Origin of the sequence: Saccharopolyspora sp. NPDC047091 (genome assembly GCF_040643635.1) — a bacterium.
Classification (GTDB): Bacteria; Actinomycetota; Actinomycetes; order Mycobacteriales; family Pseudonocardiaceae; genus Saccharopolyspora_C.
The window spans coordinates 1-49,418 of record NZ_JBEYUS010000050.1 but is presented as its reverse complement, the minus strand read 5'-3'; the positions used below and the strand labels follow the sequence as shown (position 1 = coordinate 49,418).

Annotated in this window: 38 protein-coding genes and 1 riboswitch; of the genes, 18 read left to right on the top strand and 20 right to left on the bottom strand. The window is 72.5% G+C overall.

Annotated features, from left to right (window positions below; all coding sequences use genetic code 11):
* Nucleotides 1–1,565 (top strand): arabinosyltransferase C-terminal domain-containing protein (locus ABZ805_RS20475; RefSeq protein WP_358442506.1); only part of this gene is annotated, 1,565 nt, incomplete at its 5' end.
* Between the two features lie 466 nt (nucleotides 1,566–2,031).
* Here ABZ805_RS20475 and ABZ805_RS20470 read toward each other — a convergent pair.
* The gene (locus tag ABZ805_RS20470; protein ID WP_358442503.1) at nucleotides 2,032–3,249 is read right to left on the bottom strand and encodes a glycosyltransferase family 39 protein; all 1,218 of its coding nucleotides are present in this window, start codon (nucleotides 3,247–3,249) and stop codon (nucleotides 2,032–2,034) included.
* 24 nt (nucleotides 3,250–3,273) lie between these two features.
* Between ABZ805_RS20470 and ABZ805_RS20465 the strand changes: the two genes are divergently transcribed.
* Entirely contained in the window at nucleotides 3,274–3,489 is a 216-nt protein-coding gene (locus tag ABZ805_RS20465; protein WP_358442500.1) for a hypothetical protein, read from the top strand.
* Between the two features lie 191 nt (nucleotides 3,490–3,680).
* Here the strand turns inward: ABZ805_RS20465 and ABZ805_RS20460 are convergent, their stop codons facing one another.
* The 3 genes from ABZ805_RS20460 to ABZ805_RS20450 all read right to left on the bottom strand — a co-directional run bounded on the left by ABZ805_RS20460 (nucleotide 3,681) and on the right by ABZ805_RS20450 (nucleotide 6,802).
* Nucleotides 3,681–5,165 (bottom strand): MDR family MFS transporter, encoded by a 1,485-nt coding sequence (locus ABZ805_RS20460; protein ID WP_358442497.1) that lies wholly within the window; start codon nucleotides 5,163–5,165, stop codon nucleotides 3,681–3,683.
* Between the two features lie 652 nt (nucleotides 5,166–5,817).
* Nucleotides 5,818–6,468 (bottom strand): cation transporter, encoded by a 651-nt coding sequence (locus ABZ805_RS20455; RefSeq protein WP_358442494.1) that lies wholly within the window; start codon nucleotides 6,466–6,468, stop codon nucleotides 5,818–5,820.
* On the bottom strand, nucleotides 6,458–6,802 hold the full coding sequence (locus tag ABZ805_RS20450) for a metalloregulator ArsR/SmtB family transcription factor (RefSeq protein WP_358442492.1): 345 nt from the start codon (nucleotides 6,800–6,802) through the stop codon (nucleotides 6,458–6,460). Before ABZ805_RS20450 ends, ABZ805_RS20455 begins: the two co-directional genes overlap by 11 nt.
* A 471-nt stretch (nucleotides 6,803–7,273) precedes the next feature.
* On the opposite strand from ABZ805_RS20450, the gene ABZ805_RS20445 reads away from it, so the two are divergent.
* Together ABZ805_RS20445 and ABZ805_RS20440 are read left to right on the top strand one after the other, a co-directional pair.
* Nucleotides 7,274–7,870 (top strand): hypothetical protein, encoded by a 597-nt coding sequence (locus tag ABZ805_RS20445; RefSeq protein WP_358442489.1) that lies wholly within the window; start codon nucleotides 7,274–7,276, stop codon nucleotides 7,868–7,870.
* Nucleotides 7,867–9,057, top strand: a complete 1,191-nt coding sequence (locus tag ABZ805_RS20440) for an FAD-dependent monooxygenase (RefSeq protein WP_358442486.1) — start codon at nucleotides 7,867–7,869, stop codon at nucleotides 9,055–9,057. The genes ABZ805_RS20445 and ABZ805_RS20440 overlap by 4 nt, the downstream gene beginning before the upstream one ends.
* Before the next feature lie 248 nt (nucleotides 9,058–9,305).
* Here the strand turns inward: ABZ805_RS20440 and ABZ805_RS20435 are convergent, their stop codons facing one another.
* Nucleotides 9,306–10,475: an ROK family transcriptional regulator gene (locus tag ABZ805_RS20435; protein WP_358442483.1), complete on the bottom strand. Its 1,170-nt coding sequence runs from the start codon at nucleotides 10,473–10,475 to the stop codon at nucleotides 9,306–9,308.
* Between the two features lie 86 nt (nucleotides 10,476–10,561).
* Here ABZ805_RS20435 and xylA point away from each other — a divergent pair, with 86 nt between their 5' ends.
* A complete protein-coding gene (xylA, locus tag ABZ805_RS20430; protein WP_358442480.1) occupies nucleotides 10,562–11,755 on the top strand; it encodes a xylose isomerase in 1,194 nt (397 codons plus the stop codon).
* Nucleotides 11,752–12,999 carry an FAD-binding protein gene (locus ABZ805_RS20425; RefSeq protein WP_358442477.1) on the top strand — a complete coding sequence of 416 codons (1,248 nt, stop codon included), beginning with the start codon at nucleotides 11,752–11,754 and terminating at the stop codon, nucleotides 12,997–12,999. The genes xylA and ABZ805_RS20425 overlap by 4 nt, the downstream gene beginning before the upstream one ends.
* Before the next feature lie 12 nt (nucleotides 13,000–13,011).
* Here ABZ805_RS20425 and ABZ805_RS20420 read toward each other — a convergent pair whose 3' ends face one another.
* The 9 genes from ABZ805_RS20420 to ald all read right to left on the bottom strand — a co-directional run bounded on the left by ABZ805_RS20420 (nucleotide 13,012) and on the right by ald (nucleotide 29,877).
* Nucleotides 13,012–14,583, bottom strand: a complete 1,572-nt coding sequence (locus ABZ805_RS20420; protein WP_358442474.1) for a hypothetical protein — start codon at nucleotides 14,581–14,583, stop codon at nucleotides 13,012–13,014.
* On the bottom strand, nucleotides 14,580–16,400 hold the full coding sequence (locus tag ABZ805_RS20415; protein ID WP_358442472.1) for an NAD(P)/FAD-dependent oxidoreductase: 1,821 nt from the start codon (nucleotides 16,398–16,400) through the stop codon (nucleotides 14,580–14,582). Before ABZ805_RS20415 ends, ABZ805_RS20420 begins: the two co-directional genes overlap by 4 nt.
* A gap of 46 nt (nucleotides 16,401–16,446) precedes the next feature.
* Nucleotides 16,447–17,808, bottom strand: coding sequence for an MFS transporter (locus ABZ805_RS20410; protein WP_358442469.1), 1,362 nt, complete (start codon nucleotides 17,806–17,808; stop codon nucleotides 16,447–16,449).
* 8 nt (nucleotides 17,809–17,816) lie between these two features.
* Nucleotides 17,817–21,539: a multifunctional oxoglutarate decarboxylase/oxoglutarate dehydrogenase thiamine pyrophosphate-binding subunit/dihydrolipoyllysine-residue succinyltransferase subunit gene (locus ABZ805_RS20405; protein WP_358442467.1), complete on the bottom strand. Its 3,723-nt coding sequence runs from the start codon at nucleotides 21,537–21,539 to the stop codon at nucleotides 17,817–17,819.
* A 363-nt stretch (nucleotides 21,540–21,902) separates the two neighbouring features.
* Nucleotides 21,903–25,616: an ABC transporter ATP-binding protein gene (locus ABZ805_RS20400; RefSeq protein WP_358442464.1), complete on the bottom strand. Its 3,714-nt coding sequence runs from the start codon at nucleotides 25,614–25,616 to the stop codon at nucleotides 21,903–21,905.
* 304 nt (nucleotides 25,617–25,920) lie between these two features.
* On the bottom strand, nucleotides 25,921–26,769 hold the full coding sequence (locus ABZ805_RS20395; RefSeq protein ID WP_358442462.1) for an ABC transporter permease: 849 nt from the start codon (nucleotides 26,767–26,769) through the stop codon (nucleotides 25,921–25,923).
* Entirely contained in the window at nucleotides 26,769–27,791 is a 1,023-nt protein-coding gene (locus ABZ805_RS20390) for an ATP-binding cassette domain-containing protein (protein WP_358442459.1), read from the bottom strand. Before ABZ805_RS20390 ends, ABZ805_RS20395 begins: the two co-directional genes overlap by 1 nt.
* A gap of 115 nt (nucleotides 27,792–27,906) precedes the next feature.
* Nucleotides 27,907–28,401, bottom strand: a complete 495-nt coding sequence (locus tag ABZ805_RS20385) for a hypothetical protein (RefSeq protein ID WP_358442456.1) — start codon at nucleotides 28,399–28,401, stop codon at nucleotides 27,907–27,909.
* A 360-nt stretch (nucleotides 28,402–28,761) separates the two neighbouring features.
* Nucleotides 28,762–29,877, bottom strand: a complete 1,116-nt coding sequence (ald, locus tag ABZ805_RS20380) for an alanine dehydrogenase (RefSeq protein ID WP_358442509.1) — start codon at nucleotides 29,875–29,877, stop codon at nucleotides 28,762–28,764.
* Nucleotides 29,878–30,085: 208 nt separating this feature from the next.
* Nucleotides 30,086–30,181: riboswitch (glycine riboswitch) on the top strand.
* Nucleotides 30,182–30,320: 139 nt separating this feature from the next.
* On the opposite strand from ald, the gene gcvH reads away from it, so the two are divergent.
* The 4 genes from gcvH to ABZ805_RS20360 all read left to right on the top strand — a co-directional run bounded on the left by gcvH (nucleotide 30,321) and on the right by ABZ805_RS20360 (nucleotide 33,458).
* Nucleotides 30,321–30,695 (top strand): glycine cleavage system protein GcvH, encoded by a 375-nt coding sequence (gene gcvH / locus ABZ805_RS20375; RefSeq protein WP_358442453.1) that lies wholly within the window; start codon nucleotides 30,321–30,323, stop codon nucleotides 30,693–30,695.
* Between the two features lie 24 nt (nucleotides 30,696–30,719).
* Entirely contained in the window at nucleotides 30,720–32,072 is a 1,353-nt protein-coding gene (locus ABZ805_RS20370; protein ID WP_358442450.1) for an L-serine ammonia-lyase, read from the top strand.
* A 446-nt stretch (nucleotides 32,073–32,518) separates the two neighbouring features.
* Nucleotides 32,519–33,037 (top strand): MarR family transcriptional regulator, encoded by a 519-nt coding sequence (locus ABZ805_RS20365; RefSeq protein ID WP_358442447.1) that lies wholly within the window; start codon nucleotides 32,519–32,521, stop codon nucleotides 33,035–33,037.
* Between the two features lies 1 nt (nucleotide 33,038).
* Complete coding sequence (locus ABZ805_RS20360) at nucleotides 33,039–33,458, top strand: organic hydroperoxide resistance protein (protein WP_358442444.1); 420 nt, start codon at nucleotides 33,039–33,041, stop codon at nucleotides 33,456–33,458.
* A gap of 43 nt (nucleotides 33,459–33,501) precedes the next feature.
* Here ABZ805_RS20360 and ABZ805_RS20355 read toward each other — a convergent pair whose 3' ends face one another.
* From ABZ805_RS20355 to ABZ805_RS20335, 5 genes are all read right to left on the bottom strand, one after another.
* Nucleotides 33,502–33,828 (bottom strand): DUF202 domain-containing protein, encoded by a 327-nt coding sequence (locus ABZ805_RS20355; protein ID WP_358442441.1) that lies wholly within the window; start codon nucleotides 33,826–33,828, stop codon nucleotides 33,502–33,504.
* Between the two features lie 2 nt (nucleotides 33,829–33,830).
* Nucleotides 33,831–34,229 carry a DUF202 domain-containing protein gene (locus ABZ805_RS20350; RefSeq protein WP_358442439.1) on the bottom strand — a complete coding sequence of 133 codons (399 nt, stop codon included), beginning with the start codon at nucleotides 34,227–34,229 and terminating at the stop codon, nucleotides 33,831–33,833.
* Between the two features lie 106 nt (nucleotides 34,230–34,335).
* The gene (locus tag ABZ805_RS20345; RefSeq protein ID WP_358442436.1) at nucleotides 34,336–34,731 is read right to left on the bottom strand and encodes an SSI family serine proteinase inhibitor; all 396 of its coding nucleotides are present in this window, start codon (nucleotides 34,729–34,731) and stop codon (nucleotides 34,336–34,338) included.
* Nucleotides 34,732–35,177: 446 nt separating this feature from the next.
* Nucleotides 35,178–36,866 carry an AMP-binding protein gene (locus tag ABZ805_RS20340; RefSeq protein ID WP_358442433.1) on the bottom strand — a complete coding sequence of 563 codons (1,689 nt, stop codon included), beginning with the start codon at nucleotides 36,864–36,866 and terminating at the stop codon, nucleotides 35,178–35,180.
* Nucleotides 36,867–37,404: 538 nt separating this feature from the next.
* Nucleotides 37,405–38,124 (bottom strand): MerR family transcriptional regulator, encoded by a 720-nt coding sequence (locus ABZ805_RS20335; protein ID WP_358442430.1) that lies wholly within the window; start codon nucleotides 38,122–38,124, stop codon nucleotides 37,405–37,407.
* Between the two features lie 108 nt (nucleotides 38,125–38,232).
* Between ABZ805_RS20335 and ABZ805_RS20330 the strand changes: the two genes are divergently transcribed.
* The 3 genes from ABZ805_RS20330 to ABZ805_RS20320 are packed head-to-tail and all read left to right on the top strand — an operon-like array spanning nucleotide 38,233 to nucleotide 41,683.
* Nucleotides 38,233–39,369, top strand: coding sequence for a CaiB/BaiF CoA-transferase family protein (locus ABZ805_RS20330; protein WP_358442427.1), 1,137 nt, complete (start codon nucleotides 38,233–38,235; stop codon nucleotides 39,367–39,369).
* A 5-nt stretch (nucleotides 39,370–39,374) separates the two neighbouring features.
* On the top strand, nucleotides 39,375–40,517 hold the full coding sequence (locus tag ABZ805_RS20325; protein WP_358442424.1) for an acyl-CoA dehydrogenase family protein: 1,143 nt from the start codon (nucleotides 39,375–39,377) through the stop codon (nucleotides 40,515–40,517).
* 17 nt (nucleotides 40,518–40,534) lie between these two features.
* Entirely contained in the window at nucleotides 40,535–41,683 is a 1,149-nt protein-coding gene (locus ABZ805_RS20320; RefSeq protein WP_358442421.1) for a nucleotide pyrophosphatase/phosphodiesterase family protein, read from the top strand.
* Nucleotides 41,684–42,055: 372 nt separating this feature from the next.
* Here ABZ805_RS20320 and ABZ805_RS20315 read toward each other — a convergent pair whose 3' ends face one another.
* Nucleotides 42,056–42,550, bottom strand: coding sequence for a YbaB/EbfC family nucleoid-associated protein (locus ABZ805_RS20315; protein WP_358442418.1), 495 nt, complete (start codon nucleotides 42,548–42,550; stop codon nucleotides 42,056–42,058).
* 238 nt (nucleotides 42,551–42,788) lie between these two features.
* Between ABZ805_RS20315 and ABZ805_RS20310 the strand changes: the two genes are divergently transcribed.
* The 5 genes from ABZ805_RS20310 to ABZ805_RS20290 all read left to right on the top strand — a co-directional run.
* Nucleotides 42,789–44,273: an FAD-linked oxidase C-terminal domain-containing protein gene (locus ABZ805_RS20310; protein ID WP_358442415.1), complete on the top strand. Its 1,485-nt coding sequence runs from the start codon at nucleotides 42,789–42,791 to the stop codon at nucleotides 44,271–44,273.
* Entirely contained in the window at nucleotides 44,273–45,508 is a 1,236-nt protein-coding gene (locus ABZ805_RS20305) for an FAD-binding oxidoreductase (RefSeq protein ID WP_358442413.1), read from the top strand. The genes ABZ805_RS20310 and ABZ805_RS20305 overlap by 1 nt, the downstream gene beginning before the upstream one ends.
* Nucleotides 45,505–46,836: a glycolate oxidase subunit GlcF gene (gene glcF / locus ABZ805_RS20300; protein WP_358442410.1), complete on the top strand. Its 1,332-nt coding sequence runs from the start codon at nucleotides 45,505–45,507 to the stop codon at nucleotides 46,834–46,836. The genes ABZ805_RS20305 and glcF overlap by 4 nt, the downstream gene beginning before the upstream one ends.
* A 326-nt stretch (nucleotides 46,837–47,162) precedes the next feature.
* Nucleotides 47,163–48,746: an L-lactate permease gene (locus tag ABZ805_RS20295; RefSeq protein ID WP_358442408.1), complete on the top strand. Its 1,584-nt coding sequence runs from the start codon at nucleotides 47,163–47,165 to the stop codon at nucleotides 48,744–48,746.
* A gap of 213 nt (nucleotides 48,747–48,959) precedes the next feature.
* A partial coding sequence (locus ABZ805_RS20290) for a beta-ketoacyl synthase N-terminal-like domain-containing protein (protein ID WP_358442405.1) occupies nucleotides 48,960–49,418 on the top strand: 459 nt, incomplete at its 3' end.

Sequence of the window (49,418 nt, the reverse complement as noted above, 5' to 3'; positions counted from 1 at the left end):
GCCGACCGCCACGCTCTACCCCGAACCCGGCGCTGGCGCTGACGCCGACCAAGCACACCCACCACTTCGGCATCCTCGCCGCGGTCGGCGGCGCGGTGGCCGCGCTGACGGCGCTGGCGACGAGCAGCACGGTGTTGCGGTCGAAGCGGAACCGCGCGGTGTTCTTCGGCGGGCTGATGGTGGTGCTGGCGTTCACCTTCACCGGCACCAACGCCTGGTGGTACGCCTCCGGGTGGGGCGTGCCGTGGTTCGACAAGCCGCCGTCGATCAAGGGCTGGGAGTTCAGCACCGGGTTCCTGATCATCGCGGCGATCGCGCTGGGCGTGGCGCTGCGCGAGCACCTCAAGCTGGACGACCGGAACCCGCCCGCCCGCACCGAGGACCGGTCGCGGGCGTTGCGGCTGGGCACGGCGCCGCTGTCGATCGTGTGCGCGCTGCTGATGCTCGCCGAGCTGGCGTCGCTGGCGAAGGTGATCCCGGAGCGCTGGGACACCTACAACCTGGCGACCGACAACGTGCGCCAGCTGGCCGGGGCGAGCTGCGGGTTGTCGGACTCGGTGTACGCCGAGACCGATCCCGCGTCCGGCATCCTCGCGCCCGCGCCGCAGCCGGGGCGCGCGGTCCCGGACGGGAAGACCGACGAGGACGAGACACCGGACGAGTACCTGCGCGGCAGCGAGGCCGGATTCGTCCGGGGCGGGCTGCCGGGCACCCGGAACATCGACACCGGGCAGCCGATGTGGACGCCGCCGTACCGCTTCGGCAGCGACCAGGCCCCGGTGTGGGGCAGCTACGGCTCCCCGACCAGCACCGGGAAGCTGCGCACCGCCTGGTACGACCTGCCGGAGCGCGCCACCAGCGGCGAAGTGCCGATCGTGGTGAGCTCTGCCGGACGCACCTCAGGCGCGAACGCGCTGTCCGTGGAGTTCGGCCGGGACACCCCGGAGGGCTTCGAGATCCTGCGCCGCGACCCGATCGGCCAGGACGACGAGCAGCGCTGGCGCGACCACCGCGTCGCGGCCCCGGCCGAGGCGACCCGGGTGCGGGTCGTCGCCGAGGACCGCGCGCTCGGCGAGGAGGGCTGGCTTGCGGTCAGCGCTCCCCGCGCGCCGCGGCTGACCCGGATGACGGACGTGGTGGGCGACGCCCCGGCGTTCGTGGAGTGGCCTGCGGCCATGGTGCACCCGTGCCTGCGCATGACCTCGATCCACCACGGCATCGCCGAACTGCCGGAGTTCCGCGTCTCCGGTGGCGGGGACGTGCGCGGCACCGGGCAGGGCTGGTCGGCGCCGGACGCGGGCGGCCCGTTCGGCTACCTGAACGTGGCGACGAGCATGACGGAGCTGCCGACGTACCTGCGCAACGATCTGGGCAACGACTGGGGTTCGCTGTACGCGGTGCACCCGTACGAGCCGGACGCGCTGCCCGCGTCGGCGGCCGCGCACACGCACGAGGAGGACCACTGGGGCCTGTGGAGCCCCGGTCCGACGCCGAACCCGGTGGTGCTGCCCGGTGACGTGCCGGACTCCAACACCCGCTCGGACGTGGCGCCGGGGCCGCGCTAGTCGGCGGCCGGCCGGCACCGATCCCGGTCCGGTTCTCGGGGTCGGGTGCGATTCCGAACCCGGTCCGCATCGCCATCGGGCGGAGCGGGCCGGGTCGGGGTGGTCCGGCCGATGGGAATCTCCTCAAGTCCACTTAGGACTGCCTCTGCATCTGGCCGTCCCGATGCTCATCCGCTTGCCGGTCCGCGGAATCCGGGCGGCGGGAACCGTGCGGGACGGCACCGCGTCGGGCGGTGGTTCGGGCATCCGCGCGGCCCGCGAGGTCGCGGCGGGTCGGCACCAGCGCGAGCGCGTGCGGGCGGCCGGGATCACTGCCCGTCCTCGAACCGGCCCGATGGTTCTTCGCCTGTTCCCTGCCGGCGGCGGGGCCGCTGAGCCGCCGACACCCTGTCCAGCGCGACCACCGGCGGGTTCTCAGCGGTTCCGGCACCCGAGCGCTCCGAAGCAGAAGTCGCGAGGCGGGCGGTCAGGGCGGGTCGAGGGTGAGGTTCCGGAGCTCCGGCCAGATCTCCGCCCAGGGGGTGGTGCGGCCGGTGAGGAGCCAGAGCTCGGCGCGCTCCGGAACCATCCCGCCGTAGGTGCCCAGCGGGGTCGGCGCGTCCACCACCGCCACCCGGCGCGCCGCGGCGAACCGGTCGCGCAACCGGCCGGGGTCTCCGACGAACAGCATCCGGTCCTGCCGTTCCGGCGGCGGCGCGAACCAGCCGTAGGCGCGGTTCGTGCTCACCACGGGCGGCAGGCCGAGCTCCGGCGCCGCGGTGTCGAGGTAGGTCGCGTACACGTAGGGCCCGGCGCCGAGCGCGGTCCGGTCGCGCTCGGCGGCCGGGACGTCCCGGTGGGCGCGAGCGGTCGCCGCGACCAGCGCGTCCGCGAACCTCGGTGCGGCCATGACCGAGGTGAACCCGAGCGCTCCGGCGGCGAGCACCGCGCTGAGCAGCACGACCGGCCACGCGGCCCGCCGCCGTCCCGACTCCCGGCGGTGCTGCAACGCGACCGCGCCGATCGCGACGACGGCGCTGTAGAGCGGCAACGGGTAGTAGTGCCGTCCCGCGGCGAGCGCGAACGCGGTGAACAGCACCGCGAACACCACCGCGAGGAACCGGTGCTCCCGCCACCGCCGGTCCCGCACCAGCGCCACCAGCCCGCAGCCCGCGAGCCCGAGCGCCAGCGGCCCGATCACCGCGAGCCCGTGCAACACCACCAGCACCCGTCCGCCGTAGATCAGCTGGTTCTCGGCCGCCACCACCGCGCCCATCGCGGCCTGCGGCCAGCCGTGGGCGGCCTGCCAGGCCAGCGTCGGCGCGGTGATCAGCAGCGCGAGCGCGACGCCCGCCCAGGTCGCGGGTCGGCGCAGCAGGTCGCGCGGCCCGGCCACGGCGACCGCGACGAGCACCGCGACGCCCAGCGCCAGCACCTGGAGCCTGGTTTGCGCGGTGATCCCGGCGGCGACGCCGAGCAGGAGCAGCAGCCGGTCGTCCCGGGTGCGGATCCACCGCAGCAGCAGCAGGAACAGCACCGCCCACAGCGCGGGTTCCAGCGAGTACGGCGTCAGCCAGTGCCCGAACTGGGCGGCGGCCACGCAGGTCGCCGACCCGAGCGCGGCGAGCACCTGGGCCCGCGCGTCCCCGCCGACCTCCCGGGCCATCAGCGCGGATGGCGTGAATCCGATTCTGTCGTACCGCACCCGCGTCTATTCGGAGGAACGGCTTTGTCGCAGCGGAAAACGCCCGATCGGGTGTTCGAAGGAAAAGCGGACGCCTTGGCGCGGGCATCCGGTGCCGTGGCGGGCAGCATGGTGCGCGAGGTCGTCTGCGACAGCGGACTGGAGATCTGGGTGACCGGACCGGCGCTGGTCGCCTGCGCCGACGATCCGGCGCGCGCACCCGCGCACCTGCTCGACGAGGAGATCGCCCCTCGCCCGTGAACCTCCCGGCCGGTGCGCCCCACGCCCTCCCCCGCGCACCGGGACCGGGACGCCTCCCGCCGCCGCGACCCCGCGAGTGGGAGGCGGGCAGGGCGCGCCGCAGCCCCCGAACACCGGCGCGCCCTGCCGCGGGGGCCGGAAACGCGACTCGGCGCGACCACCGGAGTGATCGCGCCGAGTTCACCAGCGGGTCAGTGGCCCGCGCGCACCGGTTCCGCACCGGCGGACGCCGGATCGGACTCGTCGGTGCTCCGGGCGCTCGACCGCACGAACAGCGAGGTGCCGAACGCGAGCACGCCGATCACCCCGGCCACCACGAACGCGGTCCGCAGCCCGGCGGCGTCCGGCGCACCGGACGGGGCCGCGCTGCCCACGGACGCGACGGTCACGAACACCGCCGTGCCGAACGCGCCCGCGACCTGCTGCAACGTCGCGAGGATCGCGCTGCCGTGCGAGTGCAGGTGGTCCGGCAGCGCGCTCAGCGACTCGGTCATCAGCGGCGTCATCATCAGGCCCAGCCCGATCATCATCACCACGTGGATCGCGATCACCTCGCCCAGCGAGGACTGGCCGTCCAGCGAGGCGAACAGCCACAGCGCCACCGCCATCGCGCCCGCGCCCGGGATCACCAGGCGCCGCGCGCCGAACCGGTCGAACAACCGGCCCACCGGTCGGCCGAGCAGCCCCAGCACCAGGCCGCCGGGCAGCACCGCCAGCCCGCTGACGAACGTCGACTCGCCCAGCACGGTCTGCAGGTACAGCGGCAGCATGATCGCGCCCGCGCCCAGCAGGCACATGAACAGCAGCGCCGTCAGCACCAGCGCCACCACGAACGAACGAAGCCCGAACGGGCGCAGGTCCAGCAGCGCCCGGTCCTCGCGCTGCAACCGCAGCTGGCGCAGCACGAACGCGGTCAGCGACAGCACGCCCACGACGAGCGGCAGCCACAGCGCCACCGCGTTGCCCCCGCCACCGGCCTCGCCGACCGAGGACAACCCGTAGAGCAGCCCGCCGAAACCGGCCGCGGACAGCACCACCGACAGCACGTCCAGCGGCACCCGCCGGGTCTCGCTGTCCAGCCGCATCCAGACCGCGCCGATCCCCAACGCCACCAGGGACAGCGGCAGCACCAGGCCGAACATCCAGCGCCAGCCGAGCGACGACAGCACCGCACCACCGATCGTCGGACCCACCGCCGGGGCGACCGCGATCACGATGGTGATCGTGCCCATGGTGGCGCCGCGCTTGGCGACGGGCACCAGCCGCATCACCGAGGTCATCAGCAGCGGCATCATCACCGCGGTACCGCAGGCCTGCACCACGCGGCCCACCAGCAGCACCGCGAAACCGGGCGCCAGCGCGCTGAGCAGGGTGCCGATGCTGAACATCGTCAGCGAGGCCAGGAAGATCTGGCGCGGCGTGAACCGCTCCAGCAGGAACCCGGTGATCGGGATGACCACCGCCATCGTCAGCAGGAAGCCGCTCGTCAGCCACTGCACCGTCGTGGTGGAGACACCGAGGTCGACGGTGAGGTCGCGCAGCGCGACGCTCAGGATCGTCTCGTTGAGGATCATCACGAACGCGGAGACGACGAGCACGCTCAGCAGCACGTTCGCCCGCGGCGGTGCCGCTTCGCGCTCGGTCCCCGCGTCCACGGTCCTCGTGGAGTCGGTCATGGTTCTCGTTACCTCTCGCAGAACTCGGTCGGTCCACCCGCGCGGCGGAGCCGGGCGCCGCCCCGCGGCGGTGCGCCGTCGGAGCGGGCTCGAAGGATCAGGTGTCGCGATGCCGCCGAAACGCCCCCGCGAACCGGTGGCCTCGGCACTTCCCCCAGGTCGTGCGCCCCCGCGCACGGGCCGCGCGCCCCGGCAGCACCGCGGACGCCCAGCCGCCCCAGTCTAGAGGGCCCGTTCGGGTGATGCCGCTGAATTCTTCGGTGACGTCCGCTGCACCGGTGCGCACGCGCAGTCGTCTTCAGCCGCCCGCTCGCGCCCCACCGGGAAATCGGCGTCGTGCCGCTCCCCCATTCCGATCACCCGACGTGTCCACCACGTCCTCGGGTGAACGGACCGCCCGGCCGATCTATTCCAGCCACCGCCCGGTTCACCTCCCGGCGAACGCGGGCACCCGACGCAGCGGTCTCGCACTCGGCCCCGGTGAACGGACCGTTCGCCCGAGCGGACGGGACCAACGGTCCGTTCACCACCCGCTCCGCGGCGGCGTCATCCGATCGGATGCGGTGCCGTCCGGTTCCCGACGGGACGACGAGCGCCCGATCCGCTCCGCCGGTCCGGCCTGCACCGGAACCGGACCGGTCCGCGCGGCGGTTCAGCAGCAGTGCTCGCCCCGCCAGGCCTGCCGCCCCTCCTTCACCGCCACGGCCGCGATCACCAGCGCGGCCAGCGGGTCCGCCCAGTACCAGCCGAACAGCGCGTTGAGCAGCAACCCGGCCAGCAGCACGGCGGACAGGTAGGTGCACAGCAGGGTTTGCTTCGAGTCGGCCACCGCGGTCGCCGAGCCCAGCTCGCGCCCGGCCCTGCGCTGCGCGTACGACAGCCCCGGCATCAGCACGAGGCTCACCGCCGCCAGCACCAGCCCGACCGCGGAGTGCTCCGCCGCCACCCCGCCGAGCAGCCCGCGCACCGCCTCCACCGAGACGTAGCCGGCCAGCGCGAAGAACGACGCGGCGATGACGCGCAGCGCCACCCGCTCCCGCGCCTCCGGGTCGCGCGCGCTGAACTGCCAGGCGACGGCGGCCGCCGACGTGACCTCGATGGCCGAATCCAGACCGAACCCGATCAGCGCCACCGAGGACGCCCGGGACCCCGCGGTGATCGCGACGACCGCTTCGACCACGTTGTAGGTGATCGTCGCGGCGACCAGCCGGCGGATCCGCCGCTGCAGCAGGGACCGCCGCGCCGGGGCCGGGGGTGCCGCGGTCGCCGAGCAGCCCGCGCAGCACTCCGCCTCAGCGCTCATCGCGCACCGCCTCCGGCGCGTCGTTCAGGCACGGTTGCGACCGTTCCACCGCGAGCACGACCTGCACCAGTTCGGCGAGCGCGGCCGCCAGGTGCGGATCGGCCAGCTCGTAGCGCGTCTGCCGCCCCTCCAGGGACGCCACCACCAGGCCGCAGCCGCGCAGGCACCCCAGGTGGTTGGACACGTTCGACCGGGACAGCCCCAGCTCGGCCGCCAGCCTGCCCGGGTAACCGGGGCCGTCCAGCAGCGCCACCAGCAACCGGCACCGGGTCGGGTCGGCGAGCGCCTTCCCCACCCGGGCGAGCGCCGCTTCTCTCGCCTCACTCGTCAGCACTCGCTGAACAGTACAGCTAGCACTGACCTGTCTCCCACCCTCCCCGCTGAGCGGAGAGAAGGCCCCGGACTCCACGGAGATCGCATCCGCAAGATCGCCCACCCCGAGAAATCTTCCTTGAGCGGGAAATGACATCGTCTCCGGTCCGGATTTGCCGGAAACAGCGAGAAACCCACTCGACCAAGAGGTCCAAGCGGCTACCCTGAAAGCGAACTCCGGATTGCCCAAGCCAACGGGAAGACGCCCGAAGAGGCGCGGAGACAAATGCACCATTTCGGCTTCACCGCACCCAGAAGTGACATCACCGCTGGTCAACATCATGATCAACGGCCATGAAAACCCCAAAGTTGATCATGCTAGGGTCCTCGACGATCACATTCACTCCTCTGGAACGAGAACGGAAGCGGGCCCCCGAGCCCCCTATTCCACCCCTCACCGCATTGCATCCAGGGACGATCCCCCTCAAGGCACATGACATTTCTCGACAACGGGCCGCTCGTGCTGCACGAGAACCCCTTCGCCCTCCCCCGAACCGCGGTGAATCCACGCGACACCGCGGCATTCGCCTCCCCGATCACCCGGATGCTGCTCAGCAGCGACGGGCTCACCACCACCCTGCTCGAATCCGCCACCGGCCTGCGCACCCACATCCTCGGCGCCGAGCACGAGCGGGTTCCCGCGGACGCCGCCCCGCGCGGCGCCGCCGAGCTACTGCACGTCCCGCTGGACGACGCGATCCTCGTGCGGCGCTCGACGACGGCCACCGACGACGGGCGTGCGCTCGCGCTCAACCAGGTCGTGGCGCGCACCGACATCCCCGGCGCCGAACGCTGCCTGACCGACGCCGCCGCTCCGCTCGGCCTCGCCCTGCACGCCGCGGGAACCGGATTCCGGCGCACCGTGCTGCACATCGGCCGCCGCGCCTGGCACCCCGATCCGGGGCGGCCGCCCGCGGTGTTCAAGACCTACCTGCTCTGGCACCGCGACATCCCGGCCGTGGCCATCAGCGAACTGTTCAGCCCCGAGTTCATCCCTGCCGACCTCGCGAACCCGGGAGCGGTGCGATGACCGACGTGCAGCACACCCAGGTCGCGATCGTCGGCTCAGGACCGGCGGGCCTGGTGCTCGCGAACGTCCTGCAGCGGTCCGGGATCGACGCGCGGGTGTACGAGCAGCACTCCCGCGAGCACGTCGAGAACATGCCGCGCGCCGGGCTCGTCGAGCACCGCGTCGTCGCGCACCTGCGGCGGTGGGGGCTCGCCGGCGGGCTGCTCGCGGGCGCCACCCGGCACGGCTGGTGCGACGTCGTGGTCGACGGCGAACCGTTCCGGCTGGACTACGCGGCGCTCTCCGGCGGCGACCGGCACTGGATCTACCCGCAGCAGCGGCTGGTCCAGGACCTGCTCGCCGCGCTCGACCGCACCCCCTCGTTCCAGCGTCCGGTGCTCGGCGTCGACCTCACCGGGCGGCGGCCGCGGCTGCGCGGCGCGGGATTCGAGGTGGAGAGCGACTACGTCGTCGGGTGCGACGGCGCCCGCAGCGTCGTCGCCCGCGCCTTCCCGGACGGCACCGGCGGCAACGTGCAACGGCGGTACCCCTACGACTGGCTGACGATGCTCGCGCACCTCACCGCGCCCGTCGAAGGAATCCGGTACGCCATCCACTCGGACGGCTTCGCGGGCATGATGCCGCGCGCGGGCACGCTCGGACGCCTGTACTTGCAGGTCCCCGCCGACGAGGACCTCGCCCGCTGGAACTCCGCGCGGATGCGCGACGCGCTGGACCGGCGGCTGGGCACGGACGACGGGCGGCCCGGCATCGTGCGCATCCGGGAGGCCGACGTCCTGCGGATGCGCAGCGGCATCGCGGGCGTGCTGCAGCACGGGCGGGCGTTCCTGGCCGGGGACGCGGCGCACGTGCTGACCCCCTCCGGCGCCAAGGGCATGAACCTCGCCATCGCCGACGCCGCCGACCTCGCCGACGCGTTCGTGCGGCGCTACCGCGACGACGACCCGGCCGCGCTCGACGGGTACGGGGAACGGCGGCGGGTGCAGGCCGAGCACACCCTCGCGTTCTCCGAAGAGCTGCTGCAGCTGCTGCACCTGCCCCCGGACGCCGCCGATCCCGTCGCCGAGCTGGCGTCCCGCCGCACCCGCGTGCGGCACCTGGCGGGCACCGGGCCCGAGGCGGAGCGGTTCGCCCGCGAGTACGTCGGCGCGGGCGAACTCACCCCGGCACCGCGACCACGGGGCTGAGGCCGGCCGGAGTGAGCGGACCGTTCGCCCAGCGGTACCGGACGGGCGGGCCGCTCACCCACACCTCGGTTCGGGGTGAACGGACCGTTCGCCCAGCCGCATCGGACCGGCGGTCCGCTCACCCCGGGCCCGTTTTCGGGTGAACGGACCGTTTCCCCAACCGCGTTGGACCGGCGGTCCGCTCACCCGGTGCTCGGGTTTTCGGGTGAGCGGACCGTTCGCCCAGCGGTATCGGACGTGCGGGCCGCTCACTCCGCCCGCGCGGCGGTGGTCCGGGTGGCCGCCGGATCGGTGAGCAGCCGGTGCAGCGCGAGCTGGGCGGCGCCGATCATCAGGAGGTCGGCGCCGAGCGCGGCGGGCACGATGCGCACCTCCTCGAAGGCGGGCGCGGAGCACTGCTCGCGGACCAGCTCGGCGAATCCCGCCGGATCGGCGCCGAGCACGTCGGCGAGGAAACCGCCGAGCACCACCAGCCGCGGGTTGAGCACGTTCACGGCGGCACCGACCGCGCCGCCGAGCACCCGCGCCTGCCGGGCCAGTTCGCCGCGCACCCGCGGATCGGTGGTGGCGGCCAGCGCACCGGAGAGCGCGAGCTGGTCGGCGGAGCCGAGCCCGAGCAGTCCGAGCAGCCGAGCCCGGTTCACCTCGTCCTCCAGCGTCCCGCCCGGCACCGCGCGGTCGTCCGGGTCGCGGATCGCCGGCCGGTTGCGCCCGAATTCGCCCGCGTGGCCGCCGATCCCGCCGAGCGGGCGCCCATCGGCGATGATGCCGCCGCCGATGCCGCTGGCCCCGCCGTTGAGGTACACGAGGTCCGGCACGCCGACGCCCGCGCCGAACAGCTGCTCGGCGAGCGCGCCGAGGGTCGCGTCGTTGGCGGCGAACGCGGGGTGCCCGGTGGCGCGGGTGAGCTCGGCGGCGATCGGTTCCTCCCGCCAGTCCAGGTGCGGCGCCCACCGCACCACGCCGTCGCCGCGGACCAGGCCGGGCACGGCGACGCCGATGCCCGCGATGCGCTTGCCCGCGAGCTCGGCGGAACCCAGTTCGGCCGCGACGACCTCGACGGTCTGCGCCGCGCCGGGGCGGGCGACCTCGACGCGGCGGCGGCTGCGGACCTCTCCGCCGAGGCTGACGACGCCGAGGGTGATCGCGTCCAGCTCCGGGTTGACCGCGATCGCCACGCAGTCGGGATCGGGATGCACCACCGGCGAGGGCCTGCCGACGCGGGCGGTGCTCTGCGGACCGGACTCGGCCACGAGGCCCATGCCGGTGAGCTCGGCGACCAACGCGGCCACCGTGGAACGGCTCAGCCCGGTGGCGCGGGTGATCCCGGCGCGGGACAGCGGCCCGGTGCGGTGCACCAGGTCGAGCACGGCCGCGAGGTTCGCGCGCCGGACCCGGTCCGAGTTGCTGCCGCGCATCCGCTCCCCCACCTGGATCTTGCCCGTCGATCAACCGGAACCCTAGTATGTTCTGCACAAGAACAAATTCGTGGGAGGGACCCCAGATGAGCCGCACCCCCACCCCGGCCGACCGGTTCTCCTTCGGGCTGTGGACCATCGGCTACCGCGGGATCGACCCGTTCGGCGGCCCCACCAGGTCCACGATGGACACCCGGTACGCGGTCGAGAAGCTCGCCGAGCTCGGTGCCGCGGGCCTCACCTTCCACGACGACGACCTGTTCCCGTTCGACGCCACCGACGCGGCGCGGCGCACCGAGATCGACCGGTTGAAGCAGGCCCTCGCCGACACCGGGATCACCGTCCCGATGGTCACCACCAACCTGTTCTCGCACCCCGTGTTCAAGGACGGCGGGTTCACCTCCAACGACCGCGCGGTGCGCCGGTTCGCGCTGCGCAAGGTGCTGCGCAACCTCGACCTGGCCGCCGAGCTCGGCGCCCGCACCTTCGTGATGTGGGGCGGGCGGGAAGGCGCCGAGCACGACGCCGCCAAGGACGTGCAGCAGGCGCTCGCCCGCTACCGGGAAGCCGCCGACCTGCTCGCCGACCACGTCACCGAACGCGGCTACGACCTGCGCTTCGCCCTCGAACCGAAGCCGAACGAGCCGCGCGGCGACATCCTGCTGCCCACTCTCGGGCACGCCCTCGCGTTCATCGACTCGCTGGAGCGCCCCGAGCTGTTCGGCGTCAACCCGGAGGTCGGGCACGAGCAGATGGCCGGGCTCAACTACGCCGCCGGGGTCGCGCAGGCGCTCTACCACGGCAAGCTGTTCCACCTGGACCTCAACGGGCAGCGCGGCATCAAGTACGACCAGGACCTCGTGTTCGGGCACGGCGACCTGCACAACGCGTTCGCCCTGGTGGACCTGCTGGAGCACGGCGGTCCCGGGGGGACGCCCGCCTACGACGGGCCGCGGCACTTCGACTTCAAACCCGCCCGCACCGAGGACGACGCGGGCGTGTGGGACTCGGTGCGCGCCAACATGGCCAACTACCTGCTGCTCGCGGAGCGCGCGGCCGCGTTCCGCGCCGACCCCGAGGTGCAGGAGGCGCTCGCCACCGCGAAGGTGCCGGAACTGGCCGTGCCGACGCTCGCCGACGGCGAAGGGGCCGCCGCGCTGCTCGCCGACCGGGCCGCGTTCGAGGACTTCGACAGCGCCGCGCACTACGACGGCCGCGGCTACGGGTTCGTGCGGCTGCAGCAGCTCGCCACCGAACACCTGATGGGCGCCCGGGGATGAGCACGCCCCGCACCAACTGGTCCGGCAACGTCACCTACCGGGCACCCCGCTTCGCGCGGCCGCGCACGCTCGACGAGCTCGCCGAGATCGTCACCGGCGCCGACCGCGTCCGGGTGCTCGGCACCGGGCACACCTTCACCGGCATCGCCGACAGCCCCGACGTGCAGCTGTCGCTGGCGGAACTGCCCGCCGAGATCGAGGTCGACCCGGCCGGGACCGTCGCGATCTCCGGGCCGGTGCACTACGCCGAGCTCACCCGCGTGCTGCACGAGCACGGGCTCGCCCTGGCGAACCTGGCGTCGTTGCTGGACCTGTCGGTGGCGGGCGCCATCTCCACCGGCACGCACGGGTCCGGCAGCCGCACCCGCGGGCTCGGTTCCGCGGTGCGGGCGCTGGAGTTCCTCACCGCCGACGGGGAGATCCGGCGGCTGCGCGACGGCGATCCCGACTTCCCGGGAGCCGTCGTCGGGCTGGGCGCGCTCGGCGTCCTCACCCGGCTCGAACTCGCGGTGGAGCCCGCGTTCGACGTCACCCAGCACGTCTACGCGGGCCTGCCGTGGCCGGTGGTCGGGGCCGAACTGGACGCGCTGCTCGCGTCCGGGTACAGCGTCAGCCTGTTCACCGACTTCGACGGCACCGGCGTCCGGCAGGTGGTGGTGAAGGAGCGCGGCGGGCACGACGCCGCGCTGTTCGCCCGCCTCGGCAGCGCGCTCGTCGACGGGCCGCGGCACCCGATGGCGGGCGGGCCGACCGAGAACGTCACCGCCCAGGCCGCGCCCGGCCCCGCGCACGAACGGCTCCCGCACTTCCGGGCGGGCCGCACTCCCAGCAGCGGCGCGGAGATCCAGAGCGAGTACCTGGTGGACGCGCGGCACGCGGCCGCGGCCGTCGAGGCGTTGCAGCGGGCCGCGCCCGCGTTCGCCCCGGTGCTGCTGGTCGCCGAACTCCGCTCGGTCGCCGCCGACGAGCTGTGGCTCAGCCCCGCGTGGCGGCGGGATTCGCTGGCCGTCCACTTCACCTGGCGCCGCGACCAGGCCGGGGTGGCGGCGGCGCTGCCCGCGCTCGAAGCGGCACTCGCCCCGTTCGACGCCCGCCCGCACTGGGGGAAGGTGTGGGCGATGGGCGCCGACGTGCTCGCCGAGCGCTACCCGCGGCTCGCCGACTTCCGCGCGCTCGCCGAGCGCTGGGACCCGCAGCACCGCTTCCGCAACGAGTTCCTCGACGAACGCGTCTTCGGCACCTGACGGGGGTGTCCGCTAGCCGCGGGTGAGGCGCAGGACGGTTCCCTCCGCCGCGGCGGTCAGCAGCAGCTCGCCGTCCGCGGTGGCGGCGATCCCGGCGAACGCGCGCGGCTGGCCGGGAACTCCCTGCGCCGCAACGGGTTCCGGGTCGCGCATTCCCGACGGGACGCCGACCGGCAGGTCCGCCCGCTCGATCCGCTGCGCGCCGGTGCCCGGGTCGAGCGAGAGCAGCCGCCGCGCGCCGACCTCGACGACGAACAGCTCGCCGCCGAGCCACGCGATGCCCTGCGGCTCCGCCAGCCCCTCGGCGAGGACGTCCACCGCACCACCGTCGATCCGCAGCACCCGGCCGCCGCGTTCGGTGGCGAAGCAGCGTCCGTCCTCGTCGAGCGCCACGTCCACCGGTGCGTGCAGCTCCTCGGCGAGCGCGGTCACCTCGTCCGCGGAGTCGATGCGCAGCACCCGGCCTGCACCGGTCTCGGCGACCACCAGCGCACCGTCCGCGGCGACCGCGATCCCGCCGGGCCCGTCCAGCCCGGCGGCGCGGACCCGCACCCGGCCTTCGCCCGCGGTGCGGACGTCGCCGAACTGCGAGGTGATGTGCAGCAGCCCGTCCTCGGCGGCGATGCCGTGCACGAACCCGCCCACCTCCGACAGCAGCGGCCCGCCTGCCTCCGCTCCCAGCTCGTCGGTGGCGGTGCCGAGCCGGAAGTGGTCGGCCGCGTACCAGCGGCCGTCCGAGTCGGCGGCCACGCCGAACGGGCCGTTGAACCCGCGCGCCACCACCGGGCGCACCGGCCCCTCGGCATCGATCCTGGTCAGCCCGCCGCTGCCGTAGCTGGAGACCAGCATCCGGTTCTCCGCGTCGAACGCGGCGTTGTCCATCCCGGCGATGCCGGTGCGGGTGATCGTGCGCGAGCCGTCCCCGTCGAAGCGGGTGACGATGCCCGCCACGCCGCGGGAGAGCACCACGAGCGCGCCGCCGCGGTCGAAGCGCACCGCGACCGGCTCGTGCACCTGCTCGGCGACCAGCTCCGCCGCCCCGCCCTCCGGGGAGACCCGCCACACCTCGCCGGTCATCATGTGCGGGTAGTACAGCGCGCCGTCCGGCCCGAGCTGCATCGCGTTGCCCATCGCGAGACCGCCGGTGAGCACCACCGGTGCGCGCCCGTCCGGGAACACCTCCAGCACCCGCCCGTCCTGGTACATCTCGTTGACGAAGACCCGGTCCCCGACGCAGGTGATCCCGTTCGGGCAGCGCAACTCCCGCGCCACCACGGTGAGCCCGCCGTCCGGCGAGCGCCGCCACACCAGGCCCGGGTTCAGGTCGGTGACGTACATCGAGCCGTCCGCGGCGAACGCGAGGTCGTCCGGCGAGCACACCGGCCCGCCCAGCGGCAGCACCGGCTCCACCTCGCCCGAGTCGACGTCGACCGCGCTGATCCCCCCGGCCAGGTACTGGGCGACGTGCAGCCGCCCGTCCGGGCCGAACGCGATGCCGTTGGAGCCGCGCAGCGGGTTCGGCTCGTTCTCCCGACCGACGCTCCAGCGCTCGCCGAGCACCGGCTGCACACCACTGCGCGTCACGCCCGTTCCCCTTCCACCAGCACCTCGTCCGCGCCACCCGCGGCCCGCCAGTCGCGCAGCAACCGGTAGAACTCGATGGCACCGCCACCGTAGCTCTCGCTGCGAGCCCGGGGATCGCCCTCGTTGTTGTAGTAGCTCGGGGTGCACTCGGCGAGGAATTCCCGGTCGTAGCGCTCCTTCTCGCGGATCGTGGCGACCCACGCGGCTTCGGCCTCGGCCGACGGCTCGACGCGGCGGGCCCCGCGGTCGCGGGCGGCGGCGATGAGCTCGGCGACGTGCTCGGCCTGCTCGTCGAGGACGTGGGCGAAGTTCACCGAGCTCGCGTTCTGCGAGGCACCGAGCCGGAAGTGGTTCGGGAAGCCGTGGCTGGTGAACCCGTGCAGCGTGCGCAGGCCGCCGCTCCAGTGCTCGGCGAGGGTGCGCCCGCCGCGCCCGCGCACCGTCCGCGCCGTCGTCATCGCGCCCGCGCCGAGGTCGAACCCGGTGGCGAACACGATGCAGTCCACTTCGTACTCGACGCCGGCCACGACCACGCCGCGCTCGGTGAGCCGCTCCACCCCTGCTCCCCCGGTGTCGACCAGGGTCACGTTGGGGCGGTTGAACGTCGGGAGGTAGGTGTCGCTGAACGTGGGCCGCTTGCACAGCCGGTGGTACCAGGGTTTCAGCGCCTCGGCGGTGGCCGGGTCCTCGACGATCTCGTCGACCCTGGCGCGCACCGAGTTCATCTTGGCGAAGTCGGCGAGTTCGGCGTGCAGCGCGTCGTCGGCGTCGAGGATCTCGTTGTGCGCGCTGGGCATGATGGAGCGGAACGTCTCGGCGCTGTCGGTCCAGCGGTCGCCGACGAGGTCCTGCTCGGCGTGCCCGCCGGAGACGAGGGTCAGGAAGTTCTCCCGCCGTTCGCGCTGCCAGCCGGGCGGCAGCGCGGCGGCCCATTCCCGGTCGGTGGGCCGATTCCCCCGTTCGTCCACTGAGGACGGAGTGCGCTGGAACACGTACAGGTGCGCCGAGTCCTGACCGAGGTGCGGCACGCACTGGATCGCGGTGGCACCGGTGCCGATGACCGCGACCCGCTTGTCGGCGAGCCGGTGCAGCCCGCCGCTCGCGTCCCCGCCGGTGTAGTCGTAGTCCCAGCGGCTGGTGTGGAAGGTGTGTCCGCGGAAGGTCTCGATGCCGGGCAGCCCGGGCAGCTTCGGCCTGCTGAACGGACCGCTGGAGACGATCACGTAGCGGGCGGTGAGCACGTCCCCGCGGTCGGTGCGCACCGTCCAGCGCTCGGCCTCGTCGTCCCACTCGCTGTCGACGACCTCGGTCTGGAAGCAGGCGCGGTCGTAGAGCCCGTAGTGGCGGCCGACGGCGCGGGCGTGCTCGCGGATCTCCTCGCCCGGCGAGTACTTCCACGCCGGGAACGATCCGAGCTCCTCCAGCAGCGGCAGGTAGATGTAGGACTCGATGTCGCAGTGCACGCCCGGATACCGGTTCCAGTACCAGGTACCGCCGAAGTCGCCGCCCTTCTCCACGACCCGGATGTCGGTGAACCCGCGCTCCACCAACCGGGCCGCCGCGGTGAGCCCGCCGAACCCGCCGCCGACGACGAGCACCTCGGAGTGCTCGTGCAGCGGTTCCCGGGGGCTGTCCTCGGCGTAGGGATCGTCGGCGTAGTAACCGAAATCGCCGGTCGTGGACCGGTACTGCGCGGATCCGTCGGGGCGCAGCCGCCGGTCCCGCTCGGCCCGGTAGCGCGCCCGCAGCTGCTCGGGGTCGAAGCCGAGCACGGCGGGGTCCAGCACGGCGCGCCGGGACTCCTCGGTGGTGGACATTCCACTTCCTCCAGGTGGTTCGGGACGTTCGGGGTCTCCGGCAGGACTACTCGGTGGCGCGTCCGGGCAGGAACGCCGCGATCGCGAACGCCCCCAGCGAGGCGGCGGCGCCGATGCCCAGCACCACCTGGAACCCGCCGAGCGCGGGCAGCGCGGCGCCGCCGACCTGGATGGTCATGTTCGCCAGGATCACCCCGGCCGCGGCGCTGGACACGGAGGTGCCGATGGAGCGCATCAGGGTGTTGAGGCTGTTGGCCGCGGCGGTCTCGGACACCGGGACCGCGCCCATGACCAGCGCGGGCATCGCACCGTAGGCGAGCCCGATGCCCGCGGCGATCACGCAGGAGATGACCATCAGCTGCCAGATCTCGGACATCATGACGAGCCCGAGCCCGTAGCCGGCGGCCACGACCAGCGCGCCCGCCATCAGCGTCACCTTCGGCCCGCGTTCCCGGGAGATCCGCGCCGACACCGGTGACATCGCCATCATCACCAGCCCGTTCGGCGCCATCACCAGCCCGGCGGCGAGGATGGTCTGCCCGAGCCCGTACCCGGTCTCGGCGGGCAGCTGCAGCAGCTGCGGGATCACCAGCGAGGTCGCGAACATCGCGAACCCGAACACCACCGAGGCCAGGTTGGTCAGCAACACCTGGCGGCGCGCGGTGGTGCGCAGGTCCACCAGCGGGTGCCCGGTGCGCAGTTCCCACCAGCCCCACACCAGCAGCACCAGCAGCCCGCCCGCGACGAGCCCGAGCGTCGTCCCGCTGCCCCAGCCCCAGTCGGCGCCCTTCGACAGCGCGAGCAGCAGGCACAGCAGCGCGATGGACAGCCCGATCGCGCCCGGCAGGTCGAAGCGGCCGCCGCCGCGGACCCGGGACTCCGGCACCAGGACCGCGACCAGCACGGCGGCGAGCAGGCCGAGCGCCCCGGCGGCCCAGAACAGCGCGTGCCAGTCGGCCTTCTCCGCGACGAACGCGGCGGCGGGCAGGCCCAGCGCACCGCCGACGCCGAGGGAGGCGCTCATCAGCGCGGTGGCCCCGCCGAGCCGTTCCGCGGGCAGTTCGTCGCGCATGATGCTGATCCCGAGCGGGATGACGCCCGCGGCGAGGCCCTGCAGCAACCGTCCGGCGACCATCAGCGCCAGCCCGTTCGCCAGCGCGCACAGCACCGAGCCGCACACCATGATCCCGAGGCTGATCAGCAGCATCCGCCGCTTGCCGAACATGTCGCCGAGGCGCCCGACGGTGGGGGTGGCGACGGCGGCGGCCAGCAGGGTCGCGGTGATCGCCCACGCGGTGTCGGCGGCCGACGCGCCCAGCAGCCGGGGCAGGCTCGGCACCAGCGGCACCACCAGGGTCTGCATCAGCGACACCGAGATGCCGCCGAAGGCCAGCACCGGGACGACCACGAGAGGGATCAGGCGAAGGCGTTGTGCACGACCTCGGCCTGCTCCACGTCGTGCACGGCCTTGAGACCGGTGGCCGGGGCGGCCATCGGGCGCCGCGACACGCGCTTGAGCCCGCGCATCCGCTCGGGGAACAGCTCCGGCAGCGCGAGGCCGAGGAACGGCCACGGGCCCTGGTTCGCCGGTTCTTCCTGCGCCCACCGGATGTCGGTGGCGTTCGGGTAGCGCTCCAGCAGCGCGCCGAGCTTGCGGTGCGGCAGCGGGTACAGCTGCTCGAGCCGCACCACGGCGGTGTCGGTGTGCCCCTGCTTCTCCTTCTCGGCGGCGAGGTCGTAGTAGAGCTTGCCGGAGCAGAGGACGATCCGGCGCACCGCCGACGGGTCCGGCTGCGCCGGGTCGTCGATCACCGAGGTGAACTTGCCTTCGGTGAAGTCGGCGACGGAGCTCGTCGCGGCCTTCATCCGCAGCATCGACTTCGGCGTGAACACCACCAGCGGACGGTGGATGCCGTCCAGCGAGTGCCTGCGCAGCAGGTGGAAGTAGTTCGCCGGCGTCGACGGCAGCGCCACCGTCATGGACCCTTCGGCGCACAGCTGCAGCCAGCGCTCGATGCGCGCCGAGCTGTGGTCCGGGCCCTGGCCTTCGTGGCCGTGCGGCAGCAGCAGCACCACGTCGGAACGCTGCCCCCACTTGGCCTCACCGGACGAGATGAACTCGTCGATGATCGACTGGGCGCCGTTGAAGAAGTCGCCGAACTGCGCTTCCCACAGCACGAGGGCGTCCGGGTTGGCGACCGAGTAGCCGTACTCGAAGCCCATCGCCGCGAACTCGGACAGCGCCGAGTCGTAGACGAGGAACTTCGCCTGGTCGTCGCCGAGGTTCTGCAGCGGCGTGTACTCGGTGCCGTTCTTCCGGTCGATGAGCACCGAGTGCCGCTGGCCGAAGGTGCCGCGTCGCGAGTCCTGGCCGGTGAGCCGCACCGAGCGGCCCTCCATCGCCAGCGACCCGAACGCGAGCAGCTCGCCGAAGCCCCAGTCGATCTCGCCCTCGCGGGCCATCTTGGCGCGCCGCTCCAGCACCGGCTTGACCCGCGAGTGCGGGGTGAAGCCCTCGGGCAGGTCGACGTGCGAGTCCGCGATCCGCTCCAGCGTGGCGGGGGAGATCGCGGTGACCAGCTTGGTCGGCACGACCTGCTCGGACTCCACCGACGGGCTCGGCTCCGGCGGGTGCTTCTCCAGCTCGCGGACCTCGTTGAACACGTGCTCCAGCTGGGAGGCGTAGTCCTTGAGCGCCTTCTCGGCCTCTTCGACGGTGATGTCGCCGCGGCCGATGAGGGACTCGGTGTAGGTCTTGCGGACGCTGCGCATCTTGTCGATCGCGTCGTACATCGACGGCTGCGTCATCGACGGGTCGTCGCCCTCGTTGTGCCCGCGGCGGCGGTAGCACACCATGTCGATCACGACGTCCTTGCCGAACGCCTGGCGGTACTCGACGGCGAGCTTCGCGACCCAGACGCACGCCTCGGGGTCGTCGCCGTTGACGTGGAACACCGGCGAACCGATCATCTTCGCCACGTCGGTGGAGTACTTGCTGGACCGCGAGTGCTCCGGGGCGGTGGTGTAGCCGACCTGGTTGTTCACGATCACGTGCACGGTGCCGCCGGTGCGGTAGCCGCGCAGCAGCGACAGGTTCAGCGTCTCGGCGACCACGCCCTGGCCGGCGAACGCGGCGTCGCCGTGCAGCAGCACCGGCAGCACCGTGAAGCCTTCCTGGCCCTTGTCCAGGATGTCCTGCTTGGCGCGGACGATGCCTTCCAGCACCGGGTCCACGGCCTCCAGGTGGGAGGGGTTCGAGGTCAGCGACACCTTCGTCTCGCCGTCGCCGAACATGCGGAAGTACTTGCCCTCCGCGCCCAGGTGGTACTTGACGTCACCGGAACCGTGCGCCTGGCCCGGGTCCAGGTTGCCCTCGAACTCGCGGAAGATCTGCGAGATCGGCTTGCCGACGATGTTCGCCAGCACGTTCAGCCGGCCGCGGTGCGGCATGCCGATGACGACCTCGTCGAGGTCCGCGGCGGCCGACGAGTCGAGCACCGCGTCCAGCAGCGGCACCACGGTCTCGGCGCCCTCCAGCGAGAACCGCTTCTGCCCGACGTACTTGGTCTGCAGGAACGTCTCGAACGCCTCGGCGGCGTTGAGCTTGGAGAGGATGTACTTCTGCTCGGACTGCTCCGGCTTCTCGTGCGGCTTCTCGACCCGCTTCTGCAGCCAGTCGCGCTCGTCCGGCTCGAGGATGTGCATGTACTCGACGCCGACGGTGCGGCAGTACGAGTCGCGCAGCACGCCCAGCACGTCGCGCAGCGACATCCGCTCCTTGCCCGCGAACCCGCCGACCGCGAACTTCCGGTCCAGGTCCCACAGCGTGAGGCTGTGCGAGAGGACGTCGAGGTCCTCGTGCCTGCGCTGCCGGTAGTTCAGCGGGTCGATGTCGGCCATCAGGTGGCCGCGGGTGCGGTAGGCGTCGATCAGCTCCAGCACCCGGGCGGTCTTGTCGACCGCGCCCTCCGGGATGTCCTGGGTCCAGCGGATCGGCTCGTACGGGATGCGCAGCGACGAGAAGATGTCGTCGAAGAACTTGTCCTCGCCCAGCAGCAGCTGGTGCACCTTGCGCAGGAAGTCACCGGACTCGGCGCCCTGGATGACCCGGTGGTCGTAGGTCGAGGTCAGCGTCACGATCTTGCTGATGCCCATGTCGACCAGGGACTTCTCCGAAGCCCCCTGGAACTCGGCCGGGTAGTCCATCGCCCCGACGCCGATGATCGCCGACTGGCCCTTGGTGAGCCGCGGCACCGAGTGGTTCGTGCCCGACGGGCCCGGGTTCGTCAGCGAGAACGTGGTGCCCGCGAAGTCGTCCGCGGTCAGCCCACCGGTGCGGGCCTTGCGGATGATGTCCTCGTAGGCCTGCCAGAACTGCTGGAAGGTCATCTCCTCGCAGCCCTTGATGGAGGCCACGACGAGGTTGCGCGAGCCGTCCTTGGCGGGCAGGTCGATCGCGAGACCGAGGTTCACGTGCTCCGGGGTGACGGCCGCGGGCTTGCCCTTGGCGTCCTCCCCGTAGTGGCGGTTCATGTTCGGGTAGTCCCGCATCGCCCGCACCAGCGCGTAGCCGATGAGGTGCGTGAACGAGACCTTGCCGCCCTTGTTCCGCTTCAGGTGGTTGTTGATCACGATGCGGTTGTCGAACAGCAGCTTCGCCGGGACCGCCCGCACGCTCGTCGCGGTGGGCACCTCCAGCGACTGCTCCATGTTCTTGGCGATCGCCGCGGCCGCACCGCGCAGCGGCTTCGTCTCCTCGCCCGCACCGGAGCTCTTCACCGGAGCCGCCTTCGCGGCCTGCTGGGGGGACGGCTTCGGCTCGGCCGCCTTGGCCGGCTTCGGCGCGGGGGCCTGCGCTGCGGCGGCCGGGCGAGCCTGCCCGTTGCCCTCGCTGCGCGTGGCCGTCGCAGTAGTCGTTCCCGACACCGTTGTCGTCGTCGCGGTCGACCCGGCTCCTGCCGCGGCGGTGGAGTTGTCAGCGGCTACCGAGACCGAGGCCGCCTGCCCCGGCTTGTAGTCGGCGAAGAACTCGTGCCACGCGGAGTCCACCGAAGCGGGATCTTGGAGGTACTGCTCGTACATCTCCTCGATCAACCATTCGTTGGGGCCGAACTGTGACGCAGGGCTGCTGCTGGACACGGCTGGCGTTCGCCTCGATCCATCTGCTCGTGATGTACACACACTCAAGTACCAGGCTAGCGGTCCGATTAGTGCGGTTGGCACACAGTGCGGGCCTGGTGGAGAAGAGCTCGGTCACAGGATCGATCAGGAAAGTCCCTCACCAGGCAAACGTGACCCGTTCGGGCGTCGTAGTCGATCACTGGCATCCGTACTATGCGCCGACTCACCACCGGCGGGCCGGTGGTCCTCCACCCCGTCTGTCGCCTGCGGACACCACAACGTTTCGGTCACGACCGCTGTTCCCGCCTCGCGGGACGAACCGGCCCGACCGGCGAGAACGCGTGACGCCACGTGCTCGCGGCCACCCGCACGGTGAGCACGTCAGGGGGAGGTGCGCAGCGGATCGTGCGCCGAGTCACCGGCGTCCGCGGAGCGGTGCTCGACCGGGCCCGTCGGGTCCGCCACCGCGTGATCACCCGCCCGCCACAGCCGCGCGTAGTGCCCGTCCCGCGCCAGCAGCTCCGCGTGCGCGCCGTCCTCCACGACCCGGCCGCCGTCCACCACCACGATCCGGTCCGCCCGCGCCGCCGTGCCCAGCCGGTGCGCCACCACGAACGTCGTGCGCCGCGCCGCCAGCCGATCGCTCGCCGACACCACCAGCGACTCCGTCGCCGGATCCAGCGCCGCGGTCGCCTCGTCCAGCAGCAGCAGGTCCGGCCGGACCAGCTCCGCCCGGGCCAGCGCCACCAGCTGCCGCTGGCCCGCCGACAGCTCCCGGCCGCGCTCGCCGACCTGCTGGCGGAACCCGAGGCGCAACATCGCGATCCCCGGCAGCGCGCCCACGTCCCGCGCCGCCGCCTCCACCTCCGCGTCCGACGCCGCCGGTCGCCCGTAGGCGATGTTCTCGGCCACGTCCCCCGCGAACAGGTAGCCCTCCTGCGGGACCACCGCGAGCCGGTCGTGGAACCCGGACAGCTCGTAGCGGCGCACGTCCACCCCGTCCACCAGCAGCTCGCCGCCGGTCACGTCGTAGAACCGGGCCAGCAGCTTCACCAGCGTCGACTTGCCCGCACCCGTCGGGCCCACCAGCGCCACCGTCGTGCCCGGCTCCACCCGCAGCGACACGTCCCGCAACGCGTCCCGCTCCGCACCCGGGTAGCGGAACGACACCGACCGCAGCTCCACCGCGCCCGCCAGCCGCTCCGGCACCGGCACCGGCGCCGCGTCCTGCGGCACCGACGTCGGCGTGCGCAGCAGATCACCGATGCGGCGCAACCCCACCCTGGCCTGCTGGTAGCCGTCGAACACGCCCGACAACTGCTGCACCGGCGAGAAGAACATGCCCAGGTACAGCAGGAACGCCACCAGCACCCCCGCCGTCAGCTCGCCCGAAGCCACCCGCGTCGCCCCCACGCCCAGCACCACCGCCTGCGCCAGCTCCGACAGCAGCGCGGTGAACGGGAAGTACGTGGCGATGTAGCGCTGCGCCCGCAGCCGCGACCGCCGGTACGCGTCGCTGCGCTGCGCGAACACCTTCGCCGAGTAGCGCTCGCGGCGGTGCGCCTGCGCCACCCGCAGCCCCGACACGTTCTCCTGCAGGTCGGCGTTCACCGTGCTGACCCGCTCCCGCGCCTCCGCGTACGCCGTCGACGACACCCGCCGGAAGAGCACCGTCGCCACCACCAGCGGCGGCAGCACCGCCAACGCCACCAGCGCCAGCGACAGATCCGTCACCAGCAGCGCCACCGCGATCCCGAAGATCGTGAACGCGCTCACCACCGCCGTCGCCAAGCCCGTCTGCAGGAACGACGACAACGCGTCCACGTCCGTCGTCATCCGCGTCATGATCCGGCCCGCGAGCTCCCGCTCGTAGTAGTCCAGCCCCAGCCGTTGCAGGTGCGCGTAGCTGCGCACCCGCAGCAGGTACAGCAACGTCTCCCCGGTGCGGGCCGTCACCACCGTCTGCACCTTGATCACCAGCCAGCTCACCAGCACGATCACCGCGCCGATCGCCGTCACCAGCCACAACGTCCCCGGATCGCGCGCATCCACCCCGCCGTCCACTCCGTGGCGCACCAGCGACGGCAGCGCGACCGAGCCCAGCGCATCCGCCGCCACCAGCAGCACCGTCACCGCCAAGCCCCACCGGATCGGCCGCAGCAACCGCGCCAGCCGGAACCCCGGATCCGGCGCCGTCGCATCCACCCCGGGCAGCCGCGGCGCGTCCACCGCCGCGGGCAGCGCGCGCAGGCCCGCGGCCAGCTCCGGCGTCAACGGCGTCGCCGCACCACCCCCGCGGCCACCGCGCACCTCCACCGCGTGCGTGCGCTCCGGTTCGTCCACCGCGGGCCACAGCTCCGCGGTCGGCGCCGCAGCCGCGATCGGCTCCGGCTCGGTCGCGCCCGCCGCGTCGATCTCCTCCCCGGGACCGGCCAGCAGCGAGCGGAACAAGCCGCACCGCTCCCGCAGCTCCTCCTGCGTGCCCACGTCCACGACCCGGCCCGCGTCCAGCACCGCGACCCGGTCCGCCAACGCCAGCGTCGACCGGCGATGCGCGATCAACAACGTCGTGCGCTGCGCCGTCACCGACCGCAACGTGTCGTGGATCGCCGCCTCCGTCGCCGGGTCCACCGCCGACGTCGCATCGTCGAGCACCAGGATCCGCGGATCCGACAGCAACGCCCGCGCCAGCGCCACCCGCTGCCGCTGGCCGCCCGACAACGTCAGGCCCCGCTCGCCGACCAGCGTCCCGTAGCCCTCCGGCAGCGCCGCGATGAAACCGTGCGCCTCCGCCGCGCGCGCCGCCGCCTCCACCTCCGCATCCGTCGCATCCGGGCGCCCGTAGGCGATGTTGCCGCGGATCGAATCCGAGAACAGGAACGCCTCCTCGAACACCACCCCGACCGCCGACCGCAACGACTCCAACCGCACGTCCCGCACGTCGTGCTCGGCACCGCCCTCGGCCGCGCCGATCCGCACCGCGCCCTGCTGCACGTCGTAGAACCGCGGCAGCAGCAACGACACCGTCGACTTCCCCGACCCCGCCGGCCCCACCAGCGCCACCGTCTCGCCCGGCTCCACCCGCAACGACACGTCCGAGAGCACCTGCTGATCACGGGTGTAGCCGAAACCGACCCCGTCCAGCCGCACCCGCAGCGGCACCTCCGGCAGATCCACCGCGCCCGGCCGGTCCCGCACGTCCGGCCGCGAATCGATCAGGTCCGTGATCCGCTCCATGCCCGCCCGCGTCAGCTGGCCCTGCACCAGCACGCTCGCCATCATCCGAGCCGGGCCCCCCAACATCCCCACGTACGCCGCGAACGCCACGAACGTGCCCAGCCCCACCTGGCCGTGCAACGCCATCCAGCCGCCCAGGCCCAGCACGCCCACCTGGCCCGCCGCGGGCAGCACCGACAAGCTCGCCTGCGGGAACGACGTCATCCGCGCCGTGCGCAGCCGCTCCGCGAACAACCGGCGCGCACCCGACTCCAACCGGGCCACCTCGCGGGCCTCCTGGCCGAAGCCCTTCACCACCCGGACCCCGGACACCGTCTCCTCGACCTGCTGGGCGATGTCCGCCGCCCGCTGCTGCGCCGACCACGTCGCCGGGAACAGCCGCTTCTTGCTGCGCGCCGACACCGCCGCGATCAACGGCACCACCACCAGCACCACCGACGTCAGCAGCGGCGACAACCACACCATCGCCACCAGCGCGAACACCATCAGCACCACGGTCCCCGCCGCCAGCGGCACCATCGACAGCAGCGCGTTCACCAGCTGCAGATCGCTGATCGCCCGCGACGCCACCTGGCCCGTGCGCAACGCGTCCTGCTTGCCGCCGTCCAGCCGCTGCACCGAACCGAACACCGCGCGCCGCAGATCGTGCTGCACGTCCAACGCCAACCGGCCCGCCGAGTAGCGGCGCACGAACGCCGCGCCGAACCGGAACACCCCCAGCCCCGCCAACGCCGCCGCCAGCCACCACAACCGGCTCGTGTCGCCCGCCACCGCGTCGTCCACCGCCGCCTTCGTGATCAGCGGGACCAGCGCCTCCAAGCCCACCGCCGCCACCGACGCGCCCAACGCCAGCAGCATCGCGACCGGATGGCGCCGGCACGCGGCGAGCAGACGGCGGATCCAACCAGGACGGGAACATTCGCTGCCGGAGTCGCTCACCGGGCCAGGTTAGGCGCCGGGGACGACGGGTCGGAGCAGCCGTGGCGGCGGGGTACCGGGTCTCACCTGCGCGTGGAAGGGAACCTTCCGGTCATCGGAGTGAGGAAGGGAACCTTTCTGCCACGGGTGCGGGGAAGGGAACCTTCCTGTCACCACCCCGAACGCAGCGGAGGGGACCTCCCCGCTCCCGCGGAAAGATCCCCTCCGGTCGACCGGCGTCGGCTCAGGTGATGTCGCGCCGCCCGCTGAAGTACCAGCCGCCGAGCACGAACAGCGCCGCGTAGCCGGCGAAGGTCAACATGCTCAGCCACCACGGGTGCCCGTAGGACCCGCCGAAGACGAAGTGCAGCACGTCGAACAGCCCCTGCGGCACGTTCGGTTCGTTCGGCCCGGCGATGGCGCTGATGAAGGTCGGCACGGCGAGGTTGCCGACGATCCCGCTCCCGGCGGCGCCCGGCAGGTAGGAGACGACCCCGGACGCGTCGGAGCCGACCAGGAACAGGTCGACGATGAACTCGAACACGAACTTGTAGACCAGCAGCACGATGATCACGATCACCGGGTTGGCGACGAGCGCGCCGAACCCGACGCCGAGCAGCGTCCACAGCACCATCGCCAGCAGCCCGGCGGCGCTGACGATGAGCCAGTCGGGCCCTTCGCCGAACCCGTCGACGCCCCCGCCGGCGAGCGCGCCGAGGCTGGCGGACAGCACGTTGACCAGCCCGTACAGCAGGCCGAGGTTGGTGTAGGCGATGAGCTTCGCCCCGAGCACCGCCCCGCGCGGGTTCCCGGTGAGGTAGGTGGTGGTGATGCTCTTGTTCCGGTACTCGCCGGCGAACGCCAGCGCCCCCACCAGTCCGGCGAAGATGGTGCTGAAGTTCGTCGACATCGACATGGTGAGCAGCCCCAGCGGCAGCGGCCGCCCGAGGTCCTCTTCGATCGCGGGCATGTAGCCGAACCCGGTGCCCATCCAGCTGGCGCCGAAGCTGAGCAGCGCCACGGGGATGAGCAGTGCCCACCACAGGTTGGTGGTGAAGATCTTCCGGAATTCGGACTTGACCAGGCCGTCCATCAGGCGCCTCCTCCGAATCCGCCGTGCTGCTGGTACGGGTTGGGCCCGCCGGGCGGTGCCCAGCCGCCGGGGCCGGGTGGTGGCCCGCCGGGCGGGTGCTGGGCGCCGACGTACTGGCCGCTGGTGAGCTGGAAGAACAGCCGCTCGAGGTCGACCTGCTCCTCCTGGATGCCGTAGACGGCGACGCCGGCCTGCAGGGCCAGTTCGGCGACCGACCGGGAGTCGGAGCCGGTGACGGCGATCCGCCCGTCCGGCAGCGGCTCCACGGTGAGCCCGGCGGCCTGCAGCGAGTTCACCAGCGCCTGCGGGTCACCGGCCTGCACGAGCACCCGGTTGCGCTGCTGCGCGCGCAGCTGGTCCAGGTCGCCGTTGTAGACGCATTCGCCGCGGCTCACGATCACCACGTGGTCGACGGTGTGCTCCATCTCGCGCAGCAGGTGGCTGGAGACGAGCACGGTGCGCCCGGATGCGGCGAACGACTTGAGGAAGCCGCGCAGCCAGGCGATGCCCTCCGGGTCGAGCCCGTTGGCCGGTTCGTCGAGGATCAGCACCTGCGGGTCGCCGAGCAGCGCGGTGGCCAGGGCCAGCCGCTGCCGCATGCCCAGCGAGAACCCGCCCGCCGCGCGGTTCGCGGCGCCGGTCAGCCCGACGAGGTCCAGCGCGTGGTCGACCTGCTGGTCGGGCACGTTCATCGCCGCCGAGTAGCAGCGCAGGTGGTTGCGCGCGGTGCGGGACGGGTGGAAGCTCTGCGCCTCCAGCACCGCCCCGACCACGGTGGCGGGGTTGCGCAGCTGGGCGAAGGGCACCCCGTTGACGGTGGCGGTACCCGATGTCGGGTTCACCAGCCCCAGCACCATGCGCAGCGTCGTCGTCTTGCCGGAACCGTTCGGGCCGAGGAAACCCGTGACCACCCCGGGGTGGACGGCGAAGCTGAGGTCGCGGACCGCGCTCACCGGCCCGAAGTTCTTGCTCAGGTTCTGCACCAGGATCCGGCCGCTGCCGTCGTGCACACGCTCCTCCATCGTCGCTCGGCCCCGCAGGGCGCCCGCGAGCGCGCGACGCTGAACGATCACGCTCGGGCGCGGGGCGGTCCCATCCTGCCTGACCGGCCCGCGCCGTTAGGGGGGAGTGCGGAAATCAGCCCGTGCCGTGCTGCGGCCGGCTGATCGGCCGGTCCGAGCCCGGTGGTCGGCCGTCCTCCGGTCGGGGAGGGCGGTGGTGGACGGGTGCGCTGCTGGGCCAGCGGCCGGTCGGTGGCCGCGCCCCGACGTCCGGTCCCGGTTCGCGGTCCGGCGCCGCCTCGTCGGCGGGGGAGTGGCGGTCGATCGGTGCGCCGGGCGTCGCTCGGTCGCCGATGAGGCCGCGGTGCACCTGCAGCCACGACTCGCACGGCCAGCTGCGGCTGCGCACCGTGCCGGAACAGGCGGGGCAGCGCCCGTCGGAGTCCGGGTGGTGCGCCTCCAGCAGGGCGCGCAGCCCGCCGGTGAGGCGGTGCAGTTCGGACCTGGCGACCGGTAACAGCTCTTCGGTGCCGCCTTCGGTGGCCACCCGCTCCAGCCGGGCCAGCCGGTCCAGGACGGCCTCCCGCATCTTCGCGTCGTCCACGTGCCACTCCCCGCGTCGTACGGTCATCGCGGCCGATCGGGACGGAGAAGGCGGACGTCCGTGGCGTCCGCGACGAGCACCGCCGCAGATCGGCGCGGCTTGGCGCACTCCCATCGGCAGTTCACCCGGCCGACCACACCGAACTCACCTGGTCGAGTGGATTTTCGGGCGGGTTCGGCCCGGATGGGTTCGTCACGCTCCGCACGTCGGAAATCAAGCGTTCGTGTCCTACACTGGGACCTGGCGGCCTGCTCCCGGTGACCCCCAGGCCGGTCGAGCGGGCCGCCCTCTAACCCCTATCGGGGTGCTCTCACCTCTGCGAGTGAAACTCGCCGGTCTCGCCGCGAAGTGGTCTCGGATGGTCCCGCGTGGTCTCGCGGTTGCGGATCAGACCAGCACCGCACCCGGGTCCGTGCGCGGCATCCCGTGCGCCACCGCCACCGCCTCGCTCACCAGCAACCCGCCGTGCGCGTTCAACCCGCGCGCCAGCGCCGCGTCCGCCCGGCACGCCGCTCGCCACCCCTGATCCGCGATGCGCAACGCGTACGGCAACGTCACGTTCGTCAACGCGTGCGTCGACGTGTTCGGCACCGCGCCCGGCATGTTCGCCACGCAGTAGAAGACCGCATCGTGCACCCGGAACGTCGGATCCTCATGCGTCGTCGGCCGCGAATCCTCGAAGCACCCGCCCTGGTCGATCGCCACGTCCACCAGCACGCAGCCCGGCTTCAACCGGGACACCAGCTCGTTCGACACCAGCTTCGGGGCCTTCGCCCCCGGCACCAGCACCGCGCCGATCACCAGGTCCGCCGACCGCACCGCCGACTCCACCGCGTACGCGTTCGACGTCACCGTGCGGATCGCGCCCCGGTGCGCCGCATCGATCTCCCGCAACCGGTCGACGTCGGTGTCCAGCACCTCCACCTGCGCACCCATGCCCGCGGCCACCCGCGCCGCGTTCAACCCGGCCACCCCGCCGCCGATCACCACCACCCGAGCCGGCGGCACGCCCGGCACCCCGCCGGGCAGCACCCCGCGGCCGCCCTGCGGCGTCAGCAGCGCCTGCGCGCCCACCTGCGGGGCCAGCCTGCCCGCGACCTCGCTCATCGGCGCCAGCAGCGGCAACCCGCCGCCCGCCGACTGCACCGTCTCGTAGGCGATCGCCGTGACCTCGGCGCGCAGCAGCTCGTTCGTCAACTCCGCCGACGCCGCCAAGTGCAGGTAGGTGAACAGCACCTGGCCCGAGCGCAGCCGCGGGAACTCCTCCGCCACCGGCTCCTTCACCTTCAGCACCAGCTCGCCCTCGGCCCAGGCGTCCGCCGCCGACGGCACGAGCGACGCCCCCGCCGCCGCGTAGTCCTCGTCCGGGATCGACGAACCACGCCCGGCACCGGCCTCCACGAACACCGAGTGCCCGCGCGCCACCAGCTCGTGCACGCCCGCGGGAGTGCACGCCACCCGGTACTCGTGGTTCTTCACCTCGCGCGGCACCGCGACCTTCACCCGGCCCACCTCCCGACACCTCGCCCGAACCCGCACTCCGCATCATCCGCCCCGAACCCCCACCCCGCCCGGACCGCGAGGAAGGGAACCTTTCTGCCACCGGTGACCGGAAGGTTCCCTTCCACGCCGCGATCCGGGCGGGCGCGCGCCGGCGACGGGTGACACCCGTTTATCGTTGCCGGGCACGACCACAACCGAACAGCGCCGCAGAACCCGAGCGGGAGAGACCCTGCGCACCAGCAGGGCGCCGAAGGAGCAAACCCTCCCCGAAAAACTCTCAGGCACCCATGACCGCTCGGGCGAGGCCACTCTGGAAAGCGCGCGCCCCGGCGCCGCACCCACGGTGCAAGCCGCGAACCCGCGGCGAAGCTCTCAGGTCCCGAAACAGAGGGGGAGGCCCGCGAACCAGGGCACACCCGTGCCCGTGATGGTGAGGAGCCTCCATGTCCCTGCCCGAACAGCTGCGCTACACCGAAGAGCACGAGTGGCTCGACGACCGCGGCGACCTGGTCCGCATCGGCATCACCCCGTACGCGGCGGAAGCGCTCGGCGACATCGTCTACGTGCAATTGCCCGAGGTGGGCGAGCGCATCGAGACCGGCGCGGCCTGCGGCGAACTCGAATCGACCAAGTCCGTCAGCGACCTGTACGCGCCCGTCACCGGCGAAGTCGTCGCCGTCAACACGGCCGCCGCCGACGACCCCGCGGTCATCAACTCCGATCCGTTCGGCGCGGGCTGGCTGCTCGAAGTGCGCGCCGAACAGACCGGTGCTGTGCTCACCGCGCAGGAATACGCCCAGTTAACCAGCGGTGAATAGGCCGGGGCGAAGGGGGACTGAGCTGTGACGATCAGCGTCTTCGACCTCTTCTCGGTGGGCATCGGCCCGTCGAGTTCGCACACCGTCGGCCCGATGCGGGCGGCGCGGATGTTCACCGCGCGGCTGCACGACGACGGTCTGCTCGGTCAGGTCGACAAGGTGAAGGCCGAGCTGTTCGGTTCGCTCGGCGCCACGGGGCACGGCCACGGCAGCCCCACAGCGGTACTGCTCGGACTCGAAGGGCACGACCCGGAGACGGTCGACCCGGCCGCCGTCGAACACCGGGTGGAGACCATCCGCGCCGAGGGCAGGCTGCGGCTGGCCGGCGAACGCGACATCCGGTTCTCCGCGGACCGCGACCTGGTGATGCACCGGCGCAGATCGCTGCCGGTGCACCCCAACGGGATGCGGTTCACGGCGTTCGGCGGCGGCGCCGAACTGCGGTCCGCGGTGTTCTACTCCGTCGGCGGCGGATTCGTCGTCGACGACGACGCCACCGGAACCGACCGGATCAAGCCCGACGAGACCCCGGTGCGCCACCCGTTCCGCACCGGCGACGAACTGCTCGCCCGGGTCGCCGAAGCCGGCTCCCGGATCAGCGACGTCATGTTCGACAACGAGCTGTCCTGGCGCTCCGCCGAGGACATCCGGGCCCGGCTGCTGCACATCTGGTCCGTGATGCAGGAATGCGTCGACAACGGCTGCCGCAACGACGGCGAACTGCCCGGCGGGCTGCGGGTGAAGCGGCGCGCCGCCGCCCTGCGGGCCCACCTCGGCGAGCAGGACGATGCCATGGAGTGGCTCACCCTGTTCGCTCTCGCCGTCAACGAGGAGAACGCGGCAGGCGGCCGAGTGGTCACCGCGCCCACCAACGGTGCGGCCGGGATCGTGCCCGCGGTGCTGCACTACTACGTGCGCTTCGTGCCCGGAGCCGACGAGCAGGGCGTCCTCCGGTTCCTGCTCGCCGCCGGCGCCATCGGAGTGCTGTTCAAGGAGAACGCGTCGATCTCCGGGGCCGAAGTCGGCTGCCAGGGCGAAGTCGGATCGGCCTGCTCCATGGCGGCTGCCGGGCTCGCCGAGGCGATGGGGGCGACGCCGTGGCAAGTGGAGAACGCCGCCGAGATCGCGATGGAGCACAACCTCGGCCTCACCTGCGATCCCATCGGCGGGCTCGTGCAGATCCCGTGCATCGAGCGCAACGCCGTCGCCGCCGTCAAGGCCGTCACGGCCGCGCGGATGGCGCTGCGCGGCGACGGCAGCCACTTCGTCTCCCTCGACAAGGTGATCAAGACGATGCGGGAGACCGGCCGCGACATGAAGGTCAAGTACAAGGAGACCGCCCGCGGCGGGCTCGCGGTCAACGTCATCGAGTGCTGATCGGTTCCCTTCCGGCCTCGCCCCGCCCGGCGCCCACCGCCGCGCGGGGTGGGGCGAGGAAGGGAACCTTTCTGTCACGGGTGGGGTGAAGGGAACCTTCCTGTCACCGAGGTGCCGGTATGCCGGGCCGCGGTGCTCCGGTGAGGAAGGGAACCTTCCGGTCACGAGTGCGGTGAAGGGAACCTTCCTGCCACCGACGGCCGCGGCCCGACCCGGGCGATGACCGCTGCGAGCAAGGGAACCTTTCTGCCACCGGTGCGATGAAGGGAACCTTCCTGTCACGCTCGGGCGTCGTCCGGGGTCGTGGGGTACCCGGTGTGGTGGAGTGCGGCGGTGGTGTTCCGCGGGCTGCGCGGGTGCGACCTCGGAGACCACTTAGGAAGTGCACAACTCAGTTGCGCACAACTCGAATCACGGCTAGTGTCGACCACGTGCAGGAGGCGGGGATGAGCGCGGACTCGGCGCTGTCACTGGATCAGCAGGTGTGCTTCGCGCTCTACAGCGCGTCGCGTTCCTTCACCAACATGTACCGGCCGTTCCTCGACGAGCTGGGGCTGACCTACCCGCAATACCTGGTGATGCTGGTGCTCTGGGAGCACGACTCGCTGGCGGTCAAAGACCTCGGGACGATGCTCAAGCTGGACTCCGGAACGCTGTCGCCGCTGCTGAAACGGCTCGAAGCGAGCGGACTGGTGGACCGGCGGCGCAGCACTCGCGACGAGCGGTCCGTCGAGATCGGACTGACCGAGCGGGGGCGGGAGCTGCGGGAGCACGCCGAGCAGATCCCGAACCGGGTGCTCGCCGCCAGCGGCATGGAACTCGACGAGGTGCTGGCGCTGCGCTCCACGCTGCAGCGGCTCACCGCCAACGTGGACCAGGCCGCGCACCGCGCCAGGGCCGCCGTCGCCGACGGCGTCCCCATCACCGACGAACTCCTGCGCGGGACCACGACACAAGGAGACTGAGATGGCAGCGTTGTACACCGCCGAAGCGACCGCGACCGGCGAAGGGCGCGGCGGCCGCACCCGCTCCTCCGACGGAGTGCTCGACCTCGACCTGGCCGTCCCGCGTGAAATGGGCGGCCCCGGTGGCGACTCCACCAACCCCGAGCAGCTGTTCGCCGCCGGCTACGCCGCGTGCTTCCACAGCGCGCTGCAGCTCGTCGCCCGCAAGGCGAAGGCGAACATCGCCGACTCCGCGGTGACCGCCCAGGTCGGCATCGGCAGCAACGGCGCGGGCGGCTACGCGCTCGAGGTCACCCTGTCGGTCAGCCTCCCCGGCGTCGACGAGGAGCAGGCCCGGCAGCTGACCGAGCAGGCCGACGCGGTGTGCCCGTACTCCAACGCCATCCGCGGCAACGTCCAGATCGACCTCGCCGTCGCCTGAGCCCCGCGCGGCGCGCCCGTCCCGGAAACCGGGGCGGGCGCGGTCACATGAGCAGCACGTACACCAGGCCGATCGCGCCGGCCAGCAACGCGAGCAAGGTGAACGCCGCCTGCAGCACCCCGTCCGGCAGCGGCTCCTCCGCGCGCAGGCTCCGCTCCGCAGCCCGGTGCCTGCGCCACGACGCGATCGCGATCACCGCCGCCAGCGGCAGCGCCACCGCGGCGCACGCCACGGCCGCGATCGCACTGCGGTGCGCGACCAGCCGCAGCAGCACCATCAGGCCCACCACGAACGTCAAACCGGTGCGCAACCACGCCAGCGTCGTGCGCTCCACCTGCAGCCCCGGATCCCACGGGCCCTGCCGAGACACGATCAGAGCCCGCTGACCAGCAACAGCACCACCACTGCCACGCCGATCACGCCGAGCCCGAACCCGAGCACCGGCGCCAGCTTCGGCGGCGGCAGCGGCGCCTTCGTGCGCAGCGCCCGCTCCATCGTCATCCACCTGCCGAACGCCGCCACGCTGCACGCCACACCCGCCAGCAGCAGCAGCACGGCCAGCGAAGTGCGCAGCGGATCCGGGCCGGACGGCGTCGCCGCGTTCAACGCCTCCACCCCGACACCCGCCGCCATCAACGCCAGCGCCGTGCGGATCCACGCCAAGAACGTGCGCTCGTTCGCCAGCGTGAACCGCGGATCGGGCTCGTCACCCACCCCGTAGATCCGGTTCGGCCAGCGCCTACACGCGGGGTCTTCGTTCTCGGCAGCCATACCGCCACCGTAGTGCGACCGGAGCAGCCGGAATCCGCTGAGGGTGGTAACGCCGCGCGGGCACCGGCCCTGCGCTCGGCCGATCCGGTGCCCGCGGGCCGGGAACTCAGAAGTCGAACACGGCGCCCGCGGCGGACGACGCCACGCACTGGTTGCCGAACTCCTTCTCGAAGTGCACCGGACGGCCCTGCCACGTGCCGTGCGCGGTGCCCACCACCGGCTTCAGCTCCATCGTGCACTGGGTCGCGTGCACCTGGCCGAGCTGCTCGAAATCGCCGCCGGCCGAGGTCAGGCCGTCGCAGGCGGCCGCGGCCTTCGGGTGCGAGCCACCCGTCGGCGCGCAGCGCAGCGTCACCGTGCGGGGCAACTCCGCCCGGCCCTTCGCCGCGATCGTCAACGTCAGGTCGCTCGGCGCCGCGGCCGCGCCCGCCGTCGCGGGGGTGAGCATGAGAACGGCCGTCGCCGCGAGCAGCAGACCGCGGATGAACCGAGTGGCAGCCATGTCGGGTGCGCCTCCAAGAGGTAGTGGGGAAAGCTCCGCACAGATCTATCGGCAGCGACCCCACGATTTCCGCACCTGCGACCGAAGATCACCAGATCGTGGGGTTGGCGGGTGGTGAGCCGGTCACCCTCGGCTCATCTGGATCGAGCGTCGTGGCTGAAGTGGATCACTCTTAAGTGGAGGGAGTGAACCGAATCGGGACAGGGGAGGCGAGGCACCCGGCGCGTGGCTCTTGGTGGCAGGAAGGTTCCCTTCATCGCAGCGGTCATCGCCCGGGTCGGGCCGCGGCCGCCGGTGGCAGGAAGGTTCCCTTCATCGCACCCGTGACAGAAAGGTTCCCTTCCTCACCGGAGCACCGCGGCCCGGCGTACCGGCACCTCGGTGAGAGGAAGGTTCCCTTCACCGCGCCGGTAGCAGAAAGGTTCCCTTCCTCGCCTCCCGATCCGTCAGTCGTACAGCTCGTCCAGCGCCGCTGCGTACTTCGCGTGGATGACGCGCCGCCGCAGCTTCAACGCGGGACTGAGCTCGCCGCCCGCCGCGCCCCACACCCGGTCCAGCACCCGGTGCGCGCGCACCTGACCGGAGCTGCCGAGCGAGGCGTTGGCCGCGTCCACCGCGCGGTCCACTTCGGCCAGCACGTCCGGGTCGTGGGCGAGTTCGTCGATCCCGGTCGCGGCGATGCCGTGCGCGGCCGCCCACGCGGGCGCGGCGTCCTCGTCGAGCACGACCAGCGCGACGACGTGCGGCCTGCCGTCGCCGAAGGCGAGGGCGTGCCCGATCAGCGGATGGGTGCGCAGCGCGTTCTCCACGACGCTGGGCGCGACGCTCTCCCCGTGCGAGTTGATGATCAGTTCGCTCTTGCGGTCGGTGATGGTGAGGTATCCGTCGTCGAGGTGCCCGACGTCCCCGGTGCGCAACCAGCCGTCGGCGTCCACCGCGGCCCGGACCAGGCCGTCCTCCTGCAGGTGGCCGGTGCAGACGACGGGGCCGCGCACCAGCACTTCGCCGTCCTCGTCGATGCGGACCTCGACGCCGGGCAGCGGGGTGCCGACGGTGCCGAAGCGCACCGCTCCCGGCCGATTGGTGGTCGCCCAACCGCTGGATTCGGTGGACCCCCACGTCTCGAAGATGTCGAAGCCCAGCCCGGAGAACAGCTCCAGCAGGTCCGGGCGCAGCGGTGCCGCTCCGCTCGCTCCCCACACGGTGCCGTCGAGGCCGAGCCCGCTGAGCACCTCGTGCTTCTCCGCCGCGGTGTGCGCGACGGGCTGGGCGTCGGCGAGCGCTGCGAGCCGTTCCCACATCCGAGGGACCCCGAAGAAGGTGTGCGGGCGGACCTCCGGCAGTGCCCGCACGGCCTCGGCGATGCCGTTGCAGAAGTGCACGTGCGCCACGTCGTGGATGGCGCTGTACACGTTGCCCGCGCGTTCCGACATGTGCGCCATCGGCAGGTAGCACAGGGTTCCCGCGTGCGGTGGCGCGCCGGTGACCTGCTGGCGGGCCGCGGCGGCGGCGAGCACATTGCGGTGGGTCAGCACCACGGCCCGCTGCATCCCGATCGCGTCGGGGGAGTACAGCACGGTCACCGGATCGTCCGGCACCACCTCCGCGGTGCGCCGCCGCACCACTCCCGGGTCCTGCCGCAGCAGGCCCGCGCCGTGTTCGCGCAGCGCAGCCCAGGTGCGGAACCGGACGTCCTCCTCGGGGATCGCGGCCTCGTCGACGACGATGACGTGGCCGAGCGCGTCCGGCTCGCGCAGCGCCGCCGACCAGCGGCGCACGTGGTGGGCGTTGCCGAGCACGGCGATGTGCGCCCGGCTGTGCCGGGTGACCTCGCGGATCTCGCCGGAGCTCGACGCGGGGTGCACGGCGATCGGCACCGCGCCGAGGTGCGTGGCGGCGACGTCGGCCAGCCACTGCTCGGCGCCGTTCGACATCATCAGCACCACGGTCTGGCCGCGCTGCAATCCGAGGTCCGCGAAACCGGCGGCGAGGTCCTGCACCGCTTCCGCCGCCTCGCCCCAGTTCCAGGTCCGGCCGGCCGCGGTCAGCGCCGGGTGCTCGCGGTGCTCGGTCGCGTTGCGCTCGAACAGGTGCGGAATGGTCGCGGTCAGCGTCGGCGCCGCTGCTGGGCTCATGTGGCTCCTCCACTCACGAGGCGGCCACGGCGTGATGCGAGTCACGGTGACCTCGCCGATGAAACCGCACCGGAGGCCGGTTTGGCCAGTAGGCGGACGGGTGCCGTCGCGCGGGGGATGCGGAGTCCGCGGCTGCACCGCGTGTCCGGCCTTCGTGCCTGGTGCTCGGCGGAGTACGGCCGTCCGAGGAACTGGTTCGCGCGAACGGGTCGAGGTAGAAGTCGCAGCCCGTGATCACCGGACACGGCGGTGCGCGGCGCACTGATCCCGAACCGGATGACAGGAAGGTTCCCTTCACCGCGCTGGTGGCAGAAAGGTTCCCTTCCTCGCACCGGTGGCCGGGAGGTTGCCTCGCTCGCGCTGGAGACGGGAGGACGCCTTTGCTCGCCCGGTGGTGGTAGGTGCACCTTCCGTGCATCGGTGACAGGAAGGTTCCCTTCACCGCGCTGGTGACAGAAAGGTTCCCTTCCTCGCACTGGTGACAGGAAGGTTCCCTTCCTCGCGCTCAGGACGGAACGCGCCCGCCGGCGTCGCTCGTTCAGACGTGGTCGCGGATGACGTCGTTGATCGCGTTCTGGAACCCGTTGACGAGCACGTGGATGGTCAGCGGCCGCAGTTGCTGGGTGGCGATGTGCACCCGTTCCCGTTCTTCTTCGGGCCTGCCGCGCTCGAGGTAGGGCCGGAGGACGTTGGCGGCGAACAGCTCGCGGAGTTCGACGGCGATCTGCGAGGTGTGCTGTTCAACGATGTCCTTGGCTTCGAGCAGCATCCCCTGCGGCAGGTCGAGGTCGAGGATCTGCAGTCCGACGCCGAGCATGGCGGAGTTGGACAGCCGCACCGTGGTGAGCTCGTCGTCGAGCGCTCGCAGGATGCCGAGGGAGATGAGCTTGCCGACGAGGTCGTCGTCGAGCTGCCGCCCGGCGCGCTGGCTGAGTTCGTGCCGGGTGAGGTCTTCGCTCTGGTCGCTGGTCCACGGCGCGAGCAGCGCGCGGTGCAGGGCGAGGTCTTCGGCGGTGGCGTCGTCGGGGATCCGCTCCAGGTGCCGTTCGATGGCGGAGAGGGTGAACCCGAGGGCCTGGAGCTCGCGGATGAGGTCGAGCCGGGCCAGGTGGTCGCCGCCGTAGAGGCCGAGCCGCCCGCGCAGCCGGGGCGGGGGGAGCAGGCCGCGGGACGCGTAGAAGCGAACGGTGCGCACGGTGACGCCGGCGCGCGCGGCCAATTCGTCGATGGTGAGCTCTTCGTCCGCGGTTCGGAGCATGGTCGGGGAGCCTACTCCTTGACCGCTGTGACACCAGCGATGTAACACTGATTGCGTCGCGACACGGTGTCGTGCGCGGTGTGCGGCCGCTGGCGGAGAGGTGCAGGCGTGACGGCAGAAGGCGACGGCCCCCTCGCGGGCCTGCGGGTGGTGGAGCTGGCGGGCCTGGGACCGGCCCCGTTCTGCGGAATGCTGCTGGCGGATCTGGGCGCGGACGTGGTCCGCGTCGGCCGTCCCGGCGGCGAGCCGGGCGAGCACGACCTGCTGGACCGCGGCAAGCGCGCGCTCTCGGTGGACCTCAAGCACGAGCAGGGCCCGGCGACGGTGCTGGCGCTGGTCGACCGCGCCGACGTGCTCATCGAGGGCTTCCGGCCGGGCGTCGCGGAACGCCTCGGCGTGGGGCCCGAGCAGTGCTGGGAGCGGAACCCGAAGCTGGTGTTCGGCCGGATGACCGGCTGGGGCCAGGACGGGCCGCTGGCGCAGACCGCCGGCCACGACATCGGCTACATCGCGTTGAGCGGGATGCTGCACGCCATCGGCCGCAGCGGCGGCCCGCCGCAGGTCCCGGCGAACCTGCTGGGCGACTTCGGCGGCGGCGCCCTGTACTTGGCGGTGGGCGTGCTGTCCGCGGTGCTGAACGCGCGCAGCACCGGGCAGGGCCAGGTCGTCGACGCGTCCATCGTGGACGGTGCCGCGCACCTGGGTTCGATGCTGTTCGGGTTCGCCGCGGCCGGGGCGTGGCAGGAGCGGCGCGGCACGAACCTGCTGGACACCGGTGCCCCGTACTACGACGTGTACGAGACCTCGGACGGCGAGCACATGGCGGTCGGCGCGCTGGAGCCGAAGTTCTACGCCGAACTCCTCGCGCGCCTCGGCCTCGACGACGTGCCGGACCGCGACGATCCGGCGAACTGGCCCGCGCTGCGCGAGCGCTTCACCGAGGTCTTCGCGGGCCGCACCCGCGCCGAGTGGACCGAGGTCTTCGACGGCTCGGACGCCTGCGTCGCCCCCGTGCTGCCGATGAGCGAAGCCCGGCAGCACCCGCACGTGCAGGCCCGCGGCACACTGCCCAGCCCCGGTGGCGTGCTGCAGCCGGCGCCCGCCCCGCGGTTCTCCCGCACCCCGAGCGCACCGCCGCGCCCGGTGCCCTCCCCGGACACCGCGGTGCTCGCCGACTGGCAGGTGCCCGCCGCGGCCGACCTGCTGGCGTCCGGCGCGATCCACCAGGCCCGAGAGGAAGCGTGACCCGCATGCGCAGGGAACTGTTCGAAGCCGAGCACGAGGCGTTCCGCGAGAGCGCGAAAGCGTTCATTGCCAAGGAGCTCGTCCCGCACCAGGAGGAGTGGGAGGCCGCGGGCGTCGTCAGCCGCGAGGCGTGGCTGGCCGCCGGTGAGCAGGGGCTGCTCGGCATCGCCGCCGACGAGACCTACGGCGGCGGGGGAGTCGACGACTTCCGGTTCAACGTCGTGTTCGACGAAGAGCTCGTCAACGCGGGCATCAACGGCTTCGGCGTGCCCGTGCACACCGACATCAACCTGCCCTACCTGACCCGGCTGGCCACCGAGGAGCAGAAGCGGCGTTGGCTGCCCGGCTTCTGCACCGGCGAGATCATCAGCGCCATCGCCATGACCGAACCCGGCGCGGGCAGCGACCTGCAGGGCATGCGCACCACCGCGGTCCGCGACGGCGACCACTACGTGCTCAACGGGCAGAAGACGTTCATCTCCAACGGCATCAACGCCGACCTGGTGATCGTCGCCGCCCGCACCGACCCGGACGCGGGCGCGCAGGGCATCAGCCTGCTCGTCGTCGAGCGCGGCATGGACGGCTTCGAACGCGGCCGCAACCTGGACAAGATCGGCCAGAAGTCGCAGGACACCGCCGAGCTGTACTTCAACGACGTGCGGGTGCCCGTGGCGAACCTGCTCGGCGAAGAAGGCCAGGGCTTCATCTACCTGATGCAGAACCTGCCGCAGGAACGGCTGTCCATCGCCGTCGCGGCCGCCGCCAGCGCCGAGAAGGTCCTGGAGATCACCAAGCAGTACTGCCGGGACCGCACCGCCTTCGGCCGCCCCATCGGCAAGTTCCAGAACACCCGCTTCGAACTCGCCGAGATGGCCACCGAGGTGCAGATCGGCCGCGTCTTCACCGACCGTTGCGTCGCCGACCACGTCCGCGGTGAACTGAGCGTGGAACACGCCGCCATGGCCAAGTGGTGGCTCACCGAGATGAACAAGCGCGTCGTGGACCGCTGCCTGCAGCTGCACGGCGGCTACGGCTACATGCTGGAATACCCCGTCGCGAAGGCGTTCCTCGACTCGCGCGTGCAGACCATCTACGGCGGCACGACCGAGATCATGAAGGAGATCGTGGGGCGCTCGCTGGGGATCTGACTCACGAGAGGTGCGGCATGGACTGGATGGTCACCCCCGCGGCGTACCGGGCGCTGTCCGACGTGCTGCCCTCGACGCTCGCCGCGCTCGGCACCGCCGGGTTCACCGACGTGCTCGGGATCCCGCGGTGCCGATCGGCGGCGGTGCTGCTCGTCGACGGGCTCGGCTGGTCGCTGCTGCGCGAGCACGCCGCCGACGCGCCGGTGCTCAACTCGCTGGCAACCGGGGCACCGCTCGTCGCAGGCTTCCCCACCACCACCGCCACCAGCATCACCTCGCTCGGCACCGGGCGGCGCGCCGGTGAGCACGGCATCGTCGGCTACACCTTCGCCGAACCCTCCGGCGGCCTGCTGTACCCGCTGGCCTGGGCGAGCCGCGGTGCCGACGGCCGGCGGCGCGGCCTGCTCGACGAGTGGCCGCCCGAAACCGCCCAGCCCACCCCGACCGCGCTGGAACGCGCCGCCGCGGCGGGCGTGACCGTGCGCTCGGCGGCCCCCGCCGATTTCGCGGGTAGCGGGCTGACCAGGGCCGCGCTGCGCGGCGGGGAGTTCCGCGGCGTGCACGCGCTCGGCGACCTCGGCGCGGAACTGCTCACCGCGCTCGCTGATCCCGGGCCCGCGCTGTGCTACGGCTACCACGGCCACCTCGACCTCGTCGGCCACGTGCACGGGCCCGGTTCGCTGCCCTGGCGGATCCAGCTCGCCCAGGTGGACCGGCTCGTCGACTCGGTGCTGCAGCGGCTGCCCGCCGAATCGGTGCTGCTCGTCGTCGCCGACCACGGCATGGTCCCCGTCGACCCGGCCGACACCGTCGACGTGGACGCCGACCCCGCGCTGCGGTCGGGGCTGCGGCTCATCGGCGGCGAACCCCGCGCCCGCCACCTGTACCCGCTGCCCGGGGCACGCGACGACGTGCTGCACACCTGGCAGGACGCGCTGGGGGAGCGCGGCACCGTCGTGACCCGCGACCAGGCCGTCGACGAGGGGTGGTTCGGGCCCGTCGTCACCGACGAGGTGCTGCCGCGCATCGGCGAGGTCCTCGCGCTGGCCCGCGACGGCGCGATCATCCGGTCCGCGGCCGAGCCCGGCGAATCCGCGCTGCGCGGCCAGCACGGCTCGCTGACCGCGGCCGAACAGCACGTCCCGCTGCTCATCGCGCAGGGGTGAGCGAGGCGATCCGGGGCGCGGTCGCGTTCGGGCGGTCACCGGGAGGGAACACGTCCCGCGGTCGGGGGAGGCGGTGCCCGGCGGTGCCGCCCAGCCGGGGCAGGTCCTGGCGGGCGGCGTCCCCGCGTCCCCGCGTCGCGCTCATCGGCCTCGCGTACGCGTGTTGCGCGCTCGCCGGTCCAGCTTCGCGGGTCCAGCGCTCTCGGTCTCGGGTCTGCCGGTCTCGCGTACGCGTGTTGCGCGCTCGCCGGTCCAGCGCTCTCGGTCCCGCGTACGCGCGTTCAGCGCACGTCGGTCCAGCGTTCGCCGGTCTCGGGTCCGCGCGTTCCTGGCCTGTCGGTCCGGCGCTCGCCGGGTCCGCGGCTCGTCGGTTCAGCGGAGGAAGGAATCGCGCGAGAAGTCCTCGTCGCCGGGGGTGTCGTCGCGGCGGGGCCGGTTCGGGCGGGACGGCTGAGCGGGCCGCCCGGCCGCGGGCGGCGCCTGCCGTGGCGCGGTGTCCGCCGCGTCGTCGTTCTCGGCGGGCGGCTGCGCGCCGTGCGCCTGGTAGGCCTCGCGGAACTGCTCGGCCCGATCGCCCAGCACCGGTTCCACGGTGGCGTTCATCGCCTCCGCCGCCTGCTGGGTGGCCTGCCGGATGGTCCGCACGATCGCCTGCTGCAGCTCGGTGTGCGAGCGGCGCATCGCCTCCGGGCTCAGCCGCAGGTCCAGCACCGCACCGGACGGGGCGACGGTCACGGTGACCGCGCCGTCCTGGCTGCGCGCTTCGCCGCGGATCTCGCCCATCTTGTCCTTGAGCTGCGCCGCGGCCGCCGCCTGCTCCTCGAAGCGGGACAACATCTCCCGGACGCGCTGCTGGGCACTGGACATGAAAAATCTCCCCGACTTCGAACGTTTTCGGAGAGCGTAGCCAGTGCTCGCCGCGCGCCGCGGAGGTTCCGCGATCTCCGGTGCGCGAGGCCCGTCCGGGGTGGTGACGAGGAGCACAATGAAGGTGTCGCGACACCTCGCCGGCCTCTTGTATCCATGCGGTGCGGCACTTAAGGTTCCCGGTAGTCGGAATGCTGTTTCCGTATAGTGAAATCCTCAGTGGTGAGGAGGCGTGCCCATGACCACCACCAGCGCCACGACCGCACCCGACCTCGACCGGCTCGTGCGACACCTGCGCGCCGCGCTGCCCGAACGCGCGGTGATCACCGACCCGCAACGGCTCCGCACCTACGAGTGCGACGGGCTCGCCAGCCACCGCGTCGTGCCCGCCGTCGTCGTGCTCCCCGAAACCACCGAGCAGGTCCAGCGGGTCGTCGCCGCCTGCGCCGAACAGCAGGTGCCGTTCGTCGCCCGCGGCTCCGGCACCGGCCTGTCCGGCGGCGCCCTCCCGCACGCCGACGGCGTCCTCATCGTCACCGCCAAGATGCGCCGCATCCTCGACGTGGACATCGCGAACGAACGCGCCGTCGTCGAACCCGGCGTCATCAACCTCGACGTCACCCGCGCCGCCGCCCCGCACGGCTACTACTTCGCCCCCGACCCCTCCAGCCAGCAGGTGTGCTCGGTCGGCGGCAACGTCGCCGAGAACTCCGGCGGCGCGCACTGCCTCAAGTACGGGTTCACCACCCACCACGTCCTGGGCCTCCAGGTGGTGCTGCCGGACGGCGAACTCGTCGAACTCGGCGGCAGCGCCCGCGAAGAACCCGGCTACGACCTGCTCGGCGCCTTCATCGGCAGCGAAGGAACCCTCGGCGTCGTCACCCGCATCACCGTGCGGCTGATGCGCGCACCCGAAACCGTGCAGACCCTGCTCGCCGGGTTCCGCGGCACCGACGACGCGGGCGCCGCCGTCTCCGCCATCATCAGCGCCGGAGTCACCCCCGCCGCCATCGAGATGATGGACGCGCTCGCCATCGAAGCCGCCGAACAAGCCGTCCACTGCGGATACCCCGACGGCGCGGGCGCCGTCCTCGTCGTCGAACTCGACGGGCCCGCCGCGGAAGTCGAGCACACCTTCGCCGAAGTGACCCGGTACTGCGAACAGCACGGCGCCTTCGAGATCCGCGTCGCCGCCGACGACCAGGAACGCGCCATGATCTGGAAGGGCCGCAAATCCGCGTTCGCCGCCGTCGGCCGCATCAGCCCCGACTACATCGTCCAGGACGGAGTGATCCCGCGGACCGCGCTGCCCGAAGTGCTCGGCCGCATCGCCCGCCTCTCCGCCGAATCCGGCGTCCGCGTCGCCAACGTCTTCCACGCCGGGGACGGGAACCTGCACCCGCTCGTGCTCTTCGACGACGCCGAAGACGGCGCCGCCGAACGCGCCGAAGCCGTCTCCGGCGCCATCCTCGACCTGTGCATCGAGCACGGCGGCTCCATCACCGGCGAACACGGCGTCGGCGCCGACAAGGTCAAGTACATGGGGCGCATGTTCACCGACGACGACCTCGACACCATGCAACTCGTGCGGTGCGCGTTCGACCCCGGCGGGATCTGCAACCCCGGCAAGGTGTTCCCCACCCCGCGGCTGTGCGGCGAAGTCCCCGGCCCCCGCCGCGGCGTGCACCCGCTGACCGAAGCAGGATTGGCGGACCAGTTCTGATGACCACCAGCGCCGCCCTCCACGACCGGCTCGGCGACCGGCTCCGCGACGCCACCGACCACGACGAGATCGCCGGCGTCCGGCCCCGCTGGGTCGTCACCGCCGCCGACACCGCCGACGTCGCCGCGACCCTGCGTGCCGCCGCCGAGCACGACCTCACCGTCGTGCCCCGCGGCTCCGGCAGCAGGCTCGACTGGGGACCGGCACCCACCTCCGCCGACCTGCTGCTCGACCTGGCCCCCTGCGCCGGCGTCCTCGACCACGCCGCGGGCGACCTCGTGCTCAGCGCCCGCGCCGGAACCCCGCTGCGCACCCTGCACGACACCGCCGCCGCAGCGGGACAACGGCTGCCCATCGACCCGCCGCAGGACACCGCCACCGCGGGCGGCGTCGTCGCCACCGGAACCTCCGGGCCCGCCCGGCACTTCTACGGCGGCGTCCGCGACCTGCTCATCGGCATCACCGCGGTCCTCGCCGACGGCACCACCGCCACCTCCGGCGGCCACGTCGTCAAGAACGTCGCGGGCTACGACCTCGGCAAGCTCTACACCGGATCCCTCGGCACCCTCGGCGTCATCACCGAAGTCGTGTTCCGGCTGCACCCCCTCGCCGCCGAACACCGCTGGATCAGCAGCACCACCGACGACCCCGGCGACGCCGCCACCATCGTCGACACCCACCGGCACGGCCAAGCCGTGCCCACCGCCATCGAACTCGACCGGCCCCGGCCCGGCGGGCCCATCACCATCATCGCGCAGCTCGAAGGCCGGCCCGACGCCACTCACGAACGCGCCGAGCACCTCGCCCGCGCCGTCGGCGGCACCGTCCACGACCACGCACCCCCCTGGTGGGGCGAGCACCCCTTTCCCGCCGACGGCACCGGGCTGCGCATCGGCACCGAACCCGCCGCGCTCGCCGACCTGCTCCGCGCGGCCGACCGGGCCGCCGCCACCACCGCGCTGCCCCTCGCGCTGCGCGGCGCCGCCGGGCTCGGCGTCCTGCACGCCGGACTCCCCGGCACCGCCGACGCCCAGGCCACGACCGAACTCGTCACCGCCCTGCGCGCACTCCCCGGCTACACCGCGCTCGAACGCGGCACCCCCGCCGTCCGCGCCGCCCTCGACCCCTGGGGGCCACGACCCGCCGCACGCGTCGCACTAGACCGGCGGCTCAAGGACCACTTCGACCCCGGACACCGACTCGCCCCCGGCCGCGATGCGGGAGGACACCGATGACCGACACCGAACCCGACGACGTGCTGCGCGGCGGAGCGTTCGACGCGCTGCACCCGCCGCAACGCGAACTCGTCGACGACTGCGTCCACTGCGGATTCTGCCTGCCCAGCTGCCCCACCTACGACTTGTGGGGCGAAGAGATGGACTCGCCCCGCGGCCGCATCTACCTCATGAAGGAAGGCCTCGAAGGCGAACCCATGACCGACACCATGGTCGGCCACATGGACAACTGCCTCGGCTGCATGGCCTGCGTCAGCGCCTGCCCCTCCGGCGTCCGGTACGGCACCCTCATCAACGACACCCGCGCCCAGATCGAACGCAACCACACCCGCGGACGCTGGGAGAAGCTCCTGCGCACCGCGATCTTCACCCTCTTCCCGCACCCGCGCAGGCTCCGCGCGCTCCGCGGCCCCCTCGCCCTCTACCAACGGCTCCGCATCGGACGACTGCTGCGCCGCACCGGGATCACCGACGCACTGCCACCGCACCTGCGCGCCATGGAATCCCTCGCGCCGCCCATCACCCGGGCACCCCGCCTCGGCCACCGCGTGCCCGCCCGCGGACCACGCCGCGCCACCGTCGGCATGATCACCGGCTGCGTGCAGAGCGCCTTCTTCCCCGACGTCAACGCCGCCACCGCCCGCGTCCTCGCCGCCGAAGGCTGCGACGTCGTCATCCCGCCCGCCCAGGGCTGCTGCGGTGCGCTCAGCGAGCACTCCGGACGCGAGACCGAAGCCGCCGCCTTCGCCCGCAACCTGCTCGACACCTTCGACCGCGCCCGCGTCGACCACATCGTCATCAACTCGGCGGGCTGCGGCTCCACCCTCAAGGACTACCCGCACCTGCTCCGCGACGACCCCAGCTACGCCGCCAAGGCCGAACGGTTCGCCGCCCGCGTCCGCGACATCACCGAGCTCCTCACCGAACTCGGACCCGCCGCCACCCGGCACCCGCTGCCCACCACCATCGCCTACCACGACGCCTGCCACCTCAGCCACGGCCAAGGCATCCGGCGGCAACCCCGCGACCTGCTGCGCGACATCCCCGGGCTCGAACTCCGCGAAATCGACCGCGGCGAACTGTGCTGCGGATCCGCAGGCGTTTACAACCTGCTCCAACCCGACGCCGCCCGCGAACTCGGCGACCGCAAAGCCGGCCACGTGCACGACACCGGTGCGCAACTGCTCGTCACCGCCAACCCCGGGTGCTCCATGCAGATCCGCGCCGCGCTCGAACGACGCGGCGAAGCGATGCCGATGGCGCACACCGTGCAGGTGCTGGACGCGGCGATCCGGGGGGTGGGGGTGGCGGGGTTGCTCCGGGCCTGACGGCGGCTGGGGTGACCGGAAGGTTCCCTTCGTCGCAGGGGTGATCGGAAGGTTCCCTTCATCGCAGGAGCCGACCCGGAGCGCGCCGGGCGGTTCCGGTGACAGGAAGGTTCCCTTCATCGCACCCGTGACAGAAAGGTTCCCTTGCTCGCACCGGTGACAGGAAGGTTCCCTTGCTCGCACCGGCGGCCGTGAGTCCGCATCGGACACCGCAGTCAAGGCGCTGAGCGCACCCCGCGGCGGCGCCGGACGGAGCTACCCGAGCCGGTCGTGCGCGGTTATCGTCGCCGTCTCGGCACGTTGGCCTCCGCCACGAAGGAGTGGTCGTGTACCAACAGATCCTGGCCCCGCTGTTCGGCTCGCTCGGCTGGAGCGCCCTCGCGGCCGCCCTGCCGCTGCTGGTCCTGTTCGCCCTGCTGGGCATCGTGCGCATGACGGCGTGGAAGGCCTCGCTCGTCGCACTTGCCATCGCGCTGGCGGTGGCGGTGTTCGTGTACCCGATGCCGGTCGACCAGGCGCTGCTGTCCGCCGTGCTCGGCGCGGCGTTCGGCTTCTTCCCGATCCTGTGGATCGTGATCAACGCGATCTGGATCTACCAGATGACCGTGACCACCGGGCACTTCGACGTGCTGCAGCGGAGCTTCTCGCGGGTCAGCGGGGACCGGCGGATCCAAGCGATGATCATCGCGTTCTGCTTCGGCGCCCTGCTCGAGGCGCTCGCGGGCTTCGGAACCCCGGTCGCGATCACCACGGTGATGCTGCTGGCGCTGGGGATCAGCCCGATGACCTCGGCCGTCGTGGCGCTCGTCGCGAACACCGCGCCCGTCGCCTACGGCGCGCTCGCCTCCCCGCTGGTCACGTTGGCCAGCGTCACCGAACTGCCGCTGGACGAACTCGGGGCCATGACGGGCAGGCAGACGCCGGTGCTCGCGCTCGTCGTGCCGATGGTGCTCGTCGGCATCATCGACGGAGTGCGGGGTGTGCGGGAAACCCTCCCGGCGACCCTCACCTGCGGTATCACCTTCGCCGTCGCCCAGTTCGCCGCCGCCAACTACCTGTCGGTGCCGCTGACCGACATCATCGCCGCACTGCTGGCGGCCGGGGCGACCGTGCTGCTGCTGCGGGTGTGGACGCCGCGCGGCGCCGAACCTCCCGCCTCCGGCGGGACCGACGGGCGTGCCGACGTGCTCCGGGCCTACGCGCCCTACCTGATCATCATCGCGGTGTTCGTCGTCGCCCAGCTCGGTGCCGTCGCCGACCTGCTCGAGGCCGTCACGGTCAAGTTCGGCTGGCCCGGCCTCGACATCCGCGACGCGGGCGGGGACGCGCTGTCGCTCACCGAGTTCAAGCTGAACTGGCTGTCCAGTGCCGGATCGTTGCTGCTGATCGCCGGGCTGATCACCATTCCGGTGATCGGGATCCGGGCGCGGGACGCGCTCGGTCGCTACGGCGCCACCTACCGGCAGCTCGCCTGGCCGATCGTCACCGTGATGACGGTGCTCGCCATCGCCTACGTCATGAACACCTCGGGGCAGACCGCGACCCTCGGCACCTGGATGGCCGCGACCGGCGGGCTGTTCGCGTTCCTGTCGCCGATCCTCGGCTGGCTCGGCGTCGCCGTCACCGGCTCCGACACCTCGTCGAACTCGCTGTTCGGGGCGTTGCAGGTGACCGCCGCCGAACAGGCCGGCATCGAACCGATGCTGGCGGCCGCGGCCAACGGGTCCGGGGGAGTGCTCGGCAAGATGATCTCCCCGCAGAACCTGGCGATCGCCGCGGGCGCCGTCGGCATGGCCGGTCGCGAAGGCGACCTGTTCCGCCGGGTCCTGCCGTTCAGCCTCGGATTCCTGCTGCTGATGTGCGTGCTGGTGGCGCTGCAGGCGACGCCGGTGCTGTCCTGGATGACCTGAGCGGGGGAACCTTCCGGTCACCCCTGCGAAGAAGGGAACCTTCCGGTCGCGGCACCCCTCCCGCCTGCGCCGAACGGGCTGCGAGCAAGGGAACCTTTCTGTCACCGGTGGCAGAAAGGTTCCCTTCCTCGCACCCGCATGGCATTGACTGTGACAGTTCTGGTGTCACACTCTGGATGGAGAACCAGGCCGCAACGAGGAGGCACGTCGCCCATGTCCGAGGCGCTCGTCTACGAAGCGATCCGCACCCCGCGCGGTCGCGGCAAGAAAACCGGCTCGCTGCACGGGACCAAACCGATCAGCCTCGTCGTCGGACTCGTCGACGAACTCCGCAGGCGTCACCCGGGCCTCGACCCCGAGCTGATCGACGACCTCGTGCTCGGCGTCGTCTCCCCGATGGGCGACCAGGGCGGCGACATCGCCAAGACCGCCGCGCTCGCCGCCGGCCTGCCCGACACCGTCAGCGGCGTCCAGCTCAACCGCTTCTGCGCCTCCGGGCTCGAAGCCGTCAACGTCGCCGCCCAGAAGGTCCGCTCCGGCTGGGAGGACGCCGTCCTCGCCGGTGGCGTCGAATCCATGTCCCGGGTGCCGATGGGCTCCGACGGCGGCGCCTGGGCGATGGATCCCGAGACGAACTTCGACACATCCTTCGTGCCGCAGGGCATCGGCGCC

Bases quoted from the DNA above. Each gene is read 5' to 3' on its own strand.
- ABZ805_RS20460 (WP_358442497.1), bottom strand. From the start codon at position 5,165: ATGACCGACTCCACGAGGACCGTGGACGCGGGGACCGAGCGCGAAGCG.
- ABZ805_RS20455 (WP_358442494.1), bottom strand. From the start codon at position 6,468: ATGAGCGCTGAGGCGGAGTGCTGCGCGGGCTGCTCGGCGACCGCGGCA.
- ABZ805_RS20445 (WP_358442489.1), top strand. From the start codon at position 7,274: ATGACATTTCTCGACAACGGGCCGCTCGTGCTGCACGAGAACCCCTTC.
- ABZ805_RS20440 (WP_358442486.1), top strand. From the start codon at position 7,867: ATGACCGACGTGCAGCACACCCAGGTCGCGATCGTCGGCTCAGGACCG.
- ABZ805_RS20435 (WP_358442483.1), bottom strand. From the start codon at position 10,475: ATGCGCGGCAGCAACTCGGACCGGGTCCGGCGCGCGAACCTCGCGGCC.
- xylA (WP_358442480.1), top strand. From the start codon at position 10,562: ATGAGCCGCACCCCCACCCCGGCCGACCGGTTCTCCTTCGGGCTGTGG.
- ABZ805_RS20425 (WP_358442477.1), top strand. From the start codon at position 11,752: ATGAGCACGCCCCGCACCAACTGGTCCGGCAACGTCACCTACCGGGCA.
- ABZ805_RS20415 (WP_358442472.1), bottom strand. From the start codon at position 16,400: ATGTCCACCACCGAGGAGTCCCGGCGCGCCGTGCTGGACCCCGCCGTG.
- ABZ805_RS20400 (WP_358442464.1), bottom strand. From the start codon at position 25,616: ATGCTGCTGGCGTTGGGCGCGTCGGTGGCGGCGGTGGGCTTGGAGGCG.
- ABZ805_RS20395 (WP_358442462.1), bottom strand. From the start codon at position 26,769: ATGGACGGCCTGGTCAAGTCCGAATTCCGGAAGATCTTCACCACCAAC.
- ABZ805_RS20390 (WP_358442459.1), bottom strand. From the start codon at position 27,791: ATGGAGGAGCGTGTGCACGACGGCAGCGGCCGGATCCTGGTGCAGAAC.
- ABZ805_RS20385 (WP_358442456.1), bottom strand. From the start codon at position 28,401: ATGACCGTACGACGCGGGGAGTGGCACGTGGACGACGCGAAGATGCGG.
- gcvH (WP_358442453.1), top strand. From the start codon at position 30,321: ATGTCCCTGCCCGAACAGCTGCGCTACACCGAAGAGCACGAGTGGCTC.
- ABZ805_RS20365 (WP_358442447.1), top strand. From the start codon at position 32,519: ATGAGCGCGGACTCGGCGCTGTCACTGGATCAGCAGGTGTGCTTCGCG.
- ABZ805_RS20360 (WP_358442444.1), top strand. From the start codon at position 33,039: ATGGCAGCGTTGTACACCGCCGAAGCGACCGCGACCGGCGAAGGGCGC.
- ABZ805_RS20350 (WP_358442439.1), bottom strand. From the start codon at position 34,229: ATGGCTGCCGAGAACGAAGACCCCGCGTGTAGGCGCTGGCCGAACCGG.
- ABZ805_RS20345 (WP_358442436.1), bottom strand. From the start codon at position 34,731: ATGGCTGCCACTCGGTTCATCCGCGGTCTGCTGCTCGCGGCGACGGCC.
- ABZ805_RS20340 (WP_358442433.1), bottom strand. From the start codon at position 36,866: ATGAGCCCAGCAGCGGCGCCGACGCTGACCGCGACCATTCCGCACCTG.
- ABZ805_RS20335 (WP_358442430.1), bottom strand. From the start codon at position 38,124: ATGCTCCGAACCGCGGACGAAGAGCTCACCATCGACGAATTGGCCGCG.
- ABZ805_RS20325 (WP_358442424.1), top strand. From the start codon at position 39,375: ATGCGCAGGGAACTGTTCGAAGCCGAGCACGAGGCGTTCCGCGAGAGC.
- ABZ805_RS20320 (WP_358442421.1), top strand. From the start codon at position 40,535: ATGGACTGGATGGTCACCCCCGCGGCGTACCGGGCGCTGTCCGACGTG.
- ABZ805_RS20315 (WP_358442418.1), bottom strand. From the start codon at position 42,550: ATGTCCAGTGCCCAGCAGCGCGTCCGGGAGATGTTGTCCCGCTTCGAG.
- ABZ805_RS20310 (WP_358442415.1), top strand. From the start codon at position 42,789: ATGACCACCACCAGCGCCACGACCGCACCCGACCTCGACCGGCTCGTG.
- ABZ805_RS20305 (WP_358442413.1), top strand. From the start codon at position 44,273: ATGACCACCAGCGCCGCCCTCCACGACCGGCTCGGCGACCGGCTCCGC.
- glcF (WP_358442410.1), top strand. From the start codon at position 45,505: ATGACCGACACCGAACCCGACGACGTGCTGCGCGGCGGAGCGTTCGAC.